Source organism: Cellulosimicrobium cellulans, from assembly GCF_007679345.1.
GTDB classification, from domain to species: Bacteria; Actinomycetota; Actinomycetes; order Actinomycetales; family Cellulomonadaceae; genus Cellulomonas; species Cellulomonas cellulans_A.
In genome coordinates this window covers 451,789-508,225 of sequence record NZ_VEGH01000001.1, presented here as the reverse complement: position 1 = coordinate 508,225, position 56,437 = coordinate 451,789, and the positions used below count along the sequence as shown (strand labels likewise).

At 76.1% G+C, this 56,437-nt stretch carries 47 protein-coding genes and 2 tRNA genes (1 of these 49 cut by a window edge); 27 read left to right on the top strand and 22 right to left on the bottom strand.

Going from position 1 to position 56,437, the window contains the following annotated elements; translation table 11 throughout:
* The 7 genes from FS882_RS02350 to FS882_RS02325 form a co-directional block, all read left to right on the top strand.
* A partial coding sequence (locus FS882_RS02350) for an ATP/GTP-binding protein (protein ID WP_187365092.1) occupies positions 1-273 on the top strand: 273 nt, incomplete at its 5' end.
* Positions 274-308: 35 nt separating this feature from the next.
* On the top strand, positions 309-725 hold the full coding sequence (locus FS882_RS02345; protein WP_262348008.1) for a PIN domain-containing protein: 417 nt from the start codon (positions 309-311) through the stop codon (positions 723-725).
* A gap of 239 nt (positions 726-964) precedes the next feature.
* On the top strand, positions 965-2,152 hold the full coding sequence (locus FS882_RS02340) for a lytic polysaccharide monooxygenase (RefSeq protein ID WP_158370343.1): 1,188 nt from the start codon (positions 965-967) through the stop codon (positions 2,150-2,152).
* Positions 2,153-2,233: 81 nt separating this feature from the next.
* The gene (locus FS882_RS02335) at positions 2,234-3,331 is read left to right on the top strand and encodes a DUF916 domain-containing protein (protein WP_158370341.1); all 1,098 of its coding nucleotides are present in this window, start codon (positions 2,234-2,236) and stop codon (positions 3,329-3,331) included.
* Between the two features lie 43 nt (positions 3,332-3,374).
* Positions 3,375-4,178 (top strand): SDR family NAD(P)-dependent oxidoreductase, encoded by an 804-nt coding sequence (locus FS882_RS02330; RefSeq protein ID WP_158370339.1) that lies wholly within the window; start codon positions 3,375-3,377, stop codon positions 4,176-4,178.
* Between the two features lie 209 nt (positions 4,179-4,387).
* Positions 4,388-4,531 carry a hypothetical protein gene (locus FS882_RS20815; protein ID WP_187365091.1) on the top strand — a complete coding sequence of 48 codons (144 nt, stop codon included), beginning with the start codon at positions 4,388-4,390 and terminating at the stop codon, positions 4,529-4,531.
* Positions 4,532-4,676: 145 nt separating this feature from the next.
* Positions 4,677-4,767, top strand: a tRNA-Ser gene (locus FS882_RS02325).
* Between the two features lie 6 nt (positions 4,768-4,773).
* Here FS882_RS02325 and FS882_RS02320 read toward each other — a convergent pair.
* The 3 genes from FS882_RS02320 to FS882_RS02310 all read right to left on the bottom strand — a co-directional run bounded on the left by FS882_RS02320 (position 4,774) and on the right by FS882_RS02310 (position 8,558).
* Positions 4,774-6,036 carry a hypothetical protein gene (locus FS882_RS02320; protein WP_158370337.1) on the bottom strand — a complete coding sequence of 421 codons (1,263 nt, stop codon included), beginning with the start codon at positions 6,034-6,036 and terminating at the stop codon, positions 4,774-4,776.
* Positions 6,033-6,608 carry a sigma-70 family RNA polymerase sigma factor gene (locus FS882_RS02315; RefSeq protein ID WP_262348007.1) on the bottom strand — a complete coding sequence of 192 codons (576 nt, stop codon included), beginning with the start codon at positions 6,606-6,608 and terminating at the stop codon, positions 6,033-6,035. Before FS882_RS02315 ends, FS882_RS02320 begins: the two co-directional genes overlap by 4 nt.
* A gap of 87 nt (positions 6,609-6,695) precedes the next feature.
* Entirely contained in the window at positions 6,696-8,558 is a 1,863-nt protein-coding gene (locus FS882_RS02310; protein WP_158370335.1) for a glycoside hydrolase family 6 protein, read from the bottom strand.
* 147 nt (positions 8,559-8,705) lie between these two features.
* Here FS882_RS02310 and FS882_RS02305 point away from each other — a divergent pair, with 147 nt between their 5' ends.
* Positions 8,706-9,758 (top strand): hypothetical protein, encoded by a 1,053-nt coding sequence (locus FS882_RS02305; RefSeq protein ID WP_158370333.1) that lies wholly within the window; start codon positions 8,706-8,708, stop codon positions 9,756-9,758.
* Between the two features lie 19 nt (positions 9,759-9,777).
* Here FS882_RS02305 and FS882_RS02300 read toward each other — a convergent pair whose 3' ends face one another.
* Positions 9,778-10,881, bottom strand: a complete 1,104-nt coding sequence (locus FS882_RS02300) for a DUF916 domain-containing protein (RefSeq protein ID WP_158370331.1) — start codon at positions 10,879-10,881, stop codon at positions 9,778-9,780.
* A gap of 95 nt (positions 10,882-10,976) precedes the next feature.
* On the bottom strand, positions 10,977-12,869 hold the full coding sequence (locus FS882_RS02295) for an alkaline phosphatase (protein WP_158370329.1): 1,893 nt from the start codon (positions 12,867-12,869) through the stop codon (positions 10,977-10,979).
* Between the two features lie 333 nt (positions 12,870-13,202).
* Between FS882_RS02295 and FS882_RS02290 the strand changes: the two genes are divergently transcribed.
* Positions 13,203-16,130 (top strand): lectin-like domain-containing protein, encoded by a 2,928-nt coding sequence (locus FS882_RS02290; protein ID WP_158370327.1) that lies wholly within the window; start codon positions 13,203-13,205, stop codon positions 16,128-16,130.
* Here FS882_RS02290 and FS882_RS02285 read toward each other — a convergent pair.
* Together FS882_RS02285 and FS882_RS02280 are read right to left on the bottom strand one after the other, a co-directional pair.
* Positions 16,094-16,492 (bottom strand): YchJ family protein, encoded by a 399-nt coding sequence (locus FS882_RS02285; protein ID WP_187365090.1) that lies wholly within the window; start codon positions 16,490-16,492, stop codon positions 16,094-16,096. The two genes, FS882_RS02290 and FS882_RS02285, sit on opposite strands and share 37 nt — an antisense overlap.
* A 79-nt stretch (positions 16,493-16,571) precedes the next feature.
* Entirely contained in the window at positions 16,572-19,400 is a 2,829-nt protein-coding gene (locus FS882_RS02280; protein WP_158370325.1) for an Ig-like domain-containing protein, read from the bottom strand.
* A 163-nt stretch (positions 19,401-19,563) separates the two neighbouring features.
* Between FS882_RS02280 and FS882_RS02275 the strand changes: the two genes are divergently transcribed.
* Both FS882_RS02275 and FS882_RS02270 read left to right on the top strand, forming a co-directional pair.
* Entirely contained in the window at positions 19,564-20,829 is a 1,266-nt protein-coding gene (locus tag FS882_RS02275; RefSeq protein WP_262348006.1) for a threonine/serine exporter ThrE family protein, read from the top strand.
* A 76-nt stretch (positions 20,830-20,905) separates the two neighbouring features.
* Positions 20,906-20,994: transfer RNA gene (locus FS882_RS02270), tRNA-Ser, on the top strand.
* A gap of 99 nt (positions 20,995-21,093) precedes the next feature.
* On the opposite strand, the gene FS882_RS02265 is transcribed toward FS882_RS02270, so the two are convergent.
* The 7 genes from FS882_RS02265 to FS882_RS02235 all read right to left on the bottom strand — a co-directional run bounded on the left by FS882_RS02265 (position 21,094) and on the right by FS882_RS02235 (position 30,929).
* Positions 21,094-23,391: an alpha-galactosidase gene (locus FS882_RS02265; RefSeq protein ID WP_187365089.1), complete on the bottom strand. Its 2,298-nt coding sequence runs from the start codon at positions 23,389-23,391 to the stop codon at positions 21,094-21,096.
* A gap of 107 nt (positions 23,392-23,498) precedes the next feature.
* On the bottom strand, positions 23,499-24,932 hold the full coding sequence (locus FS882_RS02260) for a glycoside hydrolase family 1 protein (protein ID WP_158370319.1): 1,434 nt from the start codon (positions 24,930-24,932) through the stop codon (positions 23,499-23,501).
* On the bottom strand, positions 24,929-26,578 hold the full coding sequence (locus FS882_RS02255; protein ID WP_158370317.1) for an FAD-dependent oxidoreductase: 1,650 nt from the start codon (positions 26,576-26,578) through the stop codon (positions 24,929-24,931). The genes FS882_RS02260 and FS882_RS02255 overlap by 4 nt, the downstream gene beginning before the upstream one ends.
* A gap of 74 nt (positions 26,579-26,652) precedes the next feature.
* On the bottom strand, positions 26,653-27,558 hold the full coding sequence (locus FS882_RS02250) for a carbohydrate ABC transporter permease (RefSeq protein ID WP_158370315.1): 906 nt from the start codon (positions 27,556-27,558) through the stop codon (positions 26,653-26,655).
* Positions 27,555-28,493 (bottom strand): carbohydrate ABC transporter permease, encoded by a 939-nt coding sequence (locus FS882_RS02245; protein ID WP_158370313.1) that lies wholly within the window; start codon positions 28,491-28,493, stop codon positions 27,555-27,557. The genes FS882_RS02250 and FS882_RS02245 overlap by 4 nt, the downstream gene beginning before the upstream one ends.
* 11 nt (positions 28,494-28,504) lie before the next feature.
* Entirely contained in the window at positions 28,505-29,827 is a 1,323-nt protein-coding gene (locus FS882_RS02240) for an ABC transporter substrate-binding protein (RefSeq protein ID WP_187365088.1), read from the bottom strand.
* A gap of 67 nt (positions 29,828-29,894) precedes the next feature.
* Positions 29,895-30,929 carry a LacI family DNA-binding transcriptional regulator gene (locus FS882_RS02235; RefSeq protein ID WP_158370309.1) on the bottom strand — a complete coding sequence of 345 codons (1,035 nt, stop codon included), beginning with the start codon at positions 30,927-30,929 and terminating at the stop codon, positions 29,895-29,897.
* A gap of 256 nt (positions 30,930-31,185) precedes the next feature.
* Here FS882_RS02235 and FS882_RS02230 point away from each other — a divergent pair, with 256 nt between their 5' ends.
* The 7 genes from FS882_RS02230 (at position 31,186) to FS882_RS02200 (ending at position 41,141) form a co-directional block, all read left to right on the top strand.
* Positions 31,186-33,966 (top strand): lamin tail domain-containing protein, encoded by a 2,781-nt coding sequence (locus tag FS882_RS02230; protein WP_158370307.1) that lies wholly within the window; start codon positions 31,186-31,188, stop codon positions 33,964-33,966.
* A gap of 211 nt (positions 33,967-34,177) precedes the next feature.
* On the top strand, positions 34,178-35,137 hold the full coding sequence (locus tag FS882_RS02225) for an L-lactate dehydrogenase (protein ID WP_158370462.1): 960 nt from the start codon (positions 34,178-34,180) through the stop codon (positions 35,135-35,137).
* A gap of 12 nt (positions 35,138-35,149) precedes the next feature.
* A complete protein-coding gene (locus FS882_RS02220) occupies positions 35,150-36,406 on the top strand; it encodes an SLC13 family permease (protein ID WP_158370305.1) in 1,257 nt (418 codons plus the stop codon).
* An 88-nt stretch (positions 36,407-36,494) separates the two neighbouring features.
* Positions 36,495-38,171, top strand: a complete 1,677-nt coding sequence (locus tag FS882_RS02215; RefSeq protein WP_158370303.1) for an FAD-binding dehydrogenase — start codon at positions 36,495-36,497, stop codon at positions 38,169-38,171.
* A gap of 353 nt (positions 38,172-38,524) precedes the next feature.
* A complete protein-coding gene (locus FS882_RS02210) occupies positions 38,525-39,109 on the top strand; it encodes a hypothetical protein (protein WP_187365087.1) in 585 nt (194 codons plus the stop codon).
* Positions 39,110-39,139: 30 nt separating this feature from the next.
* Complete coding sequence (locus FS882_RS02205) at positions 39,140-40,105, top strand: ATP-dependent DNA ligase (RefSeq protein WP_158370299.1); 966 nt, start codon at positions 39,140-39,142, stop codon at positions 40,103-40,105.
* 82 nt (positions 40,106-40,187) lie between these two features.
* Positions 40,188-41,141, top strand: a complete 954-nt coding sequence (locus tag FS882_RS02200) for an ATP-dependent DNA ligase (RefSeq protein WP_187365086.1) — start codon at positions 40,188-40,190, stop codon at positions 41,139-41,141.
* 136 nt (positions 41,142-41,277) lie between these two features.
* Here the strand turns inward: FS882_RS02200 and FS882_RS02195 are convergent, their stop codons facing one another.
* Both FS882_RS02195 and FS882_RS02190 read right to left on the bottom strand, forming a co-directional pair.
* Positions 41,278-41,472, bottom strand: a complete 195-nt coding sequence (locus FS882_RS02195; protein ID WP_158370295.1) for a DUF2180 family protein — start codon at positions 41,470-41,472, stop codon at positions 41,278-41,280.
* A gap of 126 nt (positions 41,473-41,598) precedes the next feature.
* Positions 41,599-42,507: a DUF368 domain-containing protein gene (locus FS882_RS02190; protein ID WP_158370293.1), complete on the bottom strand. Its 909-nt coding sequence runs from the start codon at positions 42,505-42,507 to the stop codon at positions 41,599-41,601.
* Positions 42,508-42,669: 162 nt separating this feature from the next.
* Here FS882_RS02190 and FS882_RS02185 point away from each other — a divergent pair, with 162 nt between their 5' ends.
* From FS882_RS02185 to FS882_RS02160, 7 genes are all read left to right on the top strand, one after another.
* Positions 42,670-43,329, top strand: a complete 660-nt coding sequence (locus FS882_RS02185; protein WP_158370291.1) for a hypothetical protein — start codon at positions 42,670-42,672, stop codon at positions 43,327-43,329.
* Positions 43,330-43,400: 71 nt separating this feature from the next.
* A complete protein-coding gene (locus FS882_RS02180; protein WP_158370289.1) occupies positions 43,401-43,943 on the top strand; it encodes a hypothetical protein in 543 nt (180 codons plus the stop codon).
* Positions 43,940-44,542, top strand: coding sequence for a hypothetical protein (locus FS882_RS02175; RefSeq protein WP_158370287.1), 603 nt, complete (start codon positions 43,940-43,942; stop codon positions 44,540-44,542). Before FS882_RS02180 ends, FS882_RS02175 begins: the two co-directional genes overlap by 4 nt.
* A complete protein-coding gene (locus FS882_RS02170; RefSeq protein ID WP_158370286.1) occupies positions 44,539-45,156 on the top strand; it encodes a hypothetical protein in 618 nt (205 codons plus the stop codon). Before FS882_RS02175 ends, FS882_RS02170 begins: the two co-directional genes overlap by 4 nt.
* Positions 45,153-46,625: an RCC1 domain-containing protein gene (locus tag FS882_RS02165; RefSeq protein WP_158370284.1), complete on the top strand. Its 1,473-nt coding sequence runs from the start codon at positions 45,153-45,155 to the stop codon at positions 46,623-46,625. The genes FS882_RS02170 and FS882_RS02165 overlap by 4 nt, the downstream gene beginning before the upstream one ends.
* Positions 46,622-47,311, top strand: coding sequence for a hypothetical protein (locus FS882_RS20810; protein ID WP_187365085.1), 690 nt, complete (start codon positions 46,622-46,624; stop codon positions 47,309-47,311). The genes FS882_RS02165 and FS882_RS20810 overlap by 4 nt, the downstream gene beginning before the upstream one ends.
* The gene (locus tag FS882_RS02160; protein WP_187365084.1) at positions 47,308-47,898 is read left to right on the top strand and encodes a signal peptidase I; all 591 of its coding nucleotides are present in this window, start codon (positions 47,308-47,310) and stop codon (positions 47,896-47,898) included. The genes FS882_RS20810 and FS882_RS02160 overlap by 4 nt, the downstream gene beginning before the upstream one ends.
* Before the next feature lie 12 nt (positions 47,899-47,910).
* Here FS882_RS02160 and FS882_RS02155 read toward each other — a convergent pair whose 3' ends face one another.
* On the bottom strand, positions 47,911-48,594 hold the full coding sequence (locus FS882_RS02155; protein WP_158370280.1) for a hypothetical protein: 684 nt from the start codon (positions 48,592-48,594) through the stop codon (positions 47,911-47,913).
* Positions 48,595-48,729: 135 nt separating this feature from the next.
* Entirely contained in the window at positions 48,730-50,685 is a 1,956-nt protein-coding gene (locus FS882_RS02150) for a S1 family peptidase (RefSeq protein ID WP_158370278.1), read from the bottom strand.
* 448 nt (positions 50,686-51,133) lie between these two features.
* On the opposite strand from FS882_RS02150, the gene FS882_RS02145 reads away from it, so the two are divergent.
* The gene (locus tag FS882_RS02145) at positions 51,134-51,880 is read left to right on the top strand and encodes an SAM-dependent methyltransferase (protein ID WP_158370276.1); all 747 of its coding nucleotides are present in this window, start codon (positions 51,134-51,136) and stop codon (positions 51,878-51,880) included.
* Positions 51,881-51,922: 42 nt separating this feature from the next.
* Here the strand turns inward: FS882_RS02145 and FS882_RS02140 are convergent, their stop codons facing one another.
* Complete coding sequence (locus FS882_RS02140) at positions 51,923-53,257, bottom strand: hypothetical protein (RefSeq protein ID WP_158370274.1); 1,335 nt, start codon at positions 53,255-53,257, stop codon at positions 51,923-51,925.
* A 342-nt stretch (positions 53,258-53,599) separates the two neighbouring features.
* Positions 53,600-54,175, bottom strand: a complete 576-nt coding sequence (locus FS882_RS02135) for a hypothetical protein (protein WP_158370272.1) — start codon at positions 54,173-54,175, stop codon at positions 53,600-53,602.
* Between the two features lie 313 nt (positions 54,176-54,488).
* Here FS882_RS02135 and FS882_RS02130 point away from each other — a divergent pair, with 313 nt between their 5' ends.
* Positions 54,489-55,109 carry a LysE family translocator gene (locus FS882_RS02130; RefSeq protein WP_158370270.1) on the top strand — a complete coding sequence of 207 codons (621 nt, stop codon included), beginning with the start codon at positions 54,489-54,491 and terminating at the stop codon, positions 55,107-55,109.
* 68 nt (positions 55,110-55,177) lie between these two features.
* On the opposite strand, the gene FS882_RS02125 is transcribed toward FS882_RS02130, so the two are convergent.
* A complete protein-coding gene (locus FS882_RS02125) occupies positions 55,178-55,993 on the bottom strand; it encodes a HEAT repeat domain-containing protein (protein ID WP_222848094.1) in 816 nt (271 codons plus the stop codon).
* A 17-nt stretch (positions 55,994-56,010) separates the two neighbouring features.
* Positions 56,011-56,437 carry the 3' portion of an ABC transporter permease gene (locus tag FS882_RS02120; protein WP_158370268.1) on the bottom strand. Its footprint extends 308 nt past the window's final position, so 427 of the gene's 735 nt are visible here — the last part of the coding sequence; its start codon lies beyond the right edge, outside the window; its stop codon occupies positions 56,011-56,013.

The following is a 56,437-nucleotide window of genomic DNA, read 5'->3' as shown; positions in this document are numbered from 1 at the left end:
GCGATCGGCGCGGTCGTGCTGGTCGACACCGACCGCCTGGACCAGTGCTTCCCGGCCGTCGACTACTTCGAGTCCCGCGGCATCCCGTTCGTCGTCGGCGTGAACTGCTTCGACGGCGTCGCCAAGCACCGCCTGGAGGACGTGCGCGAGGCGCTCGCCATCCCGGCGCACGTGCCGGTGCTCTACACCGACGCCCGGTCCCGCACGGCGACCAAGCAGACGCTGATCTCGCTCGTGCAGCTCGCCATGGAGCGCCTGCGCAACCACGCGTGACGGCCCGGCCCGCGCGCCCCGCTACAGTGCGGGGCGTGCGGGTCTACGCCGACGGCTCGGCGCTCGTGCGCTACCTGCCGTTCCCGGACCACTCGGTGGACTGGCAGCGGTGGGCGGAGCGGCACGGAGCCGACCTCCTCGTCACGTCGCTGTCCCTGAGCGAGCTGCGCCACGCGGCCGCCACGGCGCCGGCGCACGTCCGCGCGCGCGCCCGCGACGCCGCCGAGCAGCTGGAGGTCGTCCGGTTCTCGGACCAGGCCGTCGGCGCCGCCGCGATGACCACCGCGGTCCTGTCGCCGTTCGCGTCCCTGCACCTCGGCGTCGCGCTGGCGCACCCGGAGGTCACGGCGTTCGCGTCGTACGACGTGCGGCTGGCCTCTGTCGCCGCGATCCACGGCCTGACGGTCGTGTCCCCGGGCCTCCCGGACCGCTGGTGGGACGTCGCGGCCTGACCCCCTCGCGCCGACCGCCCGAGAACCTGCCCCCTACAGCCACCCGCATCTCGGGTGCCCACCGCATTTGTGCGAAACGTGGCGCGTGATCTGCGACGTCGCAGAACACCTACCCCCCGGTCGGCGTCCTTAGCGTCGACGACGAGCCCGTGGCCGTCCCGGCACGGGCCGTTCGAGCGGGGGCGACTCGACCTCGCGCGCCGCGGGCCGGCCGCCCCCTGGTGGGAGAGGACGGGAAGATGAGACTGATCAGACGCGCGCTGGGGACGGGGGCGGCGCTGGCGCTGCTCGCGCCGGTCGCCCTGGCGACGGCACCGGCTGCGTGGTCGCACGGCTACGTCGGTGGGTCCGAGTCGGGCATGGTGGCCCGGGCGGCGCTGCGCACCAACGCGAACCTCGGCGCGGTGCAGTACGAGCCGCAGAGCATCGAGGGCCCCAAGGGCTTCCCGGAGGCGGGCCCGGCCGACGGACAGCTCGCCTCGGCGGGGAACGCGCGGTTCTCCGCGCTGGACGAGCAGTCCGCGGACCGGTGGGTGAAGAACGCGATCTCCCCCGGGCCGAACCGGATCAGCTGGGTGTACACGGCACCGCACAAGACCACCAAGTGGGACTACTTCATGACGGTCCCGGGCTGGGACCAGAACGCGCCGCTGAGCCGCGCGTCGTTCGAGAAGATCGGCACCGTGCAGCACGACGGGTCGATGCCGACCGCCGGTGCCGTGCACGTGGTGGACGTCCCGGCGGACCGGGTGGGCTACCACGTCATCTACGCCGCGTGGACGGTCGACGACACCGGCGCCGCGTTCTACAACGTCATCGACGTGGACGTCGCGGGCGAGGAGCCGGGCGTGGTCGACCCGCCGGTCGACCCCGAGACCCCCCCGGACGTCGGCCCGCCGGTCGACCCCGCGGAGCCCGGGACCGGCGACGAGGGGACGGTCGACGTCACCGCGACCGTGCCGCGCCCCGAGCAGACGGACGGCGTGCTGGCCATGTCGGTCGCCGGTTCCGGCCTCGACCTCGGCTCGCCGACCAACGCCGGGGACCGGCTGCGGTTCGAGGGCGCCCTGCCGACCGTCACCGTGACCGACTCGCGCTCCGACGCGCAGGCCGGCGACGGCGGCTGGACCGTGTCCGGCCAAGCCCGCGACCTCGTCGCGGGCGCCACGACGCTCACCGCCGAGAACCTCGGCTGGACGCCGGTCCTGCTCAGCGACAAGCACTGCGTCACGCCCGGGTCGCCCGTCTCGACCCGCCTCGCCGGTGGCACCGGGCTCGCGGCCCCCGCGACCCTCGCCACCGCGGCGTCGCACGGCCGTGCCGGTGCCACCGAGCTGACCGCGGGCGTGGTGCTCGACGTGCCGGTCGACGCGCCGGCCGGCAGCTACGCGGGCGCCGTCACGCTCACGCTGTTCCCGGTCGACTGACCCCCGGTGCCGACGCGGCCGGTCGCCCCGGCCGCGTCGGCACCGCCGTGCCCGCCCTCGACACCCCTCACGGAGCCCGCCGTGCCCCGCACGTCCACCACCCGCCGTCCCCGGCAGCCCGCCGCGCTCGCCCTCGCCGTGGGCCTCGCGCTGCTGCCGGGGCTCGGTGCGCCCGCCCTCGGCCAGGCCGCCGCGGCGGCCGCGACCGAGCGCACCACCTGGGCGCTGGAGCCCGCGACCCCCGACGGCCCCGACGGGCGGGTCTCCTACCGGCACACCCTCGACCCCGGCGCCGAGATCACCGAGCACGTCGCGCTGACCAACTTCAGCGAGCACCCGGTGACCTTCCAGGTCTACGCGGGCGACGGCGTGCTCACCTCCGACGGGCAGTTCGACCTGCCTCCGGCGGGGACCACCCCGGTCGGGGCAGGGTCCTGGATCGCGATGGGCGACCCGGCGGGCGCCCTCGCCGAGCCCGGGACCGTGCAGCACCTGGAGGTCGCCGGGGGCGGCACCGTCACCGTGCCGTTCGTCGTGCGCGTCCCCGCCGAGGCCACGCCCGGCGACCACCCCGCCGGGATCGTCGCCGCCGTGGCCACGAGCACCGCCGACGGGGCCGGGGTCGACAGCCGGGTCGGCGCCCGCCTGCACCTGCGGGTCACCGGGGACCTGGTCACCGCCCTCGCGGTGCCCGAGGTCGTGGCGACCTACGTCCCGTCCTGGAACCCGTTGGCCGCCGGCACGCTGCGGCTGGAGTACCAGATCGCGAACGTCGGCAACGTCCGGCTCGGCGGTACCGTCGCCACCCACGTCGCCGGCCCGTTCGGCCTTGCCGGGGGCGGCACCGAGGGGCCGGACCCGCGGGAGGTGCTGCCCGGCGCCTCCGTCCCCGTCATCACCGAGGTCCCCGCCTGGCCGCTGGGGCGGCTGTCCGGGGAGGTGACGATCACCCCGGTCGTCGTGGGCGAGGACGCGCTCACCGGCGCCTCCGTCCTGGTGCAGGTGCCGTTCAGCGCGTGGGCGCTGCCGTGGGTGCAGGTCGCCGTGGTGGTCCTGGTCGCCGCCGCCGTGGTCGCCGCGGTGCTGCTGCGCTGGCGCCGCGCCGAGGCCGCTCAGCGACGGATCGACGAGGCGGTCGCCGCCGCCCGCGCGGCCGCCGGGCCCCCGTGGGCCCGCTGACCGCGCCTCGCGGAGTCCGCCCTCGACCGCCTACCGTCGGGGCATGACGCAGCTCGACCTCACCGGGCGCACCGCGCTCGTCACCGGATCCACCCAGGGCATCGGCGCGGCGATCGCCGCCGGCCTCGCCCGCGCCGGGGCCCGCGTGGCCGTCAACGGCCGCACCGCCGGCTCGGTCGGAACCGCCGTCGCGCGGCTGGCCGCGGAGCACGGGGACGGCCCCGGGTCGTTCGTCGCCGCACCCGGCGACGTCAGCACCGACGCGGGCGCCGAGGCGGTCCGCGCCGCCGTCCCCGACGTCGACGTGCTGGTCAACAACCTCGGCATCTTCGAGGCCCGCCCGGCGCTGGAGATCACCGACGACGAGTGGCGCCGGTACTTCGAGGTCAACGTGCTCGCCGCCGTCCGGCTGACCCGGGCGTACCTGCCGGGGATGACCGGGCGCGGGTGGGGCCGGGTGCTGAACATCGCCTCGGACTCGGCCGTCGTCATCCCGGCCGAGATGATCCACTACGGGATGTCGAAGACCGCCCTGCTCGCGGTGTCCCGCGGCTTCGCCAAGGAGGCGGCCGGGACCGGGGTCACGGTGAACTCGGTGATCGCCGGACCGACGCACACCGGCGGCGTCGAGGAGTTCGTGTACTCGCTGGTCGAGAAGGACCTCCCGTGGGACGAGGCGCAGCGCGAGTTCATGCGGCGGCACCGGCCGCAGTCGCTGCTGCAGCGGCTGATCGAGCCCGAGGAGATCGCGAACCTGGTGGTGTACCTGGCATCACCGCTGGCGTCGGCGACGACCGGTGGCGCGGTGCGGGTGGACGGCGGGTACGTGGACGCGATCCTGCCCTGAGGTCGTCGCTGCGTGGGTGCCGCTGAGTGGTGCTCTCCCCGCTGATCATGCGAGAACATGCGTCTCGACCACGACCGGACTCAGTCCGGGTCGGTACGGCGGGACAGGGTGGCGGGTGCGCTCGCTGACGGATCACGAGGAGCCGTCGGGGCTGCTGCTGGCGTACGTGGACGAGTCCGTACTCGACGGACCGCTTCTACCTCGGAGCGGTGCTCGTCGACGGTGCCGCCGTCCACCGGATCGAGGCCGGGCTCGACTCCCTGGTCGCGCAGTACCACTTCGCGCCGTCGCACCACTCCCGGCTGCTCCAGGCGGCGCCCGTCGTCGAGCACGAGCACTGCTGGACCCCGTAGACGCACGAGGGCCCCGTCCGTCGACGGGGCCCAAGGCAAGGCGGGAGGCCTGATGGCGTCCTGCAGGTCCAGGGTAGCGAGGTTCGGCAGACCCCAGCCACCCCTTCTCGCTCGGGTTCCCGCTGGTAGGGTCGCCGCGTTCGTGGGAGGGCTGGCTGAGCGGCCGAAAGCGACGGTCTTGAAAACCGTTGGGGCGTCGAAAGGCGTCCTCGTGGGTTCGAATCCCACGCCCTCCGCTCCGCTCACCGGGTCGGGTCGAAGGTCACCCGGAAGGGGCCGCCGGCGACCGTCCGCGGCGCCGTCCGGCCGTCGGCGTCGGTCGCCGCGACGGTGTCCAGGACGTACAGGTCGTAGTCGCCGGCGGTCGGCTGGGCCCAGGGCGGCTCGGGGCAGCCGGACCACCACTGGAACACCTCGGACGCGAACGCCCCGCCGGGCTCCACCGCGAACGGGGTCCCGGTCAGGGCCCCGTCGACGACCGAGAACCCGTCGGGACCGGTCACGACCGTGCCGGAGTCGTCCACGAGCACCGCGCGCAGGCCCTGCGGCACGAGCCCCTCCAGCCCGGCGCGCGTCGCCGTCAGGGTCACCGGGACGTGCAGCCCGGCGCTGCCGATCCGGGTCGGCGCGCCCTCGGGCCCGAACGACGCCACCAGGTCGGGGTCCGCGGCGGCGCGCCGCCACGCGTCCGGCAGCGGCTGCCCGCACACGGGACGGTCCTGGTAGCGCTGGACGGCCTGCTCGGCCGTGCGGGCCGCGGCCACGGCGTCGAACGCGTCACCCAGCGCCACGGGCGCCAGCTCGACCGTCTCGTCGGCGTCCGACGCGATCACACGGAACGTCCCGGACAGCGGCCGGCCCGTCCGGCAGTCCAGGGCCGGGTACAGCCAGGAGGGCGAGAAGGTGCCGGGGCTGGTGGTGGACTCGACCTGCGGCAGCTCGCGGCCCGGCTCGTTCCAGAACGCGACCGTGCCGGTCTCGTCCAGCAGCAGCACCCGGAGGTCGGACGTCCCGTCGCCGGCGGGCTCGCCCGGGCGGTCGCTCGTCGTCTGCAGGTTCAGGAACAGCGTGGTGTCGCCCGCGCCGCCGCGGAACGCCGCCGCCGGCACGTCGAAGGCGCCGGGCACGACGGCGCCCTGGACCTCCACCACGGCGCTGTCGTGCAGCTGGACGGCGGGCGCGGTCCCGCAGGGCTCGGTGCCCGGGACCCAGCCCGCCACCGGCCCGGTGGCCGTCGTCGGCGTCGCCGACGGGCTCGGCGAGGGGGAGGCGGAGGACGTCGGACGAGCGGGCGCCACCGGGCTCGGCCCGGGGACCGCGCCGAGCGCCAGCGCCGCGGCGCCGACGGAGGTCGCGGCGACGAGGGCGGCGGCGACGCCCGCCGTGCGCCGGACGGCCCGGCGTCGGCGGACCCGGCGCCGGAGGTCGGCGACCGGCGGGGTGCGGAGCACACGGGCCGCCCCGACGGCGATCTCCGCCAGGCCGGCGCGCAGGTCCTCGCTCATCGGCGGTCCCCCTCGTGGACGAGCACGGTCTCGGACGGCAGCAGCGCGGCCTGCGGGCCGAGCACCTCGGCGAGCCGGGCCACCGCGGTGCTGAGGTAGCGCTTGACGGTGCCCTCGGCGATGCCCAGGACGGCCGCGATGTCCCGCACCTGCAGGTCGTCCCAGTAGCGCAGCACGACGCACGCCCGCTGCCGCCGGGACAGCCCGTCGAGGGCCGCCTGCACGTCGCGGCGCTCGGCCACCCGTTCGGCGGGGCCGTCGTAGCTGTCCGCCCGGCCGAGCAGGTGCCGCACGCGGTCCCACTGCCGCCGGCGCCGGTACCGGTCGACCCAGGTCGTCGCCATCACGCGGCGCAGGTAGCCCTCGGCCGACTCGAGCTCGAGCACCCGGGACCGGGCGAACGTGGTGACCAGCGCGTCCTGGAGCAGGTCCTCGGCCTCCCGCAGGTCGCCGGTGAGCAGGTACGCGTAGGCCCCGAGCGCGTCCCCGCGCCGGCGGACCAGCTCCGCCATCAGGTCGTCAGACCTCCCGGCCCGGTCCATCCCCACCCCCTGGTGCTGCGACAGCGTCACACACAAGGACGGTTCCGCGGGCCGGAACGTTGCAGGCGGCGCGCGACGGGTTCGGTCGCACGTCCGCGGCGGGGCCCCGGCGCCGCGTCACCACGCCGCGCGTGCCGCGAGCCCCAGGGTGTACTCCTCCCAGTACGTCCCGGCGGCCGGGCCGCCGTTGCACGTCCCGTCCGAGCGCCCGACCGTCTTGATCCACAGGTTCGCCACGTGCGGGCCCGCGCCGGTCGCGCCGGGTCGGGCGCCGAGCGCGCGCCCGTCGGGGTTGCACCACACGGTGCCGTCCGGCCCGGCGAGCGGCCCCGCGCCGTTGCGCGAGGTGTCCACGACGAACGCCTTGCCGCCGAGCAGCGCCGACAGGTAGGTGCCGTAGGCCTCCTCGTGCGCGCTGCGCTGGAAGTTCGACACGTTGACCGAGAAGCCCGCGGCGCGGTCGACGCCCGCGGCCCGCAGCCGCAGCGCCATCTCGCGGAGCTGGTCGGCGCTCCAGCCGAAGCTGTTGCTGCTGGCGGCGTCGAGGTAGACCTCGGCGCCGGCGGCGGCGTAGGCCTCCACGGAGGTGCGCAGCAGCGCGAGGCGCTCGTCGCGGTCCCCGCACCGGTCGAGGTGCAGCAGCGCGTCCGGCTCGACCACGACGACGGCGCGCGCGCCGCGCAGGCCCGCGGCGACGCCGGTGACCCAGGCGCGGTACTCGTCGGCGGTCGCGAGGCCGCCCGCGGAGTAGGACCCGCAGTCGCGGTGCGGGATGGCGTAGGTGACGAAGACCGGGGTCCGACCGGCCGCGGTGGCCGCCGCGGCGTAGCTGCGGACGGCGGTGGTGCCGTCGGCGGGGCCCAGCCAGCGCGCGGAGCCGCCGCTCGCGGCCTTGTCGAGCAGCAGGGCGTCGGCGGTCCGGCCCTGCGTGCGGGCGGTGGCCGCGGCGCGGGCGACGTCGGAGGCGGGGTCGGCGTACTGCGGCGCACCGGACAGGACGGTGCGGTAGACCCTCTCGCCCGAGCCCCCGTCCGTCGACGCGCCCCCGGAGCCCGAGCCGGGGCGGTGCACCACCGGCAGCGGCGCGGGCAGGGGCAGGGTCACGACGGCCGGCACCTTCTCGGTGGCCGGGGTCGGCGAGGACCAGGCGCTCGCCCCGTCCCGCGCGATCAGGTAGATGCGCCCGTGGTCCTTGACGACGAGCCGGGCGCCGGGGGACGCCGCACCGGCCGACCACAGCACCGCGCCCGCCGGGGAGATCACCTGCAGGTCGCCGGCGGTGGTGACCCGCGCGGAGGCGCCGGGGGCCGACGTGCCGGTCCGCCACTCGACCCCGCCGGCGCGGGTGAGGGCGAGGTCGCCGTCTCCGCCCATCGTCAGCCGCACGTCCCCGGTGGCGATCGACTCGCCCGCGAGCAGGAGCCCACCCGACGGCACCCGGTCGGCGGCCGACGTCCGCAGGGCGGGGCCGTCGGTGGTGGACTTCCACACCAGCCGGCCCGCCGTGTCCACGGTGTACACGACGCCGTCCGGCTTGACGATCGACCGTGCCCCCGCCGACGCCGCGCCCGTCGTCCAGAGCAGCGTCCCCGACGCCGAGCGCACCTCCAGCGCCCCCGACGGCTGCTGCACGAGCCGCGCCCCGGGGTTGCCGGTCGTCCCGGTGTGCCAGAGGACCGGACCGCCGCCGAGGCGCACGGTCACGTCGCCGTCGGCGCCGACCGCGAGGGTGTGGGCGCTGCCGACCGCGGTGAGCGCGGTGCCCGCGGTGAGTTCCTGGCCGGAGGTGAGCCGGTCGACCGGGGCAGCGGCGGTGGGAGCGGCCGCCCGGACCGGGGCGCCCGTGCCCGCCGCGGAGGCCGGGGAGGGGGCGAGCACGACGGCGGCGAGCAGCGCGACGGTGGCCGCCCGGACGGCGACGGCGAGCGGCGCCGACCAGCGGGAGGTCGACCGGGGCAGGGCGGAGCGGGTGCGGGGCATGGCGGGTCCTCGTCGGGAACGGCTTTCCCCACCCATCGGCGGCCGTCGGCGCCCGCGACCTCGTAGGTGCGGGTGAACCGCCACCTAGGTGCCGGCGGTGCGTACGGTCGTGCCCGACCGGGGGGCGGTCGATCAGAGAGGATCGCCATGCCCCCGACCACCGTCCGCCACGTCCTCGCCGGCGCCTGCGCCGCTGCGCTCCTGCTCGCCGGCTGCACCGGTGGGTCGCCCGACGCGGGCGCCACCGCACCCGCACCCGCGCCCGACCTCGGCCCGCTCGAGGAGTACCTCGCCCGCGTGTACGGCTGGGCGGACGGCGACGCGCCGAGCGCCGAGGACCAGCAGGCCGAGCACGACCGGCGGCAGCGCGAGGCCGAGGAGCGCATCGCGGCGTGCATGCGCGAGCAGGGGTTCGACTACGTCCCCGCCGACGGCGACGGGGGCGTGGTGTCCGGCGTGGACCCGGAGGTCGCGTGGGGCACCGCCGAGTTCGCCGAGCAGTACGGCTACGGGATCAGCACCGACCCCTACGGCTGGGACGACCAGGAGCTCCCGATGACGGAGGACCCCAACCAGGAGTACCTCGACGCGATGTCCGACGCCGAGCGGGACGCGTACTGGGCGGCGCTCTGGGGCCCGCCGCACGAGGCGGACGAGACGTTCGACGCCGACGAGTGGGAGTACGACTGGACCCGGGCGGGCTGCAACGGCGCGGCCCACCACGAGGTCTGGGACGACGACCCGTCGGACGAGTTCGCCGGGCTCCAGGACGCGATGCGCGAGGTGTGGGAGCAGATCGCCGTCGACCCGCGGGTGCGCGCCCTCGACGCCGCGTGGTCCGCGTGCATGGCGGCGGCCGGCTTCGGCGGCCTCGACTCGCGGGACTCGGTCTACCAGCCGCTCAACGACGAGTGGAACCGGGTCCAGGGGTGGGACGACCCGGACTACCAGGCGCTGCTGGAGGCCTGGGACTGGGCGGCCGACCCGGACGGACCCGGGGAGCCCGACGTGGACCCGGAGGAGGTGCGCGCGTTCACGGCGCACGAGATCGCGATGGCCGTCGCCGACGTCGGGTGCCAGGTGGAGGTCGCGTACGACGACGGGGTCCGGCAGGTCAGCCACGAGCTCCAGCGGGAGTTCGTGGACCACCACCGGGCCGAGCTCGACGCGTGGGTGGCGGCCGCCACCGGGGACGCGTGAGCCCGGCCCGGCCCGGACGTCAGACCGCCGAGCCCGCACCGCCGGCCTGCGCGACCGCCGCGGCGATCCGCCGCTGCGTCAGGGCCTCCCGCCGGGCGCGCGCCCGGCGGACGGCCAGCGCCACGCCGACCAGCAGGAGCACCAGCCCGAGCTGCGGCCAGGGCACGGCCCAGGCCGACCAGGACGACTCGGCGGCCGTCAGGGCGGCCGTCACCTCGTCCCCGCCGACGACCGACGGTGCGACGGCGACCCCGCCGCCGAGCCGGACCAGCGGCCACGCCTCGACCTCGACGCTGCTCGCGGCGGTGCCCCCGGGCAGCACCTCGCGCAGCGCGGGACCGTCCACGGTCGTGCGGGCGGCGCCGAACGGCCCGGCGGCGCTCGCGGACGACGTGGTCCCGAGGCGGACGTTGCCGGTGTTCGCCACGGTGTAGTCGACGCGCAGCGTGCCGGGGGCGAACGGGTTCCACGACGGGGTCCACGTCGTGCGCACGTCCTGCACGGCCAGCGCCGGGGCGAGGTCGCCGGTGACCCGCAGGTGCAGGCGCGCCCCGACCCGGCTGTCCATCGCGACGCCCGCGCCCGCGTCGGTGGCGAGCGCGGCGACGACGCCGGCGGGGTGGTCGCCGGGGGTGGCGTCGGCGGGCACGCGGACGACGAGCGGCAGCGTCACCGCCGACGCGGCCGGCACCTCGACGCGGTGGACCGCACCGGGCTCGGCGAGCGCGCCTGCCGCGTCGCCGAGCGCGATCCAGGCCCCGGCGGCCTCGGCCTCGGACCCGGTCGGCGGCAGGTCGAACTGCCCGTCGGCGGTGAGGAGCCCGTCGCCGGCGTACACCTCGAAGGTCGCCGCGTGGTCGGAGAAGTTGGTGAGCGTGACGTGCTCGGCGATCTCGGTGCCGGGGTCGACGTCGTGCCGGAACGACACCCGGCCGTCGGGGCCGTCGGCGGTGGCCGGCTCCAGGGCCCAGGTGGTGCGGGCGGCGGCCTCGGCGGCGGGCGCCGGGTCGCCCGCGGCGGGCGCGAGCGCGGCGGCGTGCCCGGCGGTGGGCAGCGCCAGGGCGGCGGCGAGGGCGAGGGCGGCGGACGCCCGACGGCGTCGCGGGGTGGTGGTGCGCGGCACGGCGGTCTCCAGCGGGTCGCGGGGGAGGTGGCGGGGGAGGGCGGGGCGAGGGCCCGGCGTGCCCGTGCGGGCGGCGCCGGGCCCTCGCGGTGGGGTCAGTCGACCGGGAACAGCGACACCGTGAGCGAGCCGGCGTACTCGCCGGCGCGGGTGTCGACGGGGACCTCGAGCGCGAGCTCGGCGGTGAGGTGGGTGGTGCCGAGCCGGCCGTCCGAGGTCGCCGTCGCGAGCGTCGCCGGGGTGGCGAGGCCCGCGCCGCCGCCGAGGACGGTCGCGACCGGCGAGCCGGGCGTGACGCCCGGCCTGGTGGTGAGCAGGCCCGGCGTCCAGCCGAGGTGCTGCGCCCGCAGGACCTGCGAGCCGGTGGACAGGTCCGCCGCCTGGCCGGAGACGGTCCAGCCGCCCGTCCCCGCCTGGGCGTTCGAGCGGGAGTCGGTCACCGACACCGTCGGCAGCGCGCCGCCGAACCGGAGCCGGTCGCCGACGTCGGCGCCGCCGCCGAGGGCCACGCCCTCGCCGAAGTCGGCCACCGACATGGTGAGCGAGCCCTCGACCTCGCCGGCCTGCGGCACGGTCGCGGTCAGCGGGATCTCACCGGCCTCCGGCGCGTCCTCGCGGCCCCAGGACTCGAACGCCACCCGGGCGACGTCGACGTTGTCCAGGTAGGCGCCGCGGACCGGGTCGGTCCCCGTCGCGTAGGAGGCGAGCAGCTCCGACCCGGCGCCCTTGGCGAACAGCGGGACGAGCTGGTTGGTGTGGTTGCCGGAGAACCAGGCCTCGTCCGGCAGCTGGCCCTTGGCGCCGGTGATCGGCGTCCAGGTCGGGTCGGACTGCGACCCGTCGAGGTAGCCCGTCTCGTGGTCGGCGGTGACGATGACGAGGGTCTCGTCCCAGGAGGACTCGGCCTCGACCCAGTCGACGACCGTCTCGACGGCGCGGTTGAACTCGACCGTCTCCTCGATGTTCCGGGTGGTCTCGTTGGCGTGGCCGGTCCAGTCGATGGCGCCGCCCTCGACCATGAGGAACAGCCCGTCCTCGTCCTGCTCCAGCACGTTGAGCGCACCCTGGGTCATCGTGGCGAGGGACGCGACGTCGTTCTGCGCGACCTCGAACGGCAGCTGCCCCTCGGCACCGCCGGAGCGCGCCTGCTGCAGCGTGGAGGCGACCTGGGCGAGGCCGAAGACCTGCTCGGGGACGTCGCCGCCCGCGGCCAGCGCCTCGAACTCGGCCCTGTCCTCGATCAGGGTGAACGGGGTCTGGCCGTCCGTGAGCTTGTTCCAGGCGCCCTCGCTGAGGTAGTCGAACCGGCCGGTGCCGATCGCCTGGTGGTCGTCGTCGAAGTACGGGTGACCGGCGCCCATGATGACGTCGAGCGGGCCCGCGATCATCTCGTCGGAGATGCCGTGCAGGTCGTTGCGGCTGGCGTTGTGCGCGCCCCACGACGCGGGCGTCGCGTGCGAGAACTGCACCGACGTGACCACGCCGGTGGCCTTGTCGAGCTCGGCGGCGCGCTCGGCGACGTTCTCGACCCGGTTGCCCTCGGGGTCGAGGCCGAGCATGCCGTTGTTCGTCTTCACCCCCGTGGCCAGCGCGGTCCCCGCGGCGGCGGAGTCGGTGGCGCCCTCGGAGATCCAGTCGAAGTCGGCCCAGGCCTTGGTCGGGTCGTACTCCGCGCGGCCGTTGGCCGAGTGGGTCGACATGGCGACCTGGACGGGGAACGACTGGAACACCTGCGACGCCGTCCCGGGCAGGTGCCGGATCGTGCCGGCCTGCGGGTCGACGTCGACCTGGGCATAGGTGGTGCCGTGCTCGTAGAGCGACGCGGCGTCGATGTGGTTGTAGCCCATGCCGTCGCCGATGAGGACGATGACGTTCTTCGGGCTGGTGGGGTCGGCAGCGGCCGCGGGCACGGCCGAGGTCAGGGCGACGGCGGCGGCGATCGCGCTCGTCCCCGCGAGGGAGAGCCACCGGCTGGGTCGTCGGGTCATGATCTCTTTTCCTGTCGAGTCACGGCGAGCGGTCACTCGCCTCCTCGACCCTCGGCGTCGGCTGTGTATCGCCGGTGAACTGCCGGAGAAACCGGACGAAACAGTCGAACCGCCCTGGCGGCCGACGCCGGAATTGCGTGGCGGTCGTGGCGCTCAATCACCGCGCGACCACCTACTCGACCTCTGTGGAACCACTCAACTACGACGTTGCTGCACCGGTGGTGATACGCAAAAGTCCCATCGTCCACCTACGGGCCCAGACATCGTGCGTCGCGCTGCGCTGGCATGCGGTCCAGACGACGGCGCGGGAGCCGTCCGGAGGAGGACACGCAGATGCCGAGAACACCGGCGCGCCGAGTGGCGCGCGCCCTGGGGACGACCGTGACGGCGCTCGCCCTGGCGCTCGCGGGGGCGGTGGGCGTCCCCGCCGCAGAGGCACCGAGGCCCGCCGCGGCGGACGAGGGGTCGCTGCTGCTGCTCGAGACGTTCGAGGGCCGGGCGGTCGCGGACCCCCGCGTGATCCCGCTCGGCTCGGTCTGCCTGACCGGCGCGTCCACGGGCCTGACGCCCCCGGTGGCCGGCGGGTCCGCGCTGGGGCCCTGCCCGCCCGGGAGCGGCAGCGGGCCGACGCCCGGCGCGGCTCCGGGCTTCCTGCAGCTCACCGACGACGTGGTGAGCCAAGCGGGCGGCGTGGCCCTCGACCGCGCCGTCCCCGCAGGTGCCGGGCTCGTGGTCGAGTACGACCAGTACATGTACCGACCCCGCGGCGGGGACGGCGCCGACGGCATCGGGCTCGTGCTCGTCGACGGCGCGCACGACCTGCGCGAGCTCGGCGCCTTCGGCGGCAGCCTCGGCTACGCCCAGGACCGGACGACGCCGGGGGTCTCCGGCGCCTACCTCGGCGTCGGGTTCGACCTGTACGGGAACTTCGCGCGGGACGACACCGGACGCGGTGCGGGGTGCGCGGCGCCGTCGCCGTACACCGCCGGGCTGGTGCCGAACGCGGTGACCGTCCGCGGCCCGGGCGACGGAGGCACCGGCTACTGCTGGCTCGCGACCCGGGAGCTCGACAGGTCCGCGCAACGGCTCGACGCCTCCGGCTGGACCTCGACGACGGCGCTGCTCGCGGCCGCGCAGCGGAACGTGCGCGTCACCGTCAGCCCCGACGTCCGGCCGGACGTCACGGTCGAGATCGACTTCACCGGGACCCGCACCGCCTACCAGACCGTGCTCACGCACACCATGGCCGAGGAGGCGCCCGCGACGTACAAGCTGGGCTTCGCCGCCGCGACGGGCGCCGTGAGCGACGTGCACCTGATCCGCGACGTGGAGGTCCGCACGGTCGAGCCCCTGTCGCCCCTCCACCTGGTCGTCCAGGTGGCGCAGACCGACGACCTGCCGGACGCGTTCCGGGCCGGCAGCGCGGTCCCGTTCGACCTGGTGGTCACGAACACCGACGCCGAGCCGCTGACCGACGTCCAGGTGCACGACCCGCTGGTCGGACCCGACGCGGTGTGCACGGTGCCCGAGCTCGGACCCGCCGGCTCCGCGACCGCGTCGGTGACGTGCCGGGTCGAGGTCGTCGTCGGGGCCGAGCACGCCCGGGCCGGCGAGCTGCTGAACGCGGCACGGGCGACGGCGATCGGCGCGGACGGGCCCGTCACGGCGACCGACGACGTCCTCGTGGCGATCACCGGGAGCCCCGGGCTCGAGATCACCACGTCCGCGGTGGTCGACGGGGGCCCGGGCGGGCTCGTCACGGCGGGCGACCTCGTCCTGCTCGCCTACGAGGTGCGGAACACGGGCGACGTCGACCTGACCGACGTGCGCGTCCGCGAGGACCTGGGCGTCGCGGTCACCTGCGACGCGACGGCGCTGGCGCCGGGCGAGGCGACGGTCTGCGCGGCGGAGCCCTACGTGCTGCGGGACGCCGACCTGCTCGCCTCCGGGGTCAGGAGCGTGGCGTCCCCGGACGCGACCGTGCCGGCGCACGCCGACCCGCTGGTCCCCGTCCCGGGCACGCTCGACGTCCCGCTCGTCGCGGCGACCGCCGCCCTCGCGGTCACGCAGGAGGCCGTGCTGGTGGCGGACCACGGCGACGACGTCGCGGGTGTCGGCGACGTCGTGCGGTACGACGTCGCCGTCGAGAACACCGGCGACCTGCCGCTCAGCGGGCTGGTCGTCGAGCACGACCGCGCCGGCTCCGCGACCTGCGGGGCCACCGAGCTCGACCCCGGTGCCACGACCACCTGCACCGGGGACGCCGAGCACGTCGTGACGGAGGCGGACCTCGTGGCGGGCGGGGTCGCGGCGGTCGCCCGGGCGACCGCGCGGACGGCCGCCGGGACGCCGGCCGACGGGGAGCACGCCGTCACGACCCCGACGCGCGCCGCAGTGGCGGAGATCGCGCTGGAGATGACCGCCACCGTCGAGCAGGACGACGCCCCCGGCGTGTCCGAGGTGCGGGTCCGGTACGCGTTCGAGGTGGCGAGCACCGGCACCGTCACCGTGCACGACGTCGCCGTCACCGGCCTGCAGGTGGGGGACGTGCCCGCCGGCGACGTCGTGTGCGCGGCGACCACCCTGGCGCCCGGGGACGTGACCGGCTGCGCGGCCACGGAGGTGTACGTGGTGACCGCTGCCGACCGGGAGGCGGGGGAGGTGCACGCGACCGCCACCGCCCGTGCGCAGGCGCCCGCGGGGGTGCCGGCCGTGCAGCCGGTGACCGCGGGGACGACGGCCTTGGTGCCGGAGATGGTGGTCGACCCGGAGCCCGAGCCGGAGCCCGAGCCGGAGCCCGAGCCGGAGCCGGAGCCGGAGCCGGAGCCGGAGCCGGAGCCGGAGCCGGAGCCGGAGCCGGAGCCCGAGCCGGAGCCGGAGCCCGAGCCGGAGCCCGAGCCGGAGCCCGACCCCTCGCCGGAGCCGGAGCCCGAGCCGTCGCCCGAGCCCGTCCCCTCCCCGGATCCTGCGCCCGGCCCGGATCCTGAGCCGGGCCCTGGCCCCGGGCCGACCACGCCGCCCGGCCAGGGCGGCGCCGGCGGGGGCGGCGGCACGACCGGCGGGGGCGTCGACGGCGGCGCCCCGGATGGCGGCCCGACGGTGCCGGGCGCCCCGCGCACCGGGACGGACCCGGGTGGCCTGGCGGTCACGGGTGGCGCGCTCGCGGCGGGTTCGCTGCTCGCGCTCGCCCTGGTCGCCGCCGGCGCGCTCGTCCTGCGCGCGCGTCAGCGCCGGCCGGGGTCCACCGACCCGTCGACGTAGGTCCACGCGCCGTCCTCGCGGACGAACCGGCTCACCTCGTGCAGCGACCCGCGACCGCTCGGGTCGCTGTACGAGGCCCGGAACTCGACCGTCCCCCCGGTGTCGAACGGCCCGCCGTCGGAGGTCGCGAGCACGTCGAGCCGGCGCCACACCGTCGCGTCGTCCAGGTCGATCGCCGCGGGCCGGGTGGACGGGTGCCACGTCGCCAGCAGGTAGGCGGGGTCACCCACGGCGAACGCGCTGTACCGCGACCGCATCAGCGCCTCCGCGGTCGGGGCGGCCCGCTCCCCGCGGTGCAGCGGGCCGCAGCACTCGTCGTAAGTCAGGCCGCTCAGGCAGGGGCAGCGGGTCGGGGTCGGCACGGGGTCCAGTATCGGCCCCGGCCGTCCCCGCTCCAGCGCACGCCGGCGCTGCCGGTCGAGCGCCCTCCGGGGTCCCGCCTCAGCGTCGCGCGCGGTGTCCCCGACGGAGCCGGCCCGTGGCCGTGCGCAGGGCGATGCCGCCCCCTGCCAGGGCGAGCGCGACCGCCGCGAGCGGCGCGCTGTCCGCGCCGGTCCGCGGCAGGGTGTCCCCGGCCACGGGCGCGCCGGTCCCGCCGGTCGAGCCCCCGCTGCCGCCCGACCCGCCCGACCCGCCGCTCCCGGTCCCGCCGCCGCCCCCGGTCCCGCCGCCGCCTCCGGTCCCGCCGTCGTCGCCACCGCCCGCCCCGGTGACCGTCACCGTGACCACCGCGCTCGCGCACGCCGGTGACACGTCGGCCGCGCACACCCGGTACGTGAAGGTGTCCGTCCCGACGAACCCGGGCGCCGGCGTGTACACGAGCGCCCCGTCCACGAGCGCGACCGACCCGTGCCCGGGCCCGGCGGTGACGTCCGGCGCCAGCACCGTGCCCCGGTCGTTCGCGGCGACGTCGATGGTCACGGGCGTGCCCTCGGGTGTCGTGGCGGCGTCGTCGACGGCGACCGGGTCGACCAGCACGGTGACCAGGCCGGTGCTGCACAGCACCGGCGTCCCGTCGTCGCACACCGTGTACTGATACAGGTCCCGCCCCGCGAACCCGGGTGGCGGCGTGTACGTGGTGGTCCCGCCGGAGACGGTCACGGTCCCCCCGGCGGACGTCGGGAACGTCGACGTGATCGCGACGGCGTCCCCGTCCGGGTCGCTGACGGCGGGGTCGCCCGCGACCGGGGTGTCGACGGCGGTCTCCAGGAACAGCGGCGGTGCGACCGGCGGCGCGTTGTCCGGCCAGACGTGCACGGTGACGACCGCGGTGGCGCAGTCGGTCGGGTCGTCGGGGGCGCACGCCTGGTAGGTGAACGAGTCGGTGCCGAGGTACCCCGGTCCCGGCGTGTAGACGACGGTGCCCGTCGCGGGGTCCACGGTCACCAGGCCGTGGTCGGGCGGGTCGACCAGGGTGGTCGACAGCGCGGCGCCGGGCGGGTCGTTGGCCAGCACGTCGATGGTGACGGGTCGGTCGACGAGCGTGGTGGTCTCGTCGTCGACCGCGAGCGGGTGCACGATCAGCGTCACGGTCGCGGGCGCGCTGCACTGCGCGGGGGTCTGGTTGTCGCAGACGCGGTAGGTGAACGTGTCCGTGCCGACGAACCCGGCGTCCGGCAGGTACCCGAACCTCCCGCCCGGCAGCAGGATCAGCGTGCCGTCGGACGGTCCGGTCACGGTGCTGAACCGCAGCTGCAGGTCGGGGTCGGGGCTGCTCCCGGTCACGGCGGAGACGACCGGGCGGCCCACGACCGTCTCGCGCACGAGGTCGTCGGCGGTGGGCGGGCCGGCCACGTCGGGGCCGGGCGCGACCTCGGTCGTCACCGTCTCCGAAGCGGCGGTGCCGTCGTTGTTCGAGGCGTCGGGGTCGGGGGTCGTGGCGGACGCTCGCGCGGTGTTCACCAGCACCCCGTCCGCCGGGGCGGTCCCGGTCACGGTGAGCGTGACGGTGTCGCCGACGGCCAGCGTGCCGAGCGACCAGGTGACCGTGGGCGGCGCGACCACCCCGCCGGCCGAGGCGGTGACGCCGGTGAGCGTGGCGGGCAGGTCGTCGGTGACGGTGACGCCCGCCGCGGGGTCGGGCCCGGCGTTCGTCACGTCGATCGTGTACGTGAGCTGCCCGCCGGGGCCGACGTCCGCCGGCCCGGTCTTGGTGACCTGCACGTCGGCGGACGCCGGCGCGGCCGGGTCGGCGCAGTCGAGCGCCGGGTAGTCGGCGGGCCCCGGCACCGCCAGGTCCCGCACGTCGACGTTCGTGACCGAACCCGCGCCGGTGTCGGGGAACGTGGTGCCGGGGACGTCGACGAAGATCGGGATGAACCGGGTGTCGCCGTCGAACCCGCCCTGCACGCTGGTCGTCCCGGTGAACACGTACCGGCCGAACCCGGTGACCGTGCCGTCGTCCGCGAGCGTCGTCGCGGTGAGCGCGGCGGCGGGCGTCTGCCGCCAGGTGGCCTGGTTCACGAAGCCTCCGCCGAGCGCGACCAGGCCGGTGCTGCTGGAACCGCCGCTGTTCGTGAAGCCGCCGGCGGCGCTGAGCACGCAGAGGTTGGTCAGCGAGCCGGAGCCGTTGACCACGAGGTCCCCGCCGAGCGTCGCGGTGCCCGCGTTCACGAACGGCCCGTTGACGATCGTCGTGCCCGCGGCGGTGAGGGTGCCGTTGTTGGTGAGCGACACCGGGGAGTTCAGCGTCGCCCCGCCCGGCAGCGCGAGCGTGCCGTCGTTGACGATCGTGCCGGCGGCCGGGGTGAACGCACCGGTGACGGTCAGGGTGGCGCCGGCCCGGTTGGTCACCGTCCCGGGGCCGTTGAGGGCGAGCCCGGCGAACGTGGCGGTGCCGGCGTTGTCGAGCACGAAGCCCGCGTTGACGGCGGTGGACGGCATGGTCGCGGTGCCGCCGGGCGCCACGTACAGGGTGCCGGCGGCGTTGTTCAGGTAGGCCGGGGCGAGGGTCGCGCCGGCCGCGACGCACAGGGTCGCCCCCGCGGGCAGCGCGTTCACGCCGCCGGCCTGGGTCCCGCCGGCGAGCAGCACGACCTCGCCCGGGGCGACGTCGAGGGCGGTGCCGGACGCGGAGCCGGTGACGGTCCGGGTCGGCGCGGCGCAGTCGTCCGCCGGCGCGGCCTGCGCGGGGCCGGCGCCCGGTGCGAGCGCGCCGAGCAGCAGCCCGGCGAGCGCCGCGACGGCCCACCGGCCGCGGGCGCGCCCCGCCGCCGCCCGTGCCGTCGTCGTGCCGTCCTGCCGCGCGCTGCTACCCGACCTCGCCCGCACCGTGCCCCCGATGCCTCGTCCGCCGGTCCCCCGACCAGCGCGTCCGGCCACGGTACCGACAGGCGCGCCCGGCGGCGAGGCGTGGCGGGGCGGCGCCCGGGCACCGCGCCACCCGGTACCGACGTCCCGCTCACCAGCGTGCGGGCCCGTCATCATGGTGCGCGTGCCGACCCAACCGACCGACGACGAGCTCGAGCTCATCCGCCAGTCCGGCGTCGCCCTGCGCGTCGGCCGGCTGAGCCTGTCCGCCGGGACCGGGTCGTACCGGGTCAAGTCGTCGATGGCGCGGATCGCGCGCGCGATCGGCGTCGACCGGCACGAGGCGCACGTGACCCTCACCGAGATCACCACGACGTCGCACCGCGGCCCGAGCTTCCGCACCGAGGTCGCCGAGGTCCGGTCCGTCGGCATCAACGCGGACCGGCTGGCGGAGCTCGAGCACCTCGCCGGGGACCTCGCCCGGTCGGGCCGGCGCGCGACCGTCGAGGAGGTGTCCGCCGAGCTCGACCGGATCGAGCGCAAGCGGCCGCTCTACCCCGACGCCGTCAACGCGCTGTGGGCGGCGGTCGCGTGCGCGGCGTTCGCGTTCCTCAACAACGGCGGCCCGGTCGAGATGGCCGGCGCCTTCGTCGCGGCCTGGCTCGGGCAGCTGACCCGGCGGCTGCTGCTGCACCGCGGGTTCAACCAGTTCGGCGTCACCATGCTGGCCGCCGCGCTGGCCTGCCTGGCGTACCTGGGGCTGGTGTCGGCCGTGCACGAGCTCGGCGCCACGGAGGTGCGGCACGCGGCCGGCTACGTCTCGGCGGTGCTGTTCCTGGTGCCCGGCTTCCCGCTGGTCACCGGGGGGCTCGACCTCGCGAAGCTCGACTTCTCGGCGGGCGTCGCCCGGCTGACCTACGCGCTGATGATCCTCACCTCGGCGGCGCTCGCGGTCTGGGGCGTGTCGATCGCGGTCGGGCTGTCCCCGGACCCCGAGGCCGGCCCGGTGCTGCACTCGGGGCTGCTCCTGGCGCTGCGGATGGTCGCGAGCTTCGTCGGCGTGCTCGGCTTCGCGCTGATGTTCAACAGCCCCTGGCGGATGGCCCTGGGTGCCGCCGTCGTCGGGATGGTGGCCAACACGGGGCGGCTGTACCTCGTCGGGGAGGTCGCGCCGCAGGCCGCGGCGGCGGGGGCGGCGCTGCTGGTCGGGCTGCTCGCCGCCGTGATCGCGCCGCGGCTGGGGGTCCCGCGGATCACCGTGTCCGTCCCCGCCGTCGTCATCATGGTCCCGGGGGTCTCGGCCTACCGGTCGGTGTTCTACCTGTCGAACGGCGACACCACCCAGGCCCTGGCGTACGGCGTCCAGGCGGGCCTGGTGGTCGTCGCGCTGTCGGTCGGGCTGGCCGTCGCGCGGATGCTGACCGACCGGGAGTGGGGCTTCGAGCACTGACCCGTCGCGTGCCGCGGGCGGCCCGCGCGGGCCGCTTTGCCGGGTGCCCGGGACGCCCGGTACTGTGTCGCAGTCTGGAGACGTCGCATAGCCAGGTCTAGTGCGCGACCCTGCTAAGGTCGTGAAGGGGCAACCCTTCCGTGGGTTCAAATCCCACCGTCTCCGCGTGACGAGGCCCGCCAGCCTCCTGACCAGCGATAACGCTGGTCGGAGGTGGCGGGCCTCCTCAATGGGCGGCGACGAGGCCGCGATCGCTCCGACGCCTCACGCCCACAGCGCGCGGACGAGGCTCGACGCGTTGCCGTCGCCGTCCACGGTCCGCAGGTCGTAGGTGTCGGACGTGGTGCCTGCTCGGTCGAAGTAGTAGTCGCCCCTGCTGACCTTCCAGAACGGAGCCCCGTTCTTCAGCAGCTCGACGTACGAGACCCAGGTGTCATCGGTACCGGGGGCCCAGGACAGCTCGACGCCGTCGAAGCCGACCCGCCGTGCGGGAGCAGCCGTCGCGGAGGAGGGCGCGCCGGGCGGCGTGCGGTCGTAGCCGGCACCGGGCCGGTCCTCGAGGTTGAGGTAGATGACCTCGCCGTCCCGGTAGCCGGTGATCGCGAAGCCCTGACTCGTCCACTCGGCACCGGTCCGGGTCGCTCGGGCGACGGTGCCTTCCTGCGACGACACCGTGTAGGACCGGTCCGGGGTCAGGCCCTTCGGCACGACCACGACCGACGCGCCCGCTGCGAACGCGCCCATCGGGAACGTGATGTAGCCACGCACGCCGTCCTCGCTGAGCTTGAGCAGGATGCCCGTGGGGTCCTGTCCCGCGTCCACGGTCGGCCGGTACACCCTGACGCCCCGGCCGAGGACTCCGCGGGCGCGCAGGTACCGGTACAGGTCCGCGTCCTTGCGCAGCGGCTCCAGTGCAGCGGGGCCGGCGGTGGTGTCCCCGGCGACGGTCAGGTGGAAGCTGAGCAGGTGGCGGTTGGCCGGCTGGTAGGGCGCGCCAATGTTGGAGCGCCCGTAGGAGCAGATCAGCTTCTCGGTCGGGTACAGCAGCGACGACCAGTACCCCTCGGCGCGCGAGGCCGGGCCGTCCTGCTGCAGCACCAGGTCGGACAGTGCGGCGGTGCCCATGGTGAGCAGGCCGCCGCCGTCCGAGCAGAGCTGGAGCGACGCGTCGGGGTTGTCCTCGACGAACGTCCGCAGGACCTGCATGGTCGCGTGCGCCTTGACCGGGTCGCCGGAGTCGGCCCCGAAGTCGGTCTTCAGCTGGAACGGCCCGAACTCCGCCTGACGGGCGTTGACGACCTGCCGGATGTGGGCGACGACGTCGGGTCGCCGGATGTCCAGCCCGGCCTTGCGGTCGGTCGGGTCGACCATCCAGCCCGGGTGCGCCGCCGCCACCGCCGAACCGGCTTCAGCGCCCCACGGGACGAGCCAGAGGCCGAGGTGCTGACCGTGCCGTGCTGCGTGGGCTCGGTACTCGGCGAGCGGTTCGTCCGGGCGGTCGTTCCAGTCGCCGACCGCGTCCTGCCAGCCGTCGTCGATCCACACCATGTCGCCCCCGAGGTAGGCGAGCTGCTCGATCTTCTGCACGATCGTGGTGCGGTCGGAGCCGTATCCGCCGTACCTGATCATCGGGAAGTAGGCGTCGTGCGTGTGTTCCCACAGGTAGCGGTACGTGAAGCCGAGCAGGGCGTTGCCCATGTCGTCGATGTCGCCGCGGTACAGGCCGATGCGGCCGAGCGGGCCGTGGATGGTGGCACCGGGCGCGAGCGCCGTCGCGGTGGTCGTGCGTGGCTCCACGAGGATCTTGCCGTAGGAGTCGCCCACGTTCAGGACCCAGTTGCCGGTGTAGTCCCAGGTCACGACGATGCCGTCGCCGGTGTCCGGGTCGCGAAGCGTGAGGAACTCCGCGTGGCCGTTGCCTCCGCGCCCTCCCGGGTTGCGCAGCCCGGAGGCCATTGAGAACGGCCCCTGGAGCTGGTGCCACGGGCTGGTCGACGCCTTGTCACCCGTCATCGTGTACAGCTGGACCCGGGAGGCGTCGCCACCGAGGACGCGCATGCTCACGGCCGAGCAGTCGGTGACCTCGAGCGGGCCGGCGGTGCGGTTGGTCACGTGCGTCCGGTCCTCGACGAACGCCGTGCCGGGGTAGAGCAGGTAGGTGCGGCGCACGCCGAGGACGGCGTTCTGCAGGTCGATCGTCAGCACGAGCACCCCGTCCGCGCGGCGGCCGGTGGTCTGGCCCACGAGCGTCCACCCGCCGGACGAGCCCCGGTGGTCGACGCCGCCCGCGCGCACCCGGAACTCGGCCGACACGCCGGACTGCTGGAACTGGCGACCGGTCGCCCGGTTGAGCAGCGAGGTCTGCTGGAACGTGCCTGCGGAGAAGCGCAGGACGCGCTCCAGGGTGGCCGTCCGCAGCGTCCAGGTCCCCGCCGCGGCGTCGTAGGTCACGGACGCGTCCTGAGAGGTGACCGTCCCGGCGGCGGCGCTGCCGGCGCCGAGCGGGAGCGCGGCCGCGGCGGAGGCCGCGACGATCCCCGCCATCACGGTCCTGCGCGGCACCGGCCTCGTGGTCCACCACGCGCCCTGTCCGCGGTTCGGGTCTGACGTCATCGTCGTGCCTCCTCCTGGTGTGCGGCCGGCCGGGGCGTGCCCGGCCGGCCCGGTGGTCAGGCGTCGGGGACGACGCCTGTCGCGGCCACCCGTGCGTAGAGCCGGCCGCTGTCCTTCACGGTGCGGGCCAGGGTGGCGTAGTCCACATGCACGAGCCCGAAGCGCTGGCTGTAGCCGCAGGCCCACTCGAAGTTGTCGAGCAGCGACCAGGCGAAGTACCCCAGCACGTCGGCCCCGGCGCCGACCGCGTCGGCGACCGCGCGCAGGTGCCGCACCAGGTAGTCCTGCCGCGGCAGGTCGGCGACGCGGCCGTCGGCACCGACCTCGTCCGGCCACGCGGAGCCGTTCTCGGTCACGACCAGCCGGACGCCGGCAGGGCCGGTGTACTCGCGGTGCAACCGGAGCAGCAGCGCGGTGAGGCCGTCCGGCTGGACCTCCCAGCCGATGCCGGTGCGCGGCAGCCCGCGCGAGTGCAGGTGGATCCCGTCCGGCAGCGGCAGCGGCGACGAGGTCGGCCGCCCGCCGGTGGGCAGGGGGACCGGGGGGTGCGGATCGGGACGCGCGGAGACGGCCTCGCCCGCGTAGTAGTTGAGGCCCAGCACGTCCACGGGCGTCGCGATGGCGGCGAGGTCGCCGTCGCGGACGACACCGGGCAGCACGTCGCCCAGCCCGCCGGCGGCCAGGTCCTCGAGGAGGTCCGCGGGGTACGCGGCGCGGAACAGCGGGTCGAGGAACACCCGGTGCTTCTGCGCGTCGATCCGCCGGGTGGCGTCCACGTCTGCGGCGTCGGTCGGGTCGACCGGGGTCTGGGGTGCGAAGTTCAGGGTCACGCCGAGCGTCGCCCCGGGGTCGACGGAGCGCAGCTCGCGCGTCGCGAGGCCGTGCGCGAGCAGCAGGTGGTGCGCGGCGCGCAGGCCGTCCGCGGGCGACTGCCGCCCGGGGGCCTGCTCGCCCGCGGTGTAGCCGAGGAACGCCGAGCACCACGGCTCGTTCAGCGTGGTCCACACCCGTACCCGGTCGCGCAGCGCGTCGTGCACCGTGAGCGCGTACTCGACGAAGCGCTCCGCGGTGTCGCGCTCGGCCCAGCCGCCGCGCTCCTCCAGCGCCTGCGGCAGGTCCCAGTGGTAGAGCGTCACCCAGGGGTCGATGTCGTGCTCGAGCAGGGCGTCCACCAGGCGGGAGTAGTAGTCCAGGCCCCGCCGGTTCACACCGCCGGGGCCGGTCACGCCGTCCGGGCGCACCCGGGCCCAGGAGGTGGAGAACCGGTACGCCCCGAGCCCGAGGTCGGCCATCAGGGCGACGTCCTCGCGGTACCGGTGGTACTGGTCGCAGGCCACCTCGCCGTCGTCGCCGCCGAGCACCGCGCCCGGGACCCGGGCGAACGCGTCCCAGATCGAGTCGGTGCGCCCGTCCTCGTGCGCCGCGCCCTCCACCTGGTAGGCCGCGGTGGCCGCGCCCCAGAGGAAGTCGGCCGGGAACCGGGCGGTCACCGGGCGTCCCCGGCCAGCACGGTCTCCTCGGTGGGGACGTGGTCCTGCACCGGGCTCCACTCGAGCACCTCGCGCGGCCAGTGCAGGGTGACCCCGAGACGACCGGTCAGCGTCGCCTGGACGGCGGCGACCTGCTCGGGGTCCGCGTGCACGTCCTGCGGGGCCAGACCGGTGCGGGCGCAGTGCTCGGCGAGCGCGCCGACGGCCTCCCCGATCGACCACTCCACGGGGTGCAGGCGGTAGGCGCCGTTCGTGATGTGCGTGGTGCCGATGTTCTTGCCCGCGGGCAGCAGGTTGCGCACCCGGACGGGCACGAGAGCGCCCAGCGGGATCTGGAACGGCAGCGAGTCGATGTCGACGTACGTGCGCCCGGACGTGCTCGGGTGCAGGTCGATCCGGTAGTAGCCCAGCCCGACGGTGTCGGCGAACTGCTCGGCGGGGACGCCCGGGCCGCGCATCTCGCGGCCGATGTGCGCCTCGGTCACCGTGAACCGGGCGCGGATCCGGCGGGACTCGCGGATGTACGGGGCGACGGCCAGGTGGTCGTCGGAGCCGAGCAGGTCCCCGCGGGGGCGCAGACCGGGGTAGCCGGTGCCGCCGTCGTGCCGGGGTGCCTCGGTCTGCATCCAGTACAGGAACGACAGCGACAGGTCCCGCGCCCCGGCCAGCGCCGTCGCGCGGTCCTCGGCGGTGCCGCCGACCAGCGGGGCGGCCCAGTAGTCGATCTGCGGCCAGTTGACCAGGGAGACGTCGTGCTCGAGGAACCCGGGCCGGAACTGGGTCCGCGCGAGGATGCGGCGGTAGTGCCACAGGTCCTCGACCCGCGGCGCGTCGGTCGGTCCGTCGAAGATCGGTCGGGTGCGCCGCTCGAGCGTGATGGGTTCCACGTCCTCCCAGGACAGCTGCGGCCCGGGCCAGAACGGGTCGACGTGGCTGCGCCAGTGGTCGTAGCCCGCCGGGCGGTCGATGGTGTGGTCCTCTCCCGGGCGGTACTCCACGGCGAAGCACCAGGAGACCGCCTGCTGGTCCCGCGGGTCCGCGACGTCGGGGGCGTGCAGCTCGCCGGTCTCCTCCCGTGCCTCGGCGCCCACGACGTGCTCGACGCCGGCCAGCGGCAGCACGTCGCCGAGCTCGGTGGCGTCGACGAACAGGGGCGCCGTGAGAGTCCGGGCCTCGCCGGACGCCACGTGCCGCACGGTGACGGCACGCACCGCGTCGCCGTCGACGTCGGCGGCGTCGGGCACCCAGCCGCGCAGCACCCGCACCCGCCCGGCGGCGATGTGCGGCGCGAGCATCCGGTCCAGGACCGCACCGCCTACCCACGGCTCCGCGCACACCCGGGACACGAAGCCGAGCCCCGGGTTCAGCTCGGGGTCGGCCGCGGCTGCCGGGGTCAGCGGGTACCCGTCGCGGTACCAGTCGCGGATGCCGTCGCGCAGCCGCCGGTAGCTCGGAGAGGTGAGGTCGCTCTCGACCCAGGGGTGCTCGTCGGGCGGGACGGCCTGGGTGGTGAGCTGACCGCCGAGCATCGCGTGCTCCTCGGTCAGGACCACCCGCAGGCCCAGGTCGGCGGCGGTGAGGGCGGCGGCGACGCCGCCGAGGCCGCCGCCGAGGACGACGAGGTCGGCGTGCAGGTCGTGGGACACGTGTGGCTCTCTCTCCGGGCGCGGCCGCGTGGCCGGCCCGCGTGGTGCGCGGTCGGGTGGGTCGGACGGGGGGCTCAGCCCTTGACGGAGCCCTCGGTGAGGCCGGAGATGAAGTGGCGCTGGTTGAACAGGAAGACGATCAGGACGGGCAGCGTCACGAGCACGGCGGCGGCCATCAGGGCGCCGTACTGGACGTTGCCGCTCCCCAGGAACCGCGTGAGCGCGAGCTGCACCGTCTGCATGTCCTGCGAGCTGGTGACGACCAGCGGCCAGAGGAAGTCGTCCCAGACGCCGGTGAAGGTGAAGATCGCGACGACCGCGACCAGCGGGCGGGCCAGCGGGAGGTAGATCTGCCGGAAGACCCGCAGCTCGCCCGCGCCGTCGATCCGGGCGGCCTCGGCCATGTCCAGGTCGAAGGCCGAGAAGAACTGCTTCGCCAGGAAGATGTTCATCGGCATGATCAGGTAGGGCAGGACGACTCCGCCGAGCGAGTCGAGCAGCCCGGTCCCGCCCTGGCCGAACACGTCGTTGCCCCCGGTCAGGGGGAACGTCTTGGCCATGAGGAACAGTGGGATCAGCGTCACCGACACGGGGATCGCGACCGTCGAGACCAGCGTGTAGAAGATCGCCGTGCTGCCCCGGAACGGCAGCAGCGCGAACGCGTACCCGGCGGCGATCGCCAGGACGCAGTTGGTCCCGACCGCGATCAGGGTGACGACCAGCGAGTTCAGGAACGCCCGGCCGAGCCCGCCGCCGGACAGCGCCCGCACGAAGTTCTGGATCGTCGGGTCCTCGGGCACCAGCCGGGCCGACCCGAATGCCGCCTCCTCCGGCGTGAACGCCAGGGACACCATCCACAGGAACGGCACGAGCACCAGCGCCGTGGCCACGACCAGGACGAGGATCGAGCCCGGGCTGCGCCGGTCGCCGCGGGTGCGCCGCGGGACGCGTCGGGAGCGGGTGGGGGCGAGCGCGGTCATCGGTTCCTCCCCTGCAGCCCGCGGATGGACAGGAACGAGAAGCCGATGATGAGCGCGAACAGCACGAACGCCATCGCCGAGGCCGTGCCCATCTGGTTGTACTGGAACGCCTGCTCGTAGATCAGCACGTTGACCGTGGTGGTGGACCCGAGCGGGCCGCCCTGCGTCAGCACGAAGATCTCGGCGAACGACTGGGACAGGAAGATGATGTCCATCGTCACGACGTAGGTGAGCATCGGCCGCAGCCCGGGCAGGGTGACGTGCCAGAACTGCTGCCAGGCGTTGGCGCCGTCCATCCGGGCGGCCTCGTACAGGTGCCGCGGGATGGACTGCAGGCCGGCGAGCAGCAGCACCATGTTGGAGCCGAGGGCCTTCCACACCCGCATCACCGACACGGCCGACAGCGCGGTGTCGGGTTCGTACAGCCAGCGCTGCGGCCCCATCCCCAGCACGTCGAGCAGCTCGTTGACCAGGCCGTTGCGGGAGTAGATCCACAGCCAGACCATCGACACCGCGGTCAGGGACACGATGTGCGGCAGGTACAGCGCCGACCGGAACAGCCCCACGCCGCGGAACGGCCGGTTGGCCAGGATCGCGAGCACCAGCGCCAGCGGCACCAGCACGGGCAGGACCTGGAGGACGTACCGCAGCGTCACCCCGATCGACCGGCGGAAGCCGGCGTCCTGCGCCAGGGCGACGTAGTTGTCGAACCCGACGGGCTGCGGGCCGGTGCGGCCCAGCGGCGAGTACTCGGTGAACGACAGCCCGAGGCCGTACACGACCGGGACGAGGGTGAAGGCCACCACCACGACGGCGGCGGGCAGGACGAACCACAGGCCGGTGAACCGGCCCCTGCGGCGACGGCGGGGCGGCGGGCCCCCCGCCGGGGTCGTCGCTGCGGCGACCCCGGCGGGAGTGGAGACGACAGCGCTCACGGGTGGTGTCCTCAGCCCTCGGCCCCGATGAGCGCCCCGACCTCGTCGGCGGCCGTCGACAGCGTGGTCGGGACGTCCGCGCTGCCGAACAGCGCCTCCTGCAGCCGGGCGTCGAGCGCGTCGCGCATGCCCACCCAGCCGGTCACGTTCGGGTTGGGCACGAAGGTCGGCGCGGCCTCGACGAACGCCTGCATCACGGGGCTGCCGCTGACGTAGTTGGACTCGGCCGCCGAGGCGTGCACGGGCACCGCGCCGATCCCCTCGGTGTACTGCGCCGCGACGTCGGGGTCGAGCATGTACGAGATGAAGTCCCAGGCGAGGTCCGGCGCCGGCGAGTCGGCGTTGATCATCAGGCCGGGCCCGGCCCCGCCCCACATCGCGGGGTCCGCGCCCTCGAACGACAGGGCCGGCAGGACGCGCAGGTCCTTGTCCGGTGCCGCCTCGAACGCCTGCTTCATGGCGGGCGGCGTCAGCAGCGCCATCGCGGCGTCGCCGAGCACCAGCGGCTGCTGCGCCGGCGGGAGGTTGACGTAGTCCTCGCCGAGCATCCCGGCGACCGGCTGGTCGCCCGTGAACAGGTCGACGTAGTACTGCAGCGCCTGCTCGCCCTCCGGCGAGTCGAAGGCGACCTCGCCCCCGTCGTCGGAGAGCAGCGCGCCGCCCGCAGCGGACAGGAAGCCGGCGAACGCCTGCTCCGTGCCGATCGGGTTCGACGGCACGAGCAGCCCGGACCGGGTCACCGTGCCGCCGTCGCGCTCGGTCAGCTGCTGCGCGGCCTCCAGCACGCCCTCCCAGGTGGTGGGCGGGTCGTCCGGGTCGAGGCCCGCTGCGGTGAACGCGTCGGCGTCGTAGGCCACGAGCATGCCCTGCAGGGACAGCGGGATCAGGTACTGCGTTCCGTCCACCTGCCCACCGGGCAGGCCCGCGGCGACGTCCTCGGCCAGCGCCGGGTCCAGCTGGTCGAGGTACGGCGTGAGGTCGGCGACGCGGTCGTTGGCCACGAAATCCGCGACCGCAGCCGGCCCGTGACCGAACACGTCGGGCGCCGTGCCGGCCGCGAACGCGGCGTTCAGCTTGGGCGACAGGTCGCCCCAGTCGACGAAGGTCACCTCGACGTCCGCGCCGGTCTCCTCCTCGAACGCGGGGACGATGGTGCCGTTGACCAGGTCGATCTCCGCCTGGTTGGCACCCGGGAACCACACGGTGATGCTGTCGGCGTCGCCGCCCGGGCTGTCGTCTCCGGCCGGCGCGCCCTGGGCGCAGCCGGTGGTGAGCAGCCCGAGAGCAGCGACCACGGCGACCGCCGCGGTCCGGCGGTGGGAGGTGCTCGTCATCGAGTGTCCTTCCTGATTCGTAACAGCAAGCCGGGGGCCTGCCATGTGGGTGGAGGGTGGAACGGGTCTACGGGTGGGGCGGGGCGGCGACGGTGACCGGGTCGAACGGGCCGCACGGGACGACGTCGCGGTGCTCGGGGCCGAGCTGCCCGTCCAGGACGCCGAGCAGGACGCTCACCGCCCGGTCGCCCATCTCGCGCCGAGGCACGTCCAGGTGGCTCCATCCGGCGAGCGCCCCGGACACCTGGTCCAGGACGACGACGGACAGGTCGCGCGGCAGCGCGAGCCCACGCTCCCCGGCCGCGCGAGCCACGGCCTGTCCGACCTCGGGGGTCTCCAGCAGCAGGGCGGTCGTGCCGTCGGCGAGCAGCGCCGCCAGTCGATCGGCGTCGAAGGACGTCGGCTCGGCGAACTCCTCCGCCGTGACCGTCAGCCCGCGCGCCGCGGCGGCCGCGGTGAAGGCAGCGTGCCGCTCGTGCTGCGGCGAGAACCGAGCAGCGGGCCCGAGGTAGGCGACACGGCGGTGCCCGGCGGCGGCCACCGCGTCCACGACGGTAGTGGTCCCGGCGGCGTAGTCCGCCGTCACGTACGGCGCGGGGGCGCCCGGCACCTGGCGCCGGCCGATGAACACGAACGGGTAGCCCTCGGCCGCGAGCATCGCGACCTCCTCGCTGGACTGGCGGTGGCCGAGGATCACGGCGCCGTCGGCGAGCCGCAGACGGTTGCCCCGCTCGCCGTAGATCCGGCGGGTGCCGTCGGCGCGCTCGGTGGACGCGAACAGGATGAGGTCCTGGCGCAGCCGTACCGCCGCCTGCTCGATACCGACGAGGAACTCGTGGTAGTAGTCCTCCACCGCGACCGGGAACACCGACTCGTAGGTGTGCACCCCCAGCAGCCCGTTGCGACCGCCGCGCAGCGAGCGCCCGGCGACGTCCGGGACGTACCCGAGCTCGGAGATCGCGGCGCGCACGCGCTCCTGGGTGGCGGCGGCCAGGTGGTACTGGTCGGCCTTGCCGTTGAGCACCATGGACACCGCCGCCTGCGACACCCCGGCGACGCGCGCGATGTCGCGCTGGCTGGGCTTGCGCGACTTCGTCGTCACCGGACCTCCTCGCTAATACGAAGCAGCACGGTAGAACGCCACCAGGGCCCCCGTCAATGCACGTGGCCGTGCGGTCCCCGTCGCCTCCGGGCTCCTGCTACGCCCGCCCGGTTTGTCCGGGCGCCGGCCGCCGCCGCGTCGCCCGCCGTTCACCGGCCGTTCGCGCCCGCACGCGACCCTGCGCACGACCCTCCTGACCTGCGAAAGGCCCTCCGTCGTGCGACAGACCTGGCGATCCCCGGCGACCGCCGCCGCCGTGACCCTCCTGCTCACCTCCGCGCTCGGCACCGCGGCGCCGGCGCTCGCGGCGGGCGGGGTGCCCGCGGCGGCCCCCGTCCTGGGCACCGTCGCGATCAACGAGGTCGACGTCGCGCAGGACTGGGTCGAGCTGGTGAACACCGGCTCCGCGCCGGTCGACGTCTCCGGCTACGTGCTGAAGGACGACAAGGACGACCGCACGCTCGCGCTGCCCCCGGGCACGGTGCTGGCGCCCGGCGGGTACCTGGCGGTGGACACGGACACGGACGGGGACCCCGCCGGGTTCGGGCTCGGCAAGGCCGACACGGCCCGGCTGTACGCCGCGGACGGGACCACGCTGCTCGACGCGTACGCCTGGACCCAGGAGCCGGCGACGAGCTGGGGCAGGTGCGCCGACGGCACGGGGGAGTTCACCACGACCGCCTCGGCCACGAAGGGCGCCGCGAACGACTGCGCCCCGCCCGCCGCCGGGGGTGCCCTGGTGATCAACGAGGTCGAGTCCAACGGCGACGACACCGACTGGATCGAGCTGATGAACACGGGCACGACCGCCCTCGACCTGTCCGGCTACGTCGTCAAGGACGACGACGACGGCCGGACCGACCGGATCGCCGCGGGCACCGTCGTCGAGCCGGGGGCGCTCCTCGTGCTCGAGGGCGAGACCGCCACCGACCCCGACTTCGGCTTCGGTCTCGGCGGTGCCGACGCCGCGCGGATCTTCCTGCCGGACGGCGTGACGGAGGTCGCGTCCTACACCTGGACGGCGCACGCCGTCGGCACCACCTACGGGCGCTGCCCGGACGGCACGGGCGCGTTCGCCACGACCAGCGTCTCGACGAAGGGCGCACCGAACGACTGCCGCGTCCCGGTGCGGATCAACGAGGTCGAGTCGAGCGGCGGCACCCCGGGCGACTGGGTCGAGCTCGTGAACACCGGCGTGGCCGAGGTCGACCTGTCCGGCTACCTCTTCGCCGACGCGGACGACACCCACCGGTACCCGGTCCCGGCCGGCACCACGATCGCCGCCGGCGGCTACCTCGTGCTCGACGAGGCGGCGTTCGGCTTCGGCCTCGGCGGCGCGGACAGCGCGCGGCTGCTGACGCCGGACGGCGCCACGGTCGTCGACGCGTACTCCTGGACGGCGCACGCCGGCACCACGTACGGCCGCTGCCCCGACGGCGCGGGTGAGTTCGCCAGCACCGCCGCCCCCACCAAGGGCGCGCGCAACGAGTGCGCAGGGATCATCACCTCCGAGACCTGGCCGGGTGGCGCGGACGTGCGCACGCTCGACGCCGAGGGCACCTTCGCCGGCGACCTGAGCGGCCTCGACTACGAGCCGTCCGGCACGAGCGCCCCGGGCACGCTGTGGGCCGTGCAGAACGGCGACGGCCTGCTCTACCGGATCGTCCCGGACGGGCAGGGCGGCTGGGCCCCGGACGCCACGCAGGGCTGGGGCGCCGGCAAGGTGCTCGCCTACCCCGCGGGCACCGGCCTGCCGGGCTCGGTGGTCGACGCCGAGGGCGTCACCCTGGTGGGCGACGACAGCGCGAACGGGATCTACGTGTCGTCCGAGCGCGACGGCGGCGCCGCGAGCAAGGTCAGCCGGCCGTCGGTGCTGCGCTACGACGCGACCGGCACCAGCGGCACGCTCACCGCCACCCGGGAGTGGAACCTCGCCGCGGACTTCCCGGGGCTCGGTGCCAACGCGGGGCTCGAGGGCATCACCTGGGTCCCGGACAGCTTCCTGGTCGCGCGGGGCTTCGTCGACGCCACGACCGGCGCCGCCTACCAGCCGTCCCGGTACCCGGGGCACGGCACCGGCCTGTTCCTCGTCGGCGTCGAGGGCACCGCGGCGGTCTACGCCTACGCCCTCGCCGACGACGGCGGGTCCACCCGGGTCGCGACCATCGAGACCGACCTCGCGCTCGTCGCCGACGTGCAGTTCGACGCCGACCGCGCCGCGCTGTGGGTCGTCTGCGACGAGGCCTGCGAGGGCCGGACGGCGCTGTACGAGATCGGCGCCGACGGCGCGTTCGCCGCCACGCACGTGTACGACCGGCCCGCCGGCTCGGCGAACATCGCGAACGAGGGCTTCGCGCTCGCGCCCCGGGCGGAGTGCACCGACGGCACGGTGGCGACGTTCTACGCGGACGACGCGGCGACCGACGGGCACTCGCTGCGCGGCGGGACGCTCGACTGCGACCCGGTCGACCCGGGGACGGACCCCGGGACGGACCCGGGCACCGACCCGGGGACGGGGCCCGGGACCGGCCCCGGCGCCGGTCCGGGCGCGGGTCCCGGCGCCGGCCCGGGGACGACGCCGGCCACCCCCGGCACGGGCGCCGGGCCGGCCGCACCGGCCGCTCCCGCCCCGGTCGCGCCCGGCGCGCTGACCGAGGCCACCCGCGGCCAGGTCCGGGTCCCGTCCTCCGCGGCACCGGGCGGGACGATCACGATCACCGTCGGGACGGCGCACGCGGGCGAGACGGTCGACGTGTGGCTGCACTCCACCCCGGTGCACCTCGGACGGGTGGTCGTGGCGACGGACGGCACCGTGCGGGTCGCCCTCCCGGCGGACGCCCCCGCGGGCGCGCACCGGGTGGCGGTGGTCGCGGCCGACGGCACGCTGATCGGCTGGGACGACCTGAGGATCACCGGCGCCGGGCGCCTCGCCGTCACGGGCGCGGAGGCCGACGCCGCCGCCGCGGCCGCCCTGGCGCTGGTCGCGGCCGGCGCGGCGCTGGTCGCGGCGCGCCGCCTCCGCCGGTCGCCCGCCTGACCCGCGGGGCCGCTCGGGGCGCGGGCGGGCCGGAGAGCGTCGGCGCAGGCCCTCGGCGGGACGGGGCAGCCGCGGCCCGTTCCCAGCGGGCGCCGCGCGGCCTAGCCTGGAGCGCGCCGGGGGTGCCGGCGTTCGCGCGGCGAGGGGGGCTGCTGTGGCAGAGGAGCACGGACACGTCGAGGGGCTCGACCGGCCGGCGGAGGGCGGGACCGTGCCGGTCCGCCCGCCCACGGCGAAGGTGTCGGTGATCGGCGCGGGCTCCGTCGGCGCGACGCTCGCGTACGCCGTGCTCATGCGTGGGGCGGCCCGGGAGGTCGTGCTGCACGACATCGACACGACGAAGGTCCGGGCGCAGGCGCTCGACCTGGCGCACGGCATCCAGTTCATGCCGATGGCGCACGTCGTCGGCACCGACGACATCACGGCCTGCGCGGGGTCGGACGTCGTGGTGGTGACGGCGGGCGCCAAGCAGGAGCCCGGCCAGAGCCGGACCGACCTGGCCCGCGCGACGATCGGCCTGATGCGGACGATGATGCCGCGGCTCGCCGAGGTGGCGCCGGACGCGGTGTACGTGATGGTGACCAACCCGGTCGACGTCGTCACCCGTGCCGCGCTCCGGTACTCCGGGCTGCCGCGGGAGCAGGTCCTGGGCTCGGGCACCGTGCTCGACTCGTCGCGGTTCCGGTACCTGATCGCGCAGCACGTCGGGGTCGCGGTGCAGAACGTGCACGCCTACGTGGCCGGCGAGCACGGCGACACCGCCGTCCCGCTGTGGACGGCGGCGACGATCGGCGGCGTCCCGCTGCTGGAGCTGGACCCGCTGCCGGGCCGGGAGCCGCTGACCCGGGAGGTCCGGGACCGGATCGCGCACGACGTGGTGCACGCGGCGTACGAGATCATCGCCGGCAAGGGCGCCACCAGCTACGCGATCGGGCTCGCCGGCTCCCGGATCGTCGAGGCGATCACGAACGACGAGCACCGGGTCATGCCGGTGTCCTCCCGGCTGGACGGGTACGGGGATCTCGGCGACGTGTGCCTGTCGGTACCGACGGTCGTGAGCCACGCCGGGGCCGGCACCCCGCTGCGGGTGCCGCTGTCCGACGAGGAGGCCGCCGCGCTGCGGCACTCCGCCGACACCCTCCGCGAGGTCGCGCGGCCGTTCGGTCTCTGAGCGGGCCGGGACGTGTCGGACGCCGCGGTCAGTCTGCTCGTGCTGGCCGCGGCCGTCGTGCTGCTCGTCTGGAACCGGCTGCCGGCAGCGCTGGTCGCCGTGCTCACCGCCCTCGCGCTGGCCGCCACCGGGGTGCTGACGCAGCAGCAGGCGCTGGCCGGCTTCGGCGACCCCGTCGTCCTCTTCATCGCCACGCTGTTCGTGCTCAGCGAGGGGCTGCAGGCCACCGGGGTCACCGCCTGGGCGGGGGACCGCCTGCTCGAGCGGGCCGGCACCTCCCGCGGCCGGGTGCTGGTGGCCGTCATGGCGCTCGCGGCCCTCTCCTCGGCGCTCGTCACCCCCAACGGGGCCGCCGCCGCGGTGCTGCCGGTCGCGGCGCTCGTCGCCCGCCGGGCCGGCCTCGCGACGTCCCGGCTCGCGATCCCGCTGGCGTACGCGGCGAGCGCCGGGGCCCTGCTGACCCTCAGCGGCAGCCCGGTGAACGTCATCGTGTCCGACGCTCTGGCCGAGGCGACGGGGGAGCGGTTCGGGTTCGTCGAGTTCGCCTGGCTCGGCGTGCCGCTGACGCTGGTCACCGTCGCCGTCACCGTGCTGCTCGGCGGGCGGCTGCTCCCGGACCGCGTGCCCGCGACGCCGCCCGCGGGCGCGACGGTGCACGAGGACCCGCGGCTCGGGTGGCCGGCCGCCCGCGCCGTGCTGGTGCTGGTCGCGACGATCGCGCTGCTGGCGTCCGGCGCGGTCGCCCCCGCCACCGCGGGGCTGGTCGGCGCGGTCGCGATGGTGCTGGCCGGGGTCGTGCAGGTGCCCCGGGCGCTGCGGGCGGTGCCCTGGGAGACGCTGATCCTCATCGGCGGGCTGATCCCGCTGTCCGTCGCGATCGCGGAGTCCGGCGCCGCCGACCTGGTGGCGGACGTGGTGGTCGGGCTGGTGCCCGAGGGCGACGGGCGGGTGCTGCTCGTCGCGCTGTTCGTGCTCACGGTCGCGCTCGGGCAGTTCGTGTCGAACGCGGCGACGGTGCTGGTCGTGGCGCCGATCGCGCTGGCCTCGGCGGAGCACGTCGGCGTCGCCCCGGCGCCGGTCCTGATGCTGGTGGCGGCCGCCGGGGCGGCGTCGTTCCTCACCCCGGTGGCCACCCCGGCGAACATGATCGTGAAGGACCCGGCCGGCTACCGGTTCGGCGACTACTGGCGACTGGGCGCCGTGATCACGGTGGCCTGGCTCGTGGTCGTCGTGCTCGTCGTGCCGGTGGTCTGGCCGCTGCACCCCTGACGGGGTCGGCGCCGCGCCCGGCCCTCTCGCTAGGCTCCCAGCAGCCGGCACCGCGACGGGGCGGAGCCGCGGGCGGCGGGGGGTGCGCGTGGACGCGGACGTCATCGTGGTGGGCGGCGGCCTGGCGGGGCTGGTCGCCGCCGACGAGCTGGTGCGGGCCGGCCGGCGGGTGGTCCTCGTCGAGCAGGAGAGCCCGGCGAACCTCGGCGGCCAGGCGTGGTGGTCGTTCGGCGGGATCTTCCTGGTCGGCAGCCCGATGCAGCGCCGGTTCGGCGTCCGGGACTCGCTCGACCTGGCGTGGCGGGACTGGCAGGGCACGGCGGGCTGGGACCGGCTGGACGGCGACCTGCCCGAGGACGCCTGGGCGGTGCGCTGGGGGCGCGCGTTCGTGGAGTTCGCCGCGGGGGACGCCCTGCCGTGGCTGCACGAGCGCGGCGTGCGGTTCACGCCGGTGGTCGGCTGGGCGGAGCGGGGCGACGGGCTGCCCGGCGGGCACGGCAACTCGGTGCCGCGGTTCCACGTGCCGTGGGGGAGCGGCACCGGGATCAGCGAGCCGTTCGCGGACCGGGTGCGCACGGCCGCGGCGGACGGGCGGCTGGTGCTGCGGTTCCGGCACCGGGTGGACGGCCTGGTCCGCACCGACGGGGCGGTCACCGGCGTGCACGGCGCGGTCCTCGCCGGCGACGGCGCCCCCCGCGGGGTCCGGACCAATCGCGACGTCGTCGGGGACTTCACGCTGACCGCCCAGGCGGTCGTGCTCGCGACCGGCGGCATCGGCGGCGACCACGAGCGGGTGCGCCGCTGGTGGCCCGACCGGCTGGGCACGCCGCCCCGCACGATGCTGACCGGCGTGCCGGCGTCCGTGGACGGGAGGATGCTCGACATCGCGGCCGCCGACGGGGTGCGGCTGGTGAACCGGGACCGCATGTGGCACTACACCGAGGGGATCGCGAACTGGGCGCCGGTGTGGCCGGGGCACGGCATCCGCATCCTGCCCGGGCCGTCCTCGGTGTGGTTCGACGCGCTGGGCCGGCGGCTGCCGCCGCCCGGGCTCCCCGGCCACGACACGGTCGGCACCCTCCGGCTGCTGCGGGCGGACCCGGACCTGCAGCCGTACGACCACTCCTGGTTCGTGCTGACCCAGAAGGTCATCGAGAAGGAGTTCGCGCTGTCCGGGTCGGAGCAGAACCCCGACATCACCCGCCGCGACTACCGGCTGCTGCTCCGCACGCGGCTGGGCCGCGGGGCCCCGGGTCCGGTCGAGGCGTTCAAGGAGCGCGGCGAGGACTTCGTCGTCGCGGGCTCGCTCCGAGAGCTGGTCGCCGGGATGAACGCCCTCACCGCCGAGCCGCTGCTGGACGCCGGCGCGATCGAGCGCCAGGTCCGCGAGCGGGACGCCGAGCTGGCGAACCCGTTCGGGAGGGACGCGCAGCTGCAGAGCATCCGGAACGCGCGGCGGTACCGCGGCGACCGGCTGCTGCGGGTCGCCCGGCCGCACCGGGTGCTCGACCCCGCCGCCGGGCCGCTGATCGGCGTGCGGCTGCGGGTCATCACGCGCAAGACGCTCGGCGGCATCCAGACGGACCTCGACAGCCGGGCGCTCGGGCTGGACGGCGCGCCGGTCCCGGGCCTGTACGCGGCGGGCGAGGCCGCGGGGTTCGGCGGCGGCGGGGCGCACGGCTACCGGGCGCTGGAGGGCACGTTCCTGGGCGGGTGCCTGCTGACAGGGCGGACGGCCGGGCGCGCGGTGGCGGCGGCGCTCTGAGGGGCCCGCGCCCCGACCCGCTGCCTGCCACCTACAGGGAGCTCGCGCCCCAGGTGCCGGCCCGGGTGGACCCCTCAAAGGCCCGGGTCCCCCGCGGCTGAGTGGTGCCGCCGACGTAGCGTCGAGGACGTCGAGGCGCGCCAGGGACGCGATCCCGCGCCGCGACCGGCGTGCGGTGCGCGCGGCGGGACGGGACATCTTCTCCAGGGACCCCGGCCGCCGCGCACGGCCGGCCAGGGCCGACCGCCGCCGAGCCCACCGGCACGCTGCGCCCCGGCCGGCGGGTCACGCGTCCCGCGCAACGACGGCGCCCTGGCGCCGCACGACGACGACGGGAGGGGACGGAGATGCGGATGCTCGTGTCGCGGGTGGTCGCGGCGGCGATCGCCCTGACCGTCGGCGGCGTGCTCGGCGCCGGCGCCCTCGGCGCGTCGATCGCCCTGCCGACCGCGGGCGTCGACCTGCGCGCCGGCGCGGGCGGCCAGGTGCCCGTGCCCGTCCCGGCCCCCGGCGGCTCGTCGAGCTTCCACATCACGGCGCGCCCCGCGGACGGCGGCCCCGAGGCCCTCACGCTCGTGCTGGGCGACGCCACCGGTCCCGCCGACGCCCACCTCGAGCTCACCCTGAGCGACGACACGGGCGCGGTGCTGGCCACCGGGAGCACGCGCGGGCTGCGCGGTGCCGAGGTGGCGCTGGGGCCCGCGGGTGACGAGCCGGTGACCGTGCACGGCACCGCGACCCTGCCGGAGTCGGCCCCGGCGGCCGCGGCGGGCGGCACGGTGGTGCTCGGGGTGCGGGTCGCCGCCACCCCCGGCGGCCACCGCTGGTCGCCCGGCACCGGCGACCACGCCCCCGGCGGCCGCGGGACGGGCGCCGCGGTGCGCGTGGTCCGCACCGGGCCGGCGGTGCCGACGCCGCGCCCGGCCACGAGCGCCTGACCCGACCCGACCCGACCCGAGGAGACGCCCGTGCGCCACGCCCGCGAGGAGCCCGTCGAGCCGGCCCTGGCCCGCCCGGTCCGGAGCATCGCCGACACCCAGGGCCTGCCCGGCGGCACCGCCTGGGAGCCGAAGTGGGACGGGATGCGGGTGCTGGCGCTCGCGGACGGGGCCGCCACGGCGCTGCGCTCCCGGCACGGCGAGGACCTGACCCTGGCGTTCCCCGAGGTGGTCGCCGCGGTCGCGGCCCACGTCCCCGCGGGCACCGTGCTGGACGGCGAGCTCGTGGTGCGGCGGGACGGGCGGCTCGACTTCGGCGCGCTGCAGCACCGGCTCGCGACCAGCCGGACGGCGGGGTACGCCGCACGGCACGCCCCGGCGGAGTACCTGGCGTTCGACCTGCTGCTGCGCGAGCACGTCGACCGGCGCGACCAGCCGCTGCTCGAGCGGCGGCGGGCGCTCGCCGAGCTGGCGGAGCGCTGGCCGGCCGCGCTCTCGCTGTCGCCGCTGACGGCGGACGTCGACGTCGCGGCCGGCTGGTTCCGCGACCTCGCCGGCACCGGCGCCGACGGGCTCGTCGCCAAGGGCCTCGACCAGCCGTACCGCGGCGGCGCGCGCGACTGGCTCAAGGTCAAGCACCGCTCGGCCGTCGACCTCGTGGCCACGGCGGTGACCGGACCGGTCGACCAGCCGGACGCCCTGCTCCTCGCGCTGCCCGTCGGCGGGGAGCTGGTGCCCGTCGGCCGGTCCCGGGCCGTGGGTGCCGTCGCCGCCCTGGCTCTCGCGCGGGTGCTGACGCCGGTGGCGGGCCGCGGTGCGACCGCCGACCCGGGGTCCACCGTGGCCACGGCGATCGCGCCGCTCGTCGTCGAGGTCTCCGCGGACGTGCGCTGGTCCCGGGGCGCTCTGGCCGGTCCCGCGCAGTTCCTGCGCGCGCGACCCGAGCTGCACCCGGACGAGGTGGACCCGGACCCCGCCGGCCGGCCCGACGCCTGACGGGCGGCGGTCCGCTCACCCGTCCGAACGAAATCGGACGAAACGCCACATATCCGGAGGAAAGCGGGCGTACAGTTCGCGCGTGCCCCGCACCCCGGAGGACTCCAGCGGCCTGGCCCTGGCGCGCCCGGTGCCCGGCCTGCACGAGACCGTGGGGCTGCCCGGCGGCACGGCCTGGGAGCCCAAGTGGGACGGCATGCGGCTGCTCGCGCTCGCCGACGGCCCGCGCACGCTGCTGCGCTCCCGGCACGGCGCGGACCTGACCCCCGACTTCCCCGAGGTGGCGGGGGCCGTCGCGGCCCAGGTGCCGCCGGGGACCGTGCTCGACGGAGAGCTCGTGGTCCGGCGCTCCGGGCGCGTCGACTTCGGCGCCCTCCAGCGCCGGGCCGCGGCCGCCCGGCCCGACGCCTTCGCCGCGCAGCTGCCGGCCGAGTTCGTCGTGTTCGACGTCATCCAGCGCGAGCACGTCGACCTGCGGCCCCAGCCGTTCATCGAGCGGCGGATCGCGTTGGAGGAGCTCGCCGCCGGGTGGTCCGGTGCCCTGTCGACGTCCCCGCTGACCGGCGACGTCGACCTGGCGGCGCGCTGGTTCCGGGACCTCGCCGGGCTGGGGGTCGACGGCCTGGTGGCCAAGGGCCTCGACCAGCCCTACCGGCCCGGGACGCGGGACTGGCGCAAGGTCAAGCACCGGTCGGTGGTCGACCTGGTGGCCACCGCGGTCACCGGTTCCGCCGTCCAGCCGGGTGCGCTGCTGCTGGCGCTGCCCCTCGACGGCGAGCTGGTCCTGGTCGGGAGGTCCGGGTCGCTCGGCCTGGCGGCGGGGCTCGCGCTCGGGCGGCAGATCACGCCCCTCGCGCCGCCGGGAGGCGCGCCGTCCGCGATCGCGACCCGGATCGCGCCGCTGGTCGTCGAGGTGTCCGCGGACGTGCCGTGGGCCGACGGGGCGCTGGCGCGGCCGGCGCAGTTCCTGCGCGCGCGGCCCGAGCTCCACCCGGTCGAGGTGGAGCCGGACGCGGTCCTGGTGGCCTGCGGCTGAGCGTGGCGCCGGGCTCCGCCGCACCCCCCGACGGCCCGGCTACCTCGGAGCGCCGAGCCGGGCCCGGCGGCCTGCAGTCGCGATCCGGCGGCCGGTGGTCGCCCCCGGGCGGGTGGTCGCGACCGGGGGCCGGTGGTCAGGGCCGGGCGCACGCCAGGCAGTGCAGCACCCGGCGGTCGGGGCCCGCGCTGGGCGCGCCCACGGCGTTCGTGCGCACCCCGGACACGGTGCGCTGCGCGACGTGCGCGGCGCACACGCCGGCCCCGCAGGCCTGGCACATCGCCACGGCGGGCACCTCCTGGCCGGTCCGCGCGTCCTCGAAGCAGTGCATGGGTTCTCCTCGTGCTCGTTACTGGAATGACTCCAGAATAAGCCGGGCGCGCGGAGCGGGCCGGGTCGTCCTCATCGTGGGACGGAACGCCGTGGCCTGGGGCGACGCCCGCCGGGGACCGGGTGGTCAGACGGCGGCGGGCAGCGCCCGCGATCGCCGTTCCGCGGCGATCAGCCCCAGCACCGCGGCCGCGCCGAGGACGAACATCGCCGCCGCGAGCCCCGCCTGGTCACCGGGTGCGAGCAGCGTCCGGTCGTCCTCCTGCCACGGCCAGAGCGCCCGAAGGGCCCCGGCCATCACGCCCGACAGCAGCACGAGGGCCGGGCGGCGCCGGTGCTCGAGCAGCCACTGCAGGGCCTTCACGAAGCACGCCAGCCCGAGCACCATCCCGGCGAGGAACACCGCGACGTAGCCCCAGTCCCGGTCGTTCACCGCGGCGAGCGTCGGCTGGTACAGCCCGAACGTCAGCAGCAGGAACGAGCCGGACGTCCCGGGCAGCGCCAGGGCGCACGCGGCGACGGCCGCCGCGACCAGCACCACCGGGTAGGTCGGGGTCAGGTGCTGCGGCGGCAGGCCGACGAGCACGAACACGACCGCCGCCACGACGAGCGCCCGGGCGACCTCGCCGGCCGACCACCCAGCGCCCGCCATCCGCACCGGCACCACCAGTGCCGCCGCGGTCATGCCGAGGAACAGCCCGTACAGCGGGACCGGGTGCTCCTCCAGCATCGGGGCGAGGAACCGCACCGTGACCAGCAGCCCGGGCACGATGCCGATCAGCAGCGGCACGATCACCGACCAGCGCACCCGTGCCAGCTCGGTGCGGGCGCGGGCGCGGTCCGTGAGCGCGAGCCGCGCAGCGGTCACCGCGTGGCCCGCTCCGGTCACCGCGGTCTCGTAGACGCCGGTCACCAGGGCGACGGTGCCGCCGCTGATGCCGGGGAGGGCCTCGGCGCCGCCGACGAGGACGCCGCGGGCGAGCGACCAGAGGGTGGCGGAGCGGGACGTGGTGGCGGCGGGGGCGTCGTCGGGCACCCGTCGACGCTACGGGTGGTGAGTGGTCCAGCGCCGCGGCCGGGAGCACCTACGCAGCGCCGGCCCGACCCGGCAGTCACCCGAAAGGGGTAGTCGTCACCCATTCCCGCGCGTAGTGTGATCTGCGCCACACTGACTCCTGCAGCCGCGTTGGGGGACGAGATGAGCACCGAGACCGTCGTGGACAAGGCACGGCAGCGCAAGGCGCTGCTGGCCTGGGGGTCGCTCGCCGCGGCTGCCGCCCTGATCACCACCGCAGCGTTCACCGACGCCGCCCACCTGAACCTGGGCACCAACGGCATCGGCGGCGCGGACAGCACCTACAACATCCAGGTGGGCGCCACGGACGCGGAGGGCGCGTTCATCGCCGGCCAGTGGCAGGAGGCCGACGACCCCGCGGGCGTGCCGATCGCCATCGACGGCGCCCAGGCCGTGTTCCCGGGGTCCGACCCGATCAGCGTCGTCATCCCGGTGCGCAACGACTCGCCGGTGTTCAACTCGTCGCTCACGCTGACGCTGAGCCAGCTGCCCGACGACGCGGCGAACGGCGTGGTCACCGACGCGAACTACCTGTCGAGCCTCCGGTTCAGCATCAGCATGCCCGCCACCTCGCTGGGCGCCACCGCGATCGCCGAGACGGACCTGACGTTCGCCGAGGTGTCGGCGCTGGCGCTGAACGACCTGGCGGCCGACGAGGAGAGCACGGTCACCATCGCGATCCGGCTGCTGTCGCAGACCGAGTCCGGCGCGACCTTCCCCGACAACGACCTGTCCGGCAAGGGCGCCTTCCTGCAGGCGACCTTCGACGGCGAGTCCGTCTGACCCGGATCGTCGTCACCCGGTCGGGCGGCCCGTCGGCGGCCCGGCCGGGCCCCGGACCCGGAGGAGGTCGGATGCGCGCGTCGCTGCGCCGTGCTGCGGTGCTCGTGGTCCCGGTGTGCCTGCTCGTCGCGGTCACGGCGGCCCAGGTCGTCGAGCGCGAGGACGTCCGCGTGGAGTTCACCGGGGTGACGTTCGCCCTGGAGTCCGCGGCCGGCACCGCCCCGGACTGGCAGCCCGCCGCAGCGGACTGGCACCCGAGCACCGCGCCGTGGGACCTCGTGCTCGCCGAGGACACGCTGCCCCCGGGCGGCACGCTCGACGTGCGGGTCGCGGTGCGCAACGCCTCGGGCACGCCCGCCGACGTGGTGCTCGACCTCGTGGACCCGGACCCGGAGACCGGCGACCTGTTCGCCGCGCTGCAGGTGACCGTCGCCGAGGACGGCGCCGTCCTGGCGGCCGGTCCCGCGGACACCATCCGGGTGCCCCTGGCGGGCGAGGTGGGGGCCGACCGCGCCGACGAGCGGGTGCTCGACCTGAGCATCACCCTGCCGCTGAACACCTTGCCCGACTGGCGCACCGGGGTGCAGGTCGCGTTCGAGGGGACGAGCCGGTGACCGCGCGGAGGTGGCGACCGGCCACGCGGACGGGATTCGACCGGCGGGCGCTGGCCCTCGCGGCCGCCGCCGGGGTCGTCCTGCTGGTCGGCGGCACCGCGATCACGGACGCGGCGTTCACCGACGCCGCCGAGGCCGACCTCGGGAACCTCGGCGGGGCGTACGACATCGCCTTCCTCGACACCACCGGGACCGTCGTGCAGGGCAACCCGGACCCGTACGTGATCGACACCGTGGTCCCGGGTCCGGGCGGGGCGCCGGCGGTCGAGGCCGACGTCGTGACGACGACGCCCGCCACCGGCCCGGTCGTGCTCACGCTGCTGAACCTGAGGCCCGAGCCGCTGCCGCCCGACCCCGGCGTCGACGGGCCGGGCGCCGAACCGTACGACGTCGCGCTGTTCACCGTCGCCGTCGACGGCGAGCCGGTCGTCACCGACCACGACCCCGATGACGGACCGGTCGCGCTGCCCGGCGAGTGGACCCAGGGCGTGGCCCGGCGCGTCCAGGTGTCGGTGACGCTCGAGACGGCGCTCGGCAACCCCTACTACTACGGCCGGGCGATGGTCCTCGGCCTGCAGTTCGACGGGAGCACCTCATGATCGCCGTGGGCGCGGTGCTGCTCGCCGCCGCGCTGACCGCCGGCGGGATCGCCCTGCCCGGCGCGGCCGGCCCGGACCTGGTGTCCGGGTCGACGACCACCGTGCAGGTCGCCGTGCCCTACCCGGGCCACAGCACCGGCTTCGACGTCACCGCCCGGCCCGCCGACGCCACCGCCCCGACCGACCTGGTCCTCGTCGTCGAGGGCGGGACCGGGCCGCTCGCCGACGGGCCGGACGCGCTGCAGCTCACCCTCAGCGACCCGGCGGGCGACGTGCTGGCGGAGGGCACCGCCGCGGAGCTGGGGGCGACGCCCGTCGACCTCGGTGTCCTGCCCGCCGAGGGGATCACCGTGCGCGGCACCGCGACGCTGCCGGCGACGGCGACCGACGCGGTGCAGGGGGTGGGGCTGACGCTCACCTTCGGGCTGGTGGCCACGCAGGAGTCGCCGCCCGGCGCGCCGCCCGCACCGCCGTTCCAGTCCGAGGTCCTCGCCACCACCGGCGGGCAGGTGCTCGCGCTGGTGCTGCTGGCCGCCGCGCTCACCGCGACGGGCCTGCTGCTGCGCGTCGTGCACCGGCGCCGCGCCGCTGCGACCAGGGGGGCGGGATCGTGAGGCCCGCCCGCGTCCGTAGCCGCCGCCGCGGCGCTCGCCGCGTCCTGGCCGGCACCGCCGGACTGGTCCTCCTCGGGCTGGCCGCCACGGCGGTGCCGGCGACCACCGCGGCGTACACCGACCGCGCCACCGCCACGACCGACGTGTTCCGCACCCCCACCACCACGTTCGTCCCCCAGGTGACCTACCTCAACGGCACCTTCACCGCCGTGCAGGACGACGGCACGCTGGCGATCTGGGGCTTCCGGGGCAACGGGCTGTCCGGGACCGGGGCCGCCACCGTCGCGTCGAACGCGGCGGTCACCCTGCTGACCCTGCCGTCCGACGACCACCCCGACGGCGCGCGGCGGGTGGTCGAGACCGCCGGCACCAGCCTCGACAACTTCTACCCCACGAACGTGGCGTACACGGGGATCGCGGCCCTGTCCGACGACGGTCGGGTCTACACCTGGGGCGGCAACCAGTCCAACAACGTGATGGGCCGGCCGAGCACCACCGTCCCGTTCACCCAGCCGGGCCAGGTCGACATCCCGGGCACGGTCGTCGACCTCACGTCCTCGTCCGGCGTGTTCATGGCACTCACGGACACCGGCGACGTCTACACCTGGGGCTACGCCCAGGCCCGCGGCATCACGGGCCAAGGCGGTTCCTCGACCTCCAGCGCCACCCCGACCCGCATCCTCACCGGGGTGCACTCCATCGGCGCCGGCATGTGGAACGGCTGGGCGATCCGCGGGAACACCGACCCCGCCGACCCGCTCAGCGGCGTGCTCTGGTGGGGGTTCTCGAACGCCGCCGGCACGCTGGCCGGCGCCCCTGGCGGCGACAACACCACCGCCAACGCGAACAGCCCGATCCAGTCGGCCTCCCTGTCCACCTACACCACCTCGGGCTGCGAGGCCGTCGGCGTCGTGGCGAACTCGCCCGAGGACACCTGCGGCATCCGGTCGCTGACCGGGCACTACTACGGCAATCAGGCCATCCTCGCCGACGGGACCGTGCTCGGCTGGGGCAACGCGAGCTTCTGGGGCACCGGGCGGCCCAGCGGCACGGCCGCGGTGAACAACACCCCGACCCCGGTCGAGATGCCGATCGGAGCGCAGATGATCGCCCCCACCGTGGACTACGTGATCGCGCTCGACACGCAGGGCTACGCCTGGGTCTGGGGTCGGTACACCCTGGCGGGCGGCCTGGACCCGGCCACCGGCGGCGCGTCGACCACCAACCCCACCCTGCCGACCCGGCTCGACTCGCTCGGCGTGGTCGAGTCCGTCGCCGGCACCGGGTACACGGGCGCGGCCCTGCGCGCGGACGGGTCGATCGGGCTCTGGGGCGGCGGGCAGCAGGGAGCGCGCAACAACACCAACTCCCTGGTGCGGGACGGGTTCGCGACCACGAGCACGCCCACCGGGTCGAACCAGGGCCTGACGAACCTGATCATGCCGGGCACCGTGGCGGCGACGTCATGAGCCGCGCGCCCCGGGGGAGCGCACGCGGACCCCGGCCCCCCCGGTGGCCGGCACGGCGCCGGCTGGCGCCGCTCGCGGCGTTCGCGCTCGTGCTGGTCGCCGGCACCGTCGCCACCGCGGCGGCGTTCACCGACGCCGCCCACCTGAACCTCGGCACGGAGGGCGTCGGCTCGGCCGACCCGTTCGAGATCGTGCTGGTGGACGCCGGCGGCGTCGCGCACGACGCCGAGCCCGGCGCGCCGATGCCGGTCGACGTCCCGGACCGCGACGCGCTGGTCCCGGGCCGGACGGTGCAGTCCCAGGTCCGGGTGGCGGCGAACCACCCGGAGCTCGCCGCCGACGTGCTGGCGACGGTGGCGGGGGAGGCGGTGGCCGGCACCCCCGACATCACCCCGTACCTCCGCGTCACCGTCCTCGGCCCGGGCGGCGAGGTGCTGCTCGGTACCGGCCCGGACGACCCGCAGGGCGGCGTGCCGCTCGGCGCGACCGCCGACCTCGGCGTGCTGGCCGCGCGGGCCGCCGACCCCGTCGAGGACGGGGAGCCGTGGACGGCGGGGGCCGCGGGGTCCGACACCACGCTCACCCTGCTGGTGCACTACCTCGAGGACCCGGCCACGACCGCCCTCAACGGGGGCCAGGCGCACCTGACGGTGCGGTTCGACGCGACGTCCGTGGCTGCCGCGTGACGGCGACCGACCGGCCGACGCGCGTCCTGCTCGGCGCGCAGCGGGTGCTGCTCGACGTGGCCGCCGTCGTCGGCGTCCTCAGCCTCCTGGCGGTCGTGCTGTGCCTGCTGCTCTCCGTCCGGCCGGCGATCGTCGTGTCCGGCTCGATGGAGCCCACCATCCCGGTGGGGGCGCTCACCCTGGCCCGCACCGTGCCGGCGGACACCGTCGCGGTCGGCGACGTCGTGACCGTCCCGCGCCACGAGCGCGACGGCCTGGTCACCCACCGGGTCGTGCAGGTCACGCCTGCCGGCACGGTCGCCGGCACCTCGGGCGGGACCGCGGTCGAGCTGGTGCTGCAGGGCGACGCGAACGACGAGCGAGACGCCCGGCCGTACACCGTGACCGAGGTGGGGCGGGTGCTGTGGACGGTGCCGGGCCTGGGCCGGGCGGTCGCGGCGCTGCAGCAGCACGTCGTGCTGGCTGTCGCGGTGCTCGTCGGGATCACGGCGCTGGCGACGTACCCCGTCCGGGCGGGGAAGCAGAACGGCCGGGCCCGTGGAGGCGAGTCCGCGGGCCCGGCTGCCGAAAGCCCGGCCGAACCATGACGACGTGCGGCGTCAGCCGGTGGCCCGTCGGCGCCGGCTGCGCAGGTACGCGCCCGCCGCGAGCAGCAGGGCGGCGAGCAGCCCGGCCCACGGCCCGGCGCCGGTGACCGCGAGGTCGCCGCCGCCGGGCGGCCCGACCGGCGGGGGCACGGCCTCTCCGCCACCCCCACCGCCGTCGAGGTAGCTCACCGTGAAGGTCGCCGTCACGGCGAGCGTCTGGCCGGGGTCGCCCGTGACGAGGCTCGGGTCGGGCAGCGAGACGCGCACCGGGATGACGGCGGGCCGCTCCGCGCTGACGGCGGGCACGCGGGTGAGGGCGTCGCCGTAGGGGACCGGCTCGGCGAGCGTCCCGGCGGAGTGCCACCGCGCCACCTGCCCGTCGGCGCCGACCTCGCCGTAGTGCACCGCCAGCGCGCCCGCCAGGGACGCGGAGGTGGCGTGGTCGACGGCGAGGACGCCGTCGTACGGCACCGGGGCCACCGAGGTCCCCTGCACCTCCCAGAGTCCGGTGACGGCGTCGCCGGGGACCGTGAGGTCGGCGAAACCCTCGGCGTCCGCGGCTCCCGCGGGGTGGAACGCCCGCACGCCCGGTGCCGCGGTGCGGACGACGGCGGCGAGCACGCCGGCCCCGGTGACCGCCATCTCGACGACCTCCGCGGGGGTCGCGTCCTGGTCGGCGACGGCCGCGAACCGCACGAAGCGGCCGGTCGGCCGGGCGAGGACCTGCCCGACCCGACACGCCCCCGCGGCCGCACGCGCGACGCCGAGAGGGCAGGAGGTGCGGGCCTCCCGGCCGGGAAGCGCGCACCTCCTGCCCTCTCAGCGCACCGGCTACGCCGCGGAACGGCGCGCGGCGTAGGTCGCGGCGGCGCCGCCCAGCAGCAGGACCGCCGCGATCGCGGCGATCAGGCCGGCCGTCCCGGCACCCGTCCGGGCGAGCGGGTCGTCGGTCGCCGTCACCGCGGGCGCGGCGGTCGCGGTGACGGTGATCCCGACCGCGGTCGCGTCGCTGACCGCGCCGTTGATGGTCTGGGTCGCGGCGATGACGTGGTGACCCGCGCCGAGCGCGTCGCCGAGCGCCAGGGCCCAGCCGCCCGCCGTGACGTCCGCCGGCACCGCCGCGCGGTCGCCGACGGTGACCTCGACGGTGGCGCCGTCCAGGCCGGTCCCGGAGACGGTGGTCGGGGCGGCGCCCTCGGGGAAGGTCGCGCCGTCGTCGAGGCCGGTGATCGCGGGCGCGACCGGGACGACCTCGAAGGCGTTCGTCATGGGCACCGACGGCACGCCGCTGACCTGGGCCACGGTGACCGAGTACCGGCCGTAGGACAGGTCGACGGGGTGCTCCCAGGTGCCGTCGTCGGCGACCACGAGCGTCGCGGCGACCGCGCCGGACAGCTCGACCGTCTCGCCCGGCTCTCCGACGCCGGCGATCCGCTGCAGGGCGGTCAGGACCCGCTCGCCGTCACCGGGGCGGGTCACGACGGTGGCCGGCACGACGTCGTAGGCGATCTGCACCGCCGGGGACGCCGAGTACCCGCTCCGGGCGACCAGCGTGTAGGAGACGGGGCCGCGGGTGGTGGGCGCGGCGAACGACCAGGTGCCGTCGGCGGCGACGGTCACGGTCTGCGGCGCCTCCCGGTCGCTGTCGACCGACAGCACCGTGCCCGCGGGGGCGGTGCCGCTGATCATGGCCCCGGGCACGATCGTCGCGCCGGACGCCGGTCCGGTGAGGACGGGCGCGGCGAGGTCGAGCGCCACCGTGTACCCGCCGGTGCGGGCCAGGGCGGTCTCCAGGTCCGCGGCGAACATCACCGGCTGCCCGCCGGCCGTGGTGCCGCCGGACACCAGCCCGATCGCGGTGCCGCCCTGCAGCACGGCGCCGCCGGAGTCGCCGCTGTCGGACACGACGGCGCTGAAGAACCCGTACACGTAGCGGCCCGAGACCTCGGCCCAGCCGGAGGACAGCGCGGTCCCGGAGGTGAACCCGGTCGTCCGGCCGCTCTTCACCACCGGCTGGCCCAGCTGCGCGCGGCCGACGGCGGTCACGGGCCGGGTCGACAGCGACAGGTCGGACACGGTGGTCCAGTCGGTGACGGCGGGCCGCAGCGTCAGGCCGGCGTTGGTCACGTCGATCACGGAGACGTCCGTGCTCGCGGTGTCGCCGTCGCTGCCGTGCGTGTTGCCGGGCCCGCCGTACTGCGCGAAGCCGAGCGTGCCGAGCGGCGCGAGCACATCGAACGCGGAGCCGCCACCGGCGGGGTCGCCCGCCGGGACCGACAGGACGCTCTCGGAGAACAGCCCGTCCTTGGCGCAGTGCCCGGCCGAGATCACGGCGGGCGCCCCCGAGGGGGTGAACCCGGAGAACCCGATCGAGCACAGCCCGACGGGGACGTCCTCGGAGTCGCCGTCCAGGGACGCCGGGTCGAACGACGCGTAGCCCGCGCCGCCCACGACGTCGGTCGCGGCCAGCGCCTCCACGGGGCCGTCCAGCACGAGCACGTCGACGTTCCGGTGCTCGTCGACGAACTGCTCCGCCTCCGCGGGCAGGTCCCCGACGTCCTCCGTGGTCGCCACGACGACGGTGCCGTCGGCGTCCACCGTCACCGCCTCGACGCCGTCGAGCGCGAGCAGCGCCCGCGCGGTCGCGTCGAACTCCGCGCCGGACGTCGGCGTCACCGCGTCGCCGTCCTCGGCGAACGCCGCGGTGCCGACGGCACCGGTCAGGCTCGCCGCGGCGAGCGTCCCCACGGCCAGGAACGTGACCCGGCCCTTCCACCTTGCTGACATGACGGATCCTCACCCTCGTCGGCGGCCCCCCGCGCGCCCCACGTGGTGCTCCGACGCCCTGCGCTCTCCGAGCGCGGCGAGCGACGCCGACCAGGTGGGACGCGTCGAACGCTAGGGCGGCGCAGACGCCACTCAAGAAGCCGCGAAGGCGCGTTGGAGTGGGTGGCAGCGGGGACGGTCCCGGGAGCCCGGGCAGGGGTCCGCACCGGCGAGTCCGGGTCCCGGGCGGCTGCGACCGCGGCCGCTAGCGTCCCGTGCGTGGACCCCCGGTCCTGCCCTGTAGGTGTGGCAACCGCGACGGGGCCGGGGGCCCAGCCGCGGACGCGCCCGACATGGTCCATCCGGCGCGGGGTCCGGCGTCGGCCCCCGGGAATCCCCTGGTCCGCCACGGTGCGGCGCCGGTAGCGTCCCGCGCACCCCCCACCCGCGACCCCGCCAGGAGCCGGCCTTGGACATCCCCCGCATCTTCACCGTGCGCGAGAGCGAGCACCGGATCCACAACCCGTTCACCGCCCAGCAGTACGCCGTGCTCGGCGAGGCGCTGCGGCTCGCGCCCGGGTCGACGGCGCTGGACCTGGCCAGCGGCTCGGGCGAGATGCTGTGCACCTGGGCGCGGGACCACGGCCTCACCGGCACCGGCGTTGACCTCAGCGTCACGTTCACCGAGCGCGCCCGCGCGCGCGCCGTCGAGCTCGGCGTCGCGGACCGCGTCACGTTCGTGCACGGGGATGCCGCCGGGTGGCGCAGCGACGAGCCCGTCGACCTCGCGGCCTGCGTGGGTGCGACGTGGATCGGCGGGGGCGTCGCCGGGACCGTCGCGCTGCTGCAGCAGAGCCTGCGCCCCGGTGGCACGATGCTGATCGGCGAGCCCTACTGGCGGGTCACGCCCCCGGACCGCGCCACCGCCGAGGCCTGCGGTGCCGCCGCACCCGACGACTTCCTGCCCCTGCCGCAGCTGCTCGCGCACCTCGGCGGGCTCGGCTACGACGTGGTCGAGATGGTGCTCGCCGACCAGCAGTCCTGGGACCGGTACCAGGCGGCGCAGTGGCTCACGATGCGTCGCTGGCTCGACGAGCACCCGGACGACGAGCTCGCCGCGGAGGTCCGCGACGAGCTCGCGACCGGGCCCGCGCGGTACGCCGCGACCACGCGGGAGCACGTCGGCTGGGGGGTGTTCGCCCTCCAGATGCGCTGACGGACGACGGGAACCGGTCGGGAGACGCGCCGGGTCGGTCCGTCAGGGGCACACCTCGGCCGCGCAGCCGCTGACCACGGTGGAGTCGTGCACGCCCATGACGAGCACGCCCGCCGTGTCCGCGTCGCCGACCTGCGCCGTGACCGGTCCCGTCCCGCCGACGACGAGGTTGGAGTCCTCGTCGGAGATGACGTTGCCGTCGCCCGAGGTGTGCACGGACAGGTCGTCGAAGCCGTCGCCGGAGACCGAGAGCGAGGTGCTGCCGGCCGGCGCGGGGGTGGCCGGGGTCGGCGACGTCGCGACCCCCGCACCCTGGGCCGGTGCGCTCGTCCCCGCCGGGGCCGTGGCCGCGTCGTCGGGGCTCTCCGGCTCCACGGACTCCTCCTCCTCGGGCTCCTCGCCCGGCTCGTCCTCGACGCCGCCGGAGGCTCCGGACCGGATCACCGACCCCGTCACGTCGACCGCGTTGATCCCGCTGGAGTCGGTGTCGCCGGTGTTCGCGTCGATGCGCCCGACATGGTCCACGAACAGGTTGGCGTCGTCGTAGGCGATGAGGTTGCGGTCGCCGCCGACGCGCAGGGAGTGGTCCTCGTAGCCGGAGAACGCGACGTGGTCGAACGTGGCCTGCGCGGCCACGCGGGGATCGGGCATCGCGCCCTGGGCGACGGAGACCGCCCCGGTCGCCGCCCCGGTCGCCGTCGCGGCCGTCGGTCCGGTCGTCGGTCCGGTCGTCGTCCGGACGGACGTGAGGCCCGGCTGCGCGGAGGTCGACGAGCCCGGCGTCGCACCCGACCCGTCCGGGGTGGTCGCCACCACCGACCCCTGCGGCTCCAGGACGACCGCCCCGCCGGTCGAGGCGTCGCCCGTGTTCGCGACGAGCTGCCCGTCCGGCCCCACCAGGACGACGGCGCCGTCGCTCGCGACGACCTGCAGCCAGGAGACCCAGGTCGAGGGCGCGGAGGGTGCGAGCGCGGACGCGGCTCCGCCACCCGGCGTGCGCAGCGGAACCGCGTCCGCGTCTGCGGACGGCCGGTCGCCGGGCGCGCGGGGGGCCGGGACGGCGGTGGGTCGGGCGGGCGCCGTCGCGGGCGCCACGGCCATGACCCGCACGGCGTCGGTCAGTCGGTCGGCGGGCAGCGCAGCCGCCTCCGGCACCGTGACCACCACGACCGTCGGTGCGGGGGCAGACTCGGGAGCGGCCGCGGGCGGGGTCGGTTCGGGCGCGAGGCTCGCTGCGGTCGCCGGTGCCGCCGGGCCTGGCGCGGCGTCCGCCCGGGTGAGGTCGCTGAGGATCCACCCGGCCAGGCAGCAGGTGGTTGCGAACAGGATCCACAGCAGGGCGGATCGCGGTGGGGTGCGCGTGCTCGTCTCGGTCATGGTCGAACGCCTCCGGCGTCTGCGCGAGGTCAGTGAGGGAGGGGTTCGGCGCCGGGGGCGCGCCGGTACCCGGACAAGGGCCGCGGTCGATCGCGGTCCAGTGGCGGCTCACGGCGCGCCGGGCCTCGGCAGCGTTCCGGGCGTGCATCTCCCTCGACGCGGTCAGGCGCACCTGGCCCAGCATGTCGCCCGACCTCGCGGCGGGCCGCTCCCGTTCGGGCGCGCGGCCCAGGCCGCGCCGGCCGTGGACGCCGTACCCCTGCTGCCGCCTCGCGGCCCCCGCCCCGCGCTTCCCGGCCCGCGCTCCCCTCGCCGGTCCTCCGGCGCGGACGAAGGGCCGGGTCAGGCCGCCGGCAGCCCGCGGTCGGCGAGCGCCCGCGCCAGCAGCGCCTCGTCCGTCCCCACGGCGGCGAGCCGCGCGCGGACGGCCCGCTCCCGGTCCCGCTGACCGCGCAGCAGCACGGTCGCGAGCTGGACCTCCAGGGGGACGACCGGAACCTCCTGCCCCCGCCAGCCGATCGTGCGTCGGGTCGCCCACACCCCGGTCCCCATCGTCTCGACGACGGCCGGCGCGGGGACATCGGCGCGGATCCGCGCGATCTCGAGCGTCCCGCCGTCGACGCACCAGCGGCCGAACAGCCACTGCCGGTCGGGCGTCGCGGCCAGGGGGCGATCGGGTGTGCTCCGGAACGTCGCGAGGTCCGCCGTACCCGGGCCCGGGACGGCGAACGCCGTCAGCCGCTCGGCGAGGGCCCGCACGGCGTCGTCCGTGGTGCCCGGGTGCACGAGCACGTCGACGTCACCCGGCTCGACGGCGACGCCCTGCACCCGGGTGGCGGCGCTGCCGACGAGCATCCACGGGACGTCCTCGTCGGCGATCGCGAGGTAGGCCTCGAGCGCGCGCTCCCAACCCGGCACCCGTCCTCCCCTCCGCGAACTCGGTCACGTCGTCCCGACGCTAGCGCTCCGCGGCTGCTGCCCCGTGGGCCGCCGGCACGCAGCGCGATCGACGCCGCTCCACCTACGCACTGGTCGTCGGCACCACCCGGGCGCGGCGGACCTCCCGTCGCAGCCCTGCGCCGTTCGTACGCTCGGCGCGGACATCAGGTGCGCACCGCGTGCGGTGCGCGGTGGAGGAGGTCGACGTGGGTGACGAGCGGGACGACCGGGACATCGGGGCGGTGTCCCCGGCTCACGCGACGATCCCGGGACGGCGTCGATCGGGGGCGCGGTGTCCTGGTCGTTCCTGATCACGAGCCTGGTGGTGGTCGCGACGCCCGGGACGGGGGTGGTCTACACCCTCGGCGCCGGGCTGGTCCGCGGGCGCCGCGCGGCGGTCTGGGCCGCCTTCGCCTGCACCCTGGGCATCGTGCCGCACCTGCTCGCGGCGATCAGCGGCCTCGCGGCGGTGCTGCACGCGAGCGCCGCGCTCTACGGGGTGGTCGTGTGGGCCGGCGTCGCCTACCTGCTGCACCTCGCCTGGAGCACGTGGCGCTCCGCGGGGGGTGAGGGGCTGGGTGTGGACGGGGTCGCGGCACGCACCCCGGGTGGAGTCCTCCGCGACGGGATCGTCCTCAACGTGCTCAACCCGAAGCTGACGGTGTTCTTCGTCGCGTTCCTGCCGCAGTTCGTCGGCGGCACCCGCCCGGCGGAGGCCACGGTCCAGATGGCCGCGCTGGGTGCGCTGTTCATGATGATGACGTGGGTCGTGTTCGCGGTCTACGGGATCACCGCCTCGGTACTCCGGCCTGTCCTGATCCGTCGGCCGAGCCTGCTCGCCGCGGTGATGAAGGGCTTCTCGGGCTGCTACGTGCTCCTCGCGGTGGTGCTGGCCGTCGAGCACCTGCGGTGACGCTGTCTCCGCAGCTCCGGCGCCCGCCCGCCCTTGCGCCTCGCGACGTGCCGCGAGCCCGCACCCGGTCAGCGCGCCGGCGGCCGGGGCCGCAGGAGCCGGGCGAGGCGCGGCTTGGTGCGGCTCATCCGGGTGATCCAGCAGGCGTCGGGGTCGGTGGACTCCTCGAGCTCCCGGAAGGCCGGCAGGCCCGCCTCAGGTCCGGCCGCGACGGCGATGCTCCAGCAGGAGCCGAGTGCGGTGCGCAAGGCGCGCACGGCCGGGTCGCGGCGGTCGGTTCCCGGGAGCGTGGTGATCGACCGGGTCGCGATGTGGCACGCCTCGAGCGCGACGGCGGCCGAGCGCGGGTCGGTGAGCAGGCGTGGCTCGCAGATGCCGGCGAGCGCCGCACGGCGCACCAGCGGGTCGGGGTCGTGGATCCAGTCGGCGACCAGCAGCCGCAGGCTGCCCGCACGACGGTCGCCCACCCGGTGCAGCGCCAGGGCGGCGGCCTCGCGGACGCGCCAGAGCGGGTCGCTCGCGCGGGCGTGCAGCACGGCCAGCACCAGGGCGCGCCGGGCAGCGGTGCGCGTGCTGACGCACCTCTCCAGATCGCCCACCAGGCCGCCGAGGGCGGCGGTGCCGCACGCGCGCAGGTACTCGTCCTCGTGGTGCGCCAGGTCGCGGATCAGGGCCGGGGGAGCCACGTTGCCGAACGCGGTGAGCGCGTCCAGGTCGCAGCGACGACCGGGCAGCCCCGAGTGCGCGGACAGGTACCCGGGGACCTCGGTCGGCGTCAGCAGTCGCAGGGCGGCGCGGTGCCGCTCGACGGCGGTCGTGACCGCCAGGTCACGAGCGGGCCGTCGGCCTCGGGCTCCTCGGCCGCTCGGCGTCGTGCCGGTCATCGCACGCTCCGGTCGGGTCACGCCCGACGCCGCAGCGCCCAGGTCGCGCCGGCGACGCCGACCGCGCACCAGGACAGCAGCACGACGAGGGACCGTGCGGGCAGGTCGAACGTGTCCTGCGCGAGCCCGGCGCGCATCAGGTCGGCCATCGGCTGGATCGGGAGCCAGTCGTGCAGCCCCTGCAGCCAGCCGGGGAGCCGGTCGGCGGGGTACGAGACCGGGGAGAACAGCAGGACGACGAAGAGCAGCACCTGGGTGGTCGTCTGGGCCAGGGTCGGGGGGAGCAGGGTTCCGATGGCGTAGCCGACCGAGGCGGCGCCGAGCGAGACGAGCAGCGCCCCGGGGACCACCCACGGCGCGATCGACAGGTCCACGTCGAACCGCAGCACGCCGGTGACGATGCCGAGCACGGTGCCGGGGAGGGCGATCAGGACCCACATGAGC

What these genes read in the sequence shown, in the direction of transcription:
- FS882_RS02140 (WP_158370274.1), bottom strand. Translation starts at nt 53,257, where the DNA reads ATGACCGAGACGAGCACGCGCACCCCACCGCGATCCGCCCTGCTGTGG.
- FS882_RS02170 (WP_158370286.1), top strand. Translation starts at nt 44,539, where the DNA reads ATGATCGCCGTGGGCGCGGTGCTGCTCGCCGCCGCGCTGACCGCCGGC.
- FS882_RS02310 (WP_158370335.1), bottom strand. Translation starts at nt 8,558, where the DNA reads ATGCCCCGCACCCGCTCCGCCCTGCCCCGGTCGACCTCCCGCTGGTCG.
- FS882_RS02150 (WP_158370278.1), bottom strand. Translation starts at nt 50,685, where the DNA reads ATGTCAGCAAGGTGGAAGGGCCGGGTCACGTTCCTGGCCGTGGGGACG.
- FS882_RS02210 (WP_187365087.1), top strand. Translation starts at nt 38,525, where the DNA reads ATGCTCGTGTCGCGGGTGGTCGCGGCGGCGATCGCCCTGACCGTCGGC.
- FS882_RS02185 (WP_158370291.1), top strand. Translation starts at nt 42,670, where the DNA reads ATGAGCACCGAGACCGTCGTGGACAAGGCACGGCAGCGCAAGGCGCTG.
- FS882_RS02295 (WP_158370329.1), bottom strand. Translation starts at nt 12,869, where the DNA reads ATGACCCGACGACCCAGCCGGTGGCTCTCCCTCGCGGGGACGAGCGCG.
- FS882_RS02320 (WP_158370337.1), bottom strand. Translation starts at nt 6,036, where the DNA reads ATGAGCGAGGACCTGCGCGCCGGCCTGGCGGAGATCGCCGTCGGGGCG.
- FS882_RS02330 (WP_158370339.1), top strand. Translation starts at nt 3,375, where the DNA reads ATGACGCAGCTCGACCTCACCGGGCGCACCGCGCTCGTCACCGGATCC.
- FS882_RS02240 (WP_187365088.1), bottom strand. Translation starts at nt 29,827, where the DNA reads ATGACGAGCACCTCCCACCGCCGGACCGCGGCGGTCGCCGTGGTCGCT.
- FS882_RS02340 (WP_158370343.1), top strand. Translation starts at nt 965, where the DNA reads ATGAGACTGATCAGACGCGCGCTGGGGACGGGGGCGGCGCTGGCGCTG.
- FS882_RS02180 (WP_158370289.1), top strand. Translation starts at nt 43,401, where the DNA reads ATGCGCGCGTCGCTGCGCCGTGCTGCGGTGCTCGTGGTCCCGGTGTGC.
- FS882_RS02290 (WP_158370327.1), top strand. Translation starts at nt 13,203, where the DNA reads ATGCCGAGAACACCGGCGCGCCGAGTGGCGCGCGCCCTGGGGACGACC.
- FS882_RS02305 (WP_158370333.1), top strand. Translation starts at nt 8,706, where the DNA reads ATGCCCCCGACCACCGTCCGCCACGTCCTCGCCGGCGCCTGCGCCGCT.
- FS882_RS02250 (WP_158370315.1), bottom strand. Translation starts at nt 27,558, where the DNA reads ATGACCGCGCTCGCCCCCACCCGCTCCCGACGCGTCCCGCGGCGCACC.
- FS882_RS20810 (WP_187365085.1), top strand. Translation starts at nt 46,622, where the DNA reads ATGAGCCGCGCGCCCCGGGGGAGCGCACGCGGACCCCGGCCCCCCCGG.
- FS882_RS02125 (WP_222848094.1), bottom strand. Translation starts at nt 55,993, where the DNA reads ATGACCGGCACGACGCCGAGCGGCCGAGGAGCCCGAGGCCGACGGCCC.
- FS882_RS02195 (WP_158370295.1), bottom strand. Translation starts at nt 41,472, where the DNA reads ATGCACTGCTTCGAGGACGCGCGGACCGGCCAGGAGGTGCCCGCCGTG.